The following is a 57671-nucleotide window of genomic DNA, read 5'->3' on the forward strand; positions in this document are numbered from 1 at the left end:
AGGCGCGCCTGTCACGGGGCCGCACCGCACTCGCCGCTCACCTCGTGAGCGAAGCACCGCACCGGACGGAGGAAGCCTGTGCCTGAGCAGCAGCCTCCGGGGCCCCTGACCGGGACGGACCTGTCCGCCCGGCTCCACCACCTGGCCGCACACGGCACGGCACCGGCCCCGGCCACAGGCGCGCAGGTCAGGGGCCGGGCGGTACGCCGGCGCCGCAACCGGCGTGCCGCGCTGTCCACGACCGTCCTGGCGGCGGCGGCCCTCACCGTCGTCACGACCGGCGTCCTCGACTCCCCCGCCAAGAAGGCCACGCCTCCCGCGACGTACGTGTCCCACTCCCCTCGGCCCGCTCCGTCCCCGGTGCCCGTACAGCGGGTGACGGTCGACCTGGACGCCTACAAGCTGACCATCGAGGGCAAGACGTTCCGCATCGGCAAGCCGTCGCCGAACTGCCCGATCGGCGAGACGACGGTCACGGTCACCGCCAAGTACCCCACCCTGAGGATGCCTCCCGAGAAGGTCACCCAGCGTGTGGACGTCGCGCTGCGGGCGGTCACCTTCACCGACCGCAGTCACCACGAGCGGCTGCTGTTGTTCACGCTGAACCCCGACGCCGGTCTCAGCGCCATCGGCAACGATTTCGACGCCGGCGCCATCTCACTCTCGCCCGAAGACGGGAAGCGCGTGTACGACGCCATCGAGCCCGGCGCACGCGTGGAGATCAAGGGCCATCAGGGCCCGAAAGCGGAACCGGACTCCGTGTGCGTCGAACGCCAACCGATCACCAGCGACCACTGACGCCGAACCGGCCGAACTGTCAGCGCCCGCTGATCACCCCCCTGCCGCGCTGACGTGCAACGACGTCAGGCTCCAGCAGCGGCATCCCGCCCCACAGCTATCCGGAAAGAAGTCATGATGACGAACCTGCTGTTCCCGAACAACACCCAGTTCTGGTACGAGACTCTGCGCTCGATGAGTCACATCGCCTACGGCGGCGCGGACTTCGGCGAGGTGGTCTCCACCGGTGAGCGCATCACCGAGGGCGACTACGACAGCTGGTACACCGAGTGGCTGGCCACCGCCGACCGAGTGTCCGCAGAGGCCGAGAAGGCGCTGGATGCCGGGCACACGGTCAGCGCCCGGGACGGATTCCTGCGGGCGTCGAACTACTACCGCTCGGCGGAGTTCTTCCTGCACGGCCGGCCCTGCGACCCCCGCCACAACCACACCTACGACCGCAGCGTGGCCTGCTTCCAGGCCGCGGCGGCGCTGTTCACCCCGGTCATCGAGCCGGTCCGCATCCCCTACGAGGACACCACCCTGCCCGGCTACCTCTACCGGGCCGACGACACCGGGACACCGCGGCCGACGCTGATCATGCACAACGGCTTCGACGGCACCGCGGAGGAGATGCACTTCTTCGGCGCGTTGGCCGGCGTCGAGCGCGGCTACACCGTGCTCACCTTCGACGGGCCCGGCATGCCCGGACCGCGCCACCACCAGAACCTGGTCTTCCGCCCCGACTGGGAGAACGTCATCACCCCCGTCGTGGACTTCGCCGAAACCCTCCCCGAGGTCGACAACAGCCGCATCGCACTCCTCGGTACCAGCATGGGCGGCGTCCTGGCCCCCAGGGCCGCCGCGTTCGAGCACCGCCTGGCCGCGCTGATAGCCGTCGATGGCATCTACGACCTCGGCCAGACATCCGTCCGCCACCTCCCCGGCGACCGCGAGGAAGCCGAACGCCTTCTGCGCGCGGACTCCGCCCCAGAACTCGACGCCGCCCTCGAGCAGATCATGGCCAGGGACGCGACCGCCCACTGGGCCATCAACCACGGCATGTACGTCATGGGCGTCGACACCCCCCGCGCCTTCAACGCCTCCTACCTCGACTACACCCTCGCCGGCGGCATCGCCGAGCAGATCCAGTGCCCCACCCTCGTCTGCGACGCCACCGAGGACGAGTTCTTCAAGGGCCAGCCGAAGCAGCTCTTCGACCACCTCACCTGCCCCAAGACCCTGATGGAGTTCACCGCCGAGGAAGGCGCCGGCGCCCACTGCCACCCCGGAGCCATGCGCCTGTCCCTCGCCCGCATCTACGACTGGCTCGACACCACCCTCGCCACGAGGGCCTGAGGAGGCCGTCGGCCCGGCATCCCGACCGTGCTGGCTCCTTGGGGAGCCAGCACCGTCGACCTCCAGCCGTGCGCCCGGTTCGTCGATGCCTTCGAGTACTGCTACGGCCGCTGCACGGTGCGGCACTGCCGCACCGTGATGCTTTCCTTGGCGACGCGGCGTGGCGCGGTTCGTCGTACCTGTGAAATTGCTTTGTGCCGCCGCCGAGGGAAACTCGCGGCGGATCAACATACGTGCCAGGGACGTAAATTTTCGCATGGGCAGGAGATTCGGCTACGTCTAATACGCATCCGAGGCGTCTTGGAAGGAAGGTGTCCGGCTTCCTTCTCCCATGAAGACGCAATAGGCGAAGCGTCATCCGCCGCCCACGGAAACCGATTGAGGCGCCTGGAACGGCTCACGTGCAGATGAAACGGAGGCCAGGAGCCTGATCTCGCGCGCCTAATCATCCTGCGTCGCACGGCCCGGAGCAAGCGCCGACCGGCAGCGTTGCCCGTTCGTACCTGCTGTCGGGCTGCCGTCCGAACACTCGCGACAGGTTTCCCTGTCGTTAAGTCATCGAGGGCTATCGGAAGCGGATCAGCGGAAGTCCATGTGGCACGATCAACGCCTCGGAACCCTCTGGAAAACTTCCCGATGGGAGGCAGAATGCCCCAGCAAACACTCCCCGGAACAGTGTGCGTTGCGGTCCACTCACCCGACGCCGTCATCCGTGCGGGACTGACCAGCTGCCTCCAGCACGACCGCCGTTTACTCGAGGTCCCACAGGAGCGGCTCCACGAGGCCGACGCCGTCGTGGCCGCCTTCGACACCGTCGACGGCGCCGCGCTGGACCAGTTGAGCGCCCTGTGCGACAAGCCGGACGCGCGCTTCCTGGTCGTGGTCGGCAAGCAGTGGAACGTGGACGTCTCGGCGGCGATCGACCGGGGAGTGCGCGCCGTGCTGTGGCAGAACGCCTTCACTCCCCCCGCCTTCCTCCGTGCCCTGCTGGCCGTCGCGGGCGGCGGCGGCAGCCTCCCGCCCACCCTGCAGGGCACGTTGATGGAACAGGTGCAGTGGACGCACCGGGAAGTGCTCGCGCCACGCGGTCTCACGGCCGCCGGGGTCACCCCGCGCGAGCTGGACGTGCTCCGCCTGGTCTCCGAGGGCAAGGAGCTGTCCGAGATAGCCGCGAAGCTGTGCTACTCGGAACGCACCGTGAAGTACATACTCTCCGGCCTGATGAAGCGCCTGCAGCTGCGCAACCGTGCGCACGCCGTCTCCTACGCCATCCGCGCGGGCCTCATCTGAACCTCGCGGGCTGTCATGTCCGCTCCATATCGGCCCTGCCCGGGCCGTGCGCGCTTCTGGAACCCCGGAACCACAGCGGCCTGGTCCGCACCGGTTCCGGGGTTCCTGCGTTGGAACCAGGTCCCCGTGCTTCCCCCGGAGCCTTCCACGGCTCCGGCGCCCACCCGGCGGGGGAATACGCATGGCACTCACTCCCAGGCCAGATCGCGCTCCGTCCTGATCCTCGACATCCCCGGCGGACGGGTGGCAGCGGGTCAGTCCGCGGGCGTGCCGGACTGCACGGCATCCAGCGCCTGCGCCCGCGCCACATCGACCAGGAGGGCACGCAGTTGGTCGGGGCCGACCGATGCGTCCGGCCGCAGGGTCAGCCTCTGGCGTGCGAAGGCCTCCAGGCCCTGTTGGGTGCCCTGGCTCAGGCGCTGCACGGTCTCTGCCGCCTCGAGCAGCGACGGGTACGCCGGACTGCGGATGGCATCCGGACCGAACAGGTTCGCGACGACACGCGCCTTGACCGCCGTGTTCGCGGCCGACTCGGCGGGCATGGACAGCGTGCTGTGATGACTCGGCGCCAAGGAGGAGGCCGGCGACAACTGCTGCCCGACGTCGTGCGGTTCGGCTGGCTGCGGCTCGGACGGCCTCCCTGCGACTTCCTTCTCTTCGACGGTGAGGCGGCCCTCCGACAAGGCGGAGAGGAACTGAGTGGGGTGCCCGTCGGCCCGCTCGTGCAGGTGCAGCCGGACCGGCTCACCTACGTCGGTGGCCGCCGTCAGCGAGACGTCGCCCTCGGGCACGTGCACCGCGAGACCGGTGGCCCGCTGGATCCGCCGGGCCACAGCCGCCCGCGTCTGCGGATCCCAGCGAGAGCCCCAGGGCGTGAGCAGGATGTCCGTGGCATCCCTCGGCAACGCGCGCTTGATCCACGGCAGCAGTTCGTCGACGCCGACGTCAACGGTCTTGTCATCCGCCGTCGCGAGCTTGAACCGCCCGTTGCCCGCGCCGTGCGACCCTAGGACCACCACCTTGGCGTCCAGCCCCAGCGGGAGCGAACGTTGCGCGCTGTACAACTTGCCGTCCTGCCCGCGCCACCACTGCGTGTACTGCCTCACCTGCGACACCTGCTGGTAGGCGAACCTGCGCAGGTCCGCCTCCTCGCGGGTGAACGACATCAGACCGGTGGTCCGTCCCTCGTCGTCCAGGAGCTTCTCGACGACCACCCGCGAACGCCGCAGGTGAACCCGGAAACCGGGGTTGGTGGTCTCCGGTGCGGAGGTGGCCGAAGCGGGCTTCGCCGGCCAGGGGCCGGGGCCGAGGAAGACCGCGGGCTTCACCGGGCCGGAGGCCCCGGCCGGCCGGGCAAGGGCGGAGGCCGCGGCTCCGGGCTCGGTGGTCGCCCAGCGGACGGTGTCGGGCTCGGACTGCGTCCGCTGGAGGAGGACGACAGGCCGCCCGTCGGCGAGTCCGACCGTCCAGGGGGCTCGGTCCGGCGCGAGCACGGTGATCCGTAGCCCGAGCGCCGCGAACGCCAGGGTCATCCGGCCCAAGGAGCCGGGACCACTGCCGGTCCGCGGCCCGCGGACGATCTCGTCCGCGGGGCCCTCGGTCACCGTCTCGGGCAAGAGCGGGGCGCCGCTTGGCTCATCCGGCACCGTCTCCGGAGGCAGCAGCCTGCGTACGGTGGGGGCCCTGCCCTGGTCGGCCGTCATCGCCTCGGTGACCTCAGCGCGCAGCTCCTCCGGGGTCGCGGGCCGACTCTGACCGACCAACCGGCCGCTCTCCTTCGGCGCTACGACGGTCGACGCGTGCGCCGGCGCGTCATCGCCCGGAGGGACGAGCGCCGGGGCGGGTCCCCGCTCGGCGAGGTGGTCCTCCACCGGGGCGTGCCCGGAGGCGGCGGGTGTCTGCGAACCGCTCTGTCCTGTCGGCTGGTTGGTGCTGGACTCCTTGTGCGGATCGGTCTCCTTCAGTGGCGCCTCGCGTAGCGGGTCCTCGGGCGGTGCTGCTTCGTGTGCTGGTGTCTCATGCCGTGCTGACTCGGGGGGTGCTGTCTCGTGACGCTGCGCGTCGGCCTCCGCCGTCGTCAAAATCCTGGGGCGTGCCGGCAGATACTCCGCACCGCGCCGATAGAGCGTCACCGTAGGCCCGTCCGCCGCGCCGTGGGTCTCGGCGCTTCCGTTCTCCGAGACGACCCTGACCCGGACACCGTGCGCGGACGCGGCGAGTTCGGCGGCGATGCGGGCGGTCGCGCTGTCCCAGTGCCGGGCCGTGCGCAGCTGTGTACGGATCAGCTCGCGTGTCTGCTCCGGCGTCGGATCAAGACCGTCCGGCAGCCTTCCACCGCTCCGCTGGAGCGCCTGCGCCTGCGCCGCGTCGAGGTGGACCCCGGCGCGCACCAGTTCGTCGTAGGTGAAGGCCGCGTCGCGGTCCAGCGCGGCGGTCGACGGCAGGGGTTGCCCCGTGACGAGCGCCGCGGGATCGCCCTCGTGCTCCGGGCCCAGCGCCCTGGCGAGCGCGGACCAGAAGCCGTTACCGCCGTCGGACGGTTCCACGAGGTCGTGGACCGTGCCGTCGGGCGCGGTCAGCGTGGACGCCCCGTTCTCGCTGCCGTGGCGCCACCCAGTCGTCCTGGAGGTGTTCCACGGCGCCGTCTTGTGGGCGGGGCGGGGCGGGAGCCCGCCCTTGTCCTGCCTGTCCTTCTCGTCGGTCTTTCCTTCGTACGACGACTGCGACGGGGCCGGCAGCGCGGGTTCCCGTGCCGCCTCGCCCAGGGGTATCGCGAGTCGGTAGTGACGGTCCTTCACATGCAGTACAACATGCGGGAGTTCTTCGTCCATGCGGGCCCAGGGCGGTGTGAACTCCTGGAAGCCGCCGTCGTGACGCACCACCGTGACCCGTACGCCGAAGGCGCGGGATGCCAGGACGGGGAGCAGGTCGGCGGCGCCGTGATCCCACCCGCCGTCGTCGGCGGTGTCACAGAGGCGGCCTATCTGAGCCGAGGCGAGGACGCTCCGCCCGGCTTCGGGCAATTCGGCGTGCAGGGGTATGCGGCCGGAGTCGTCGAATTCGCGGCGCTCCGGAGTCTCTGCGCCGAAGTCGACCCCGGCGTCCGCCAGTTCGGCCGGGGTGAACACGTCCTGGGTGTCGGGGGAGGTGAAGTCGCGCAGATCCGCGTTGACCGGATCGCCCAGCTCCACGGCGAGCATGTGGCGCAGTCCGGCCACGATCTCCCGGCGATCCGTCAGTTCGCCGGGGTCGCCGAGCAGCGCCGGGTCGGAGTGGTGCAGCCCCTCCGCCAGGGCGTGGTAGAAGGCGTCGCCGTCGGAGGGCACGTCGCGCAGCACGTACTCGTCGCCGCCGGGCGAGACGAGTGTCGCCGGTATGCCCTTGCCACCCGGGGTCTCGGTGTAGCGGTCCCAGGCGGGCACGGACTTCGCGGGCGGCCTGTTGAAGACGACGGGCGGCGGTTCCGTGAGGCCCGCGCGGCGGGGAGTCTCGTCGGCTCCGTGCGGCTCGGCGGACAGCCGGTGCCAGCGAGTCAGCCGGTCCGCCTCGTTCCGCACGCGGTGGAAGTCGGCGGCGGCCGACTCCGCCTTGCGCTGCGCCGTGTGCACGGCGCCGACCTTGAGATGCAGTGCGCGCCGGGCGGCCTTGAGCCTGGCAGCCACGTCGCGGACCTGCTGTCGGGCGTGAGCGGTTTCGGGGGACTCGGTGGGCTGGGCTGCAGCGGAGGCCTGCTGACGGTCGGATCCGGCGTCCGCCGTGCGCTCCCGGTCCGTCTGCAGCGACTGCTCCAACTGCCTCTTGGCAGCTGTCAGGTCGCGCTTCTCCGCGTTGCGGCGCTCACGCAGCTCCGGTACGGCCCGGCGGTTGTCCCAGTACTTCTTGTCCGCCGCCACCCATGCGTCGCTCGCCTGTATGACCTTCTCCCAGGCGTCCTTGACCCGAGGCGTGAAGTTTTCGTCACTGATCAGCCCCCACTCCCGTGCCACGTCCTCGCGCACCCAGGCGAGGACCTGCGTCCGTGTCTCCACGGCCTGCGGGCCCGGCTTGACATAGCCGAAGGACCCCAGCTGCCTGCCGATCCAGGCGCCTACCGCGCTGTCCTTGAAGTTCCGGTCCACGTCCGCGAAGCCGAGCCAGCTCGTGGGGATCGCGAACAGGAAGCTGCGGCCCGTCTTGGGTTTGATGTTCATCTGGGTGCCCTCGGCGCCCGCCAGCTTGCCGGTGTCGGCCTCGGCGGAGTTGGCGACCGTGCCGGGGGTCCCAGGGACCATGGCACCCGCCGTGTCACTGGCCACGACGGGCTGCCCGCCCGCGGACTGGTCCTGGACACCGCCGCGTGAGACCGACGCCTCCGCACTGTCGGTGGACCGCTCCTTGTTCTCCATGGTGGTGTCCGGGGCCACCGCCAGCAGCCGGGCGCCCGCGAAGTCCGGCCGGGAGTAGAGCCGGAGGTCACCCTGGGCGCCGCCCGCGAAGGTGTTCTCGGTCAGGCCGGCCACCGCATAGCCCTCGGCGCGCGCAGTGTCCCCGAAGAAGGCGGCCAGCGTCGCGTCGTCGGTGCCGTCGTCCAACGCGAACGCGGAGGCCGTGCTCGGCCGGGTCAGCCCGGTCTTGCGGGCCTTGGCCGCAGCCGACTCCAGCTCCTCGCCCCGCAGTTGACGCGGGCCTCGCGTGGCCGGGGCGAGGGACTTGCCGTACGCCTTGGCGACGGCGAGGTCCGCCGCCGTCCGCAGGGTGCCGAGGCCCACGACGCGGCGGACCATGAACCCGTTCGCCGGAACCTGGAACGGCCGCGAGGACCCGTCCGGGTGCTCCACGGCACGCCACTCCTCGATGGTGCGGGGGGTGGCGTGACCCTGCTGCCAGACGGTCACGGAAGGCTCGGGAGTGTCCAGCTCGGGCGTGCCGAGCGGATCGGTCTCAGAGCGGCTCACGTCGTCGGTGTGCGGGACCGTCAGGCTCACCGGCAGCTGCTCGCGCAGCCGGCCCACCTCACCTTCCTGCTGGGCGAACGTACGGCCGTTCGCGTCCAGCGTCAGCCGCAGCCGGTAGCGGGTGAGGTACTCGGCGTAGGGCTCGTTCGCGTAGAAGAGCTGGGTCCTCATGCGTGTGGTGGAGCGGCTGGTGGACGTGGCCTGCGAGCTGGTGCCCGATTCGCTGTAGCCGGGCCCGGCCGCCGGCGCGCGCTTTGCGCCGGTGCGCACTCCTTCCGAGACGCTCACCCCGAGCGTACGGCTGCCTGTGGTGGTCGCGCCCTCCTCGATCGTCTCGGCGGCGGCCCGGCCGTCCTGCAAGGTGGCGCTGTGGTCGAGGCCGTCGAACTGCGGCTCGTCCGCGATCAGTTCCACCCGCAGCGAGACGGTCCGGCCACCGATGCGGAGCGAGTCGTACCCCCAGCGGCCGATCCTGGCACGGGTCTTCGTCCCGCCGGAGGTCATCTGGTTACGCAGAGCGCGCACGGCGCGCGGCGTGACCATCGAGTGGACGCGGTCACGGCTGGCGTCGTCGATGGCGAGGCCGCGCAGTTGCCGGTCGAAGTCGGCCAGCACCTGTGTCGTGTCAAGCGCGTTGACCGGATATGAGCCGAAGGGGTTGTCCCTCAGCCACTTCGGCTGGCTCCAGATCTTCGCGGTGTAGCGGGGCACCTCTCCCAGACCGTCCCGGATGAGCCCCACCCGGTGGGCGGCCTTCTCCGGCAGGTGCCCGAGCCAGTCGGACGCGAAGGTGAGCCGACGGCCCGCCCAGCTGGAGCGGAACCAGGTGGCCAGCGAGTGCAGCGGGGCGAGCAGCCCGTCCGTACGCACCGAACCGGCGATGTCGTGCTGGGTGTCGCCGGACACCAGCACTTTGTAGCCCTCGGCTACCCGGTTGATGTCCGAGGTCACGGTGCGGGTCACCGAGTGCGAGACGGCGTGGGACCGGCCGCGCCGCCCCAGCACGCCGTACGAGCCGCTCAACGACGGCCCCACGGGATGCGTGTGGCTGAGCGCGCCGGAGCCGGCCAGGGTGAACGTGTGGGTCGTGGTGACCGCGCCGGATGCCTGGTGATCGGCGGCGAGCGTCTGCTCCGTCTCGATCTTCACCGGCTTGGAGGAGACGACGGGGTTGACCACCCGCATCCGGTGCATCAGCGCACCCAGCCGGTTGAGATAGGGGCCCTTCCCGAACAGTCCGGCGATCCGCGTTCCGGCCGGTCCGGACGCCTGGTCGAAGCCGGCGGCGAGGTACTGCGACTGGAACGGCCGTACCGACGCGTCGTGCGCGGGCGCCCCGAGTTCCGCGAAGTGCCACGAGCCGCCCGAGGCGTCCCGCATGACCGCCTCGACGGCGGAGACGAGTTCCTTGTGCCCGCCCACCCCGACGGTCTGGTACGGCTGGTCGCCGAACGGGTTCGCGCCGTGGTCCGCTGCCGCCACGCGTGTGTCGCCCGTCGCCAGGGCCTTGGCCCGGCCCGGGTCCAGAGTCTCGATCCTCGGCGGCACGGGGCCGCCCTGTGTGGTGTGCGGGTCGGTGTCCGGCGTGTGCTCGTCGGGCACGGACAGCACCACACGGCCCACCACGGGCTCCCGGAGCAGGTTCACCTCATCTTCCCGGCGCACCAGCAGATGAGTGCCGAGCAGACCCAGCGAGCCGATGCCTCGCCACAGATTGCGCGGACGCCAGAAGCCGCCGCTCGTCGCGCTCAACTCCAGCCGGTAGCTGTGAAGATGGGAGGGCGCTGCGCTGATCGCCATGGGTTCGGACGAGACGGTCTTTCCGTATCCCGTCTTACGGCCCTTCTGCCGGCCCCACCGCGTCCCCACCTGCACGGTGCCCACGTTGGAGGGCGCGCCGACGTTGTCCTTGTGGGCGTCGCGCACGGCCAGGGTCAGGTCGGGGAGCCCGCCCTCCACGGTGCGCACCACGTTCTGCTGGCCGTCCAGGCGGTCGGTACCGGGGGAACTCCCTTGCAGGATCACATCGTTCTGCGTTCCCTCGTACCGCCGGTCGGACAGACCGGCGTCGATCCAGATCCAGCGGTAGGTACGGATGAACCGGCCCGGCTCGACCAGGGGGATCCTGTCGCCCGACGTGCTGAGGGTCTCCAGATTGCCCGCGACACTGTGCTGGGTCAGGGTGTTGATGACGGTGAGCGTGTTCTGCAACGCCGTCTGGTAGTGCTCGGAGTTCCGCCAGCGCTTGTCCGAAGGATCGCCCAGCTCCTCCAGAGGGGCGATCATCCCCGGGTAGCGACGGGCGGCGGCGCGGATCACCTTGTCGGTGAAGGATTGCAGCAGAGTGTGCGAGGGGCTCTCGGCCGTGCCGTCGGAGGCCGCGCGGACCGCATCCCCGTTGTCGTAGGTGAACGTCTCCGGCCTGCTCATCCCCAGCAACGCCGGGGCGTCCTTGGTCAGATAGACGGGGGCGAAGGGCTCCCTGCCGTTGCGACGGCGCAGCGTGGTGCCGTCGTCCCAGCCCGCGAGACGGCGCGCCTCGGTACGCGTCATGCGGTCCAGGCTCCACGTGGTGAACGGCGTGGCCTCCTTGTCGCCCGTCTTGCGCACATGGACCGTCTTGCTGACCAGATACAGATCCGTCGGTACCTTCTTGACCCGCCCCCCGATCTTGCGGGCGCCCGAGCCACCGAACACGGCGCTGTGCGTGGTGCTGCGCAGGTAACGGCCGAACGCCCCGAACATCGCGCGCAGGGTCGCGCCGGCGTTGACGCCGAAGAAGTCCAGCAGGTCGAAGCTGGGACCGACCGTGGCATTGACCTCCTGGATGTACGTCTTCGCGAGCGTCCGCTCGTTCTTGACGGTCTGCTGGATGCTGTACCGAAGCTCGGCGGCGGTGGTCTCGGTGAGCAGGGTGGCCCTTCCGGGCACCACTCGGTCCACCACGAACGCGCCGAGCGGCGAGAGGGACTTGTCCTCGCCGAACAGCTGACGGCTGGGCACCTGACCGTGGCTGATCCGGTCCGCCATGCGGTGGAAGTTCTCCGAAGTGAAGAACCCGGCGATTTCGGTGTAGGCGGCACTGCCGAGCCCCGCGCCCGCCCGGGCCACCGCCCAGTCGCGGATCTCCTTGAGGGGGCCGTAGCCCTCGGTGTGCACCAGCCGGTAGTCGGACTCCGGGCCGAGCGTCATCGTGTGCGGCACCGGGCCCGGAGCGGCCGGTGAGGTCTCACTGTCCGACAGCCGTACGGTCAGACCGTTCCGCACCGCGAAGGACACGCGGGACTTACCCTCCGAGGACGCCCACGGCAGCCGCGGCATGGCCATCCGCGACGGCGCGCCGACGAGCGACGCCTCGTACTGCACATCGTCCAGGTGCAGATGGGAACCGTCACCCGTACGGGTCTCCACCTGACTGAGCATCTGGTTCTGCATGCCGTAGTCGTAGGAGTGGCCGAGTCCGAACGCCGCGCCGACCCTCCCGAACCCCGAAAGCCCGGGCGGGGGCCCCACGGAGACGGAAGGCGCAAACGTGTGTGTCGAACTCACGGACTTGGAGGTACCGGTGGTGACCTGACTGCGATCGGCCTCGTCCACCTTGACAGGGGCGCCGTGGACATCGGTGAACCGTTCCCAGCGGCCGTGCGGACGGGTCTTCACCTGCAGCACCCTGATCCGGCCGCGCGAGTCCCGGAAGGGCGGGGACTCGTAGCCGTCGCCGTTGAAGACGCGCGGGGTGGTGCGCAACGCCCGCTCCAGATGGGCGAGCGGATCGCCGAGGCCGGGGTTTGCCGAGCGGGTGAGGCCCACCTGGTCGCCGATCTCACGCACGACGTCGTCGATGCCGCGCAAAGCGACATCGCCGTGCCCGTAGCTGCCGGTCTCGGTGCCGTCAGTGCCGTCGCCCGTGAGATACGAGGGCAGTCGGCTCTTGTCGCTGAAGGCCACCGGGCCCATGCTGTGGGGCGGCGGGAGCAACGCACGGTCCAGACGGGGCGGGCGATGGATGTCGAGCTGCTGCTCGATCCGAATGAAGGGGTCGGCGGGAGCCGTGCCGACCGGGTCTTTGCCGATCCCCTGCGTCGTGTCGCCGGCGTCGGCGCCGGCGCCGGTGGTCTTTGCTCCGGTCTGCTTGCCGTCAGCCTTGACCCCACTGTCCGTGCCCGGGGTCATGGCCTCGGGCTGCCCACCCTGGGTCTTGGTTTCGGTATCCGTGCCGCCCTTGGTACCCGGTGCGAATCGGACCTTCTCCTTTGACGTCGTGGGAGGCTTCGGGGCAGTGGAACCGCTCGACGTCCCGGTGACGGCCGTTGCCGAATAGTGGTCGATGCCGTTGTAGTGGACGTACACGGCCCCCGCGGCGCCCTCGGACAGATACTGGTCCGGCACACCGTCCTGCACCACGACCACATCGAGCCCGATGCTCCCGGCGACCGCGGACAGCGCCCGGTCGAAGAACGGAGTCCTCCACAGGCTCACATCCCGGATGGCACGCTCCACCAGATCGCCGGTCGTGACGCCCGCGATCTCCTCGAGGGCCGGGGCCGTCGCCGCCCAGCGCTCGTAGGCGGTGGTGAGGAGCCGCTGCCAGCGCTGCCGGGCCACAGGGCCACGGGCGCGCAGCTCGGCGACGAGCCGCGCGCGTAGCACTATGCGATGGAGCTGGTCGGCCAGCCGGAATCGCTCTGCCGCCGGGGCGGTGGCGGGGTCGGGCCGGTAGTCCGGCAGCCGCTTGCGGATGCCCGCAGCGTTCAGGTCGGCGTTGGCACGGCGCTGTTCGGGGTCAGTGGTCCGGCGGCGGAGTTCGTCCCGGTACATCCACTCGGTCAGCGAGGTCTCGATCTGGGCCAGCTGTCGCCGCGTGAGCGGGGGCAGCGGCACCCCGCCGAGGACATAGCGGAGCGTGTCCGTGTCCAGATCCCCCGCGAGGATCTCCAGCGGGTCTGTCTGCATGGCGTCCGACGTCCGCAGATCCGAGCGCGCGAAGTGGTTCGCCGCGTGGTCACGTAATTGACGTACCGTCATATTTGCTATGGGTGAGGCAGGTTGCTGGCGTACCACGCTCGCCAGGACAGAGGTGAAGAAGCAGTTCCCATCGTCCTCGACGTCGAGCACATCGAGTCCGGGCCGACTGTCCGTCGCCGGGACCTGGCGCGTCACGGTACGGTCCTTCACCGCTTCCGGCGATCCGCCGGTGACGCGTTCCTGTACGGCGCCCGAGGCAGAAGAGCTGTCCGGGTCGTGGTGGTGAAGCCCGCCCGACGTGTGTGCCGTGGAGTCGGCGGAAGTGTCAGCCGGCGTCTTCGACGCGGCGGAAGTGCCGGCGGGCGTCTTCGACGCGTCGGAAGTGCCGGCCGGAGCCTTCGACTCGTCTGAAGCGCCGTGGAGATCTCCCGCCCCGGCCCCAGCGGGGTCCACCACCGGGAGCATGGGCGTGATGGCGTCTCTTTGCGGGTCGTCCCCGCCGGGTGCGTGGACGTTGCCCGTACCCTCCGCGGTGCCATCGGCCGTGTCCGGTGCGGTAGTTGCCGCTGCGGGCGTGCCGTGGGCTCCCTCCTCGGCCTCGAAGGCGAAGGTGTTCCGGTAGGCCGGTGCCGGGTAGGCGGGTTGCCGCCCTGGCCGCCGGCGCACGACCTCCTGCGGAACACGCGTACGGCCCGTCGGCAAGGCGGAGAAGAACCGTGTGGGCCTGCCGTCGGCCCGCTCGTGGGTATGCAGCCGGACCGGCTCGCCGTCGTCGGTGGCCGGAGTCACCGACACGTCACCGGAAGAAGCATGCACCCCGATACCGGTGGCATCGTGGATCTGCTGTGCCATGGCCGCCAGCGTCTCAGGATCCCATTCCGAGAAGCACGGCACCAGCAGGATGTCCGTGGCGTCGGCCGGCAACTTGTCCTTGAACAACGTCAGCAGTCCGTCGGTGTCGACGTCGACGCTCTCGTCGTCCGCCGACGCCCCCTGGAACCATCCGTCGCGGGCTCCGTGCAACGCCCACACCGCGACCTTCGCGTCACTCCGCACCGGCAGTCGGCGCTGCGTACTGAACAACTGGCCGTCGGAGTTCCGCCACCACTGCGTGTACTGCCGCAGAGCCGATGCCTCAGCGTACGGCTCCCGGCGCAAGGCAGCGTCCGCGCTGGTGAACGACATCCACGCCGTTGGCCGTCCCTGCTTGTCGAGGATCTGCTCGACCCGCGAACGCAGAACTTGAAATGCGGGATCGCTGATGGCGCCCGCGGCCAGCAGGCGGCCGGCCGAGTCGCGGGTCATCCGGATCGGGACCGGGCGGCCGATCGGCACGTGCAGTTCGGCTTGGTCATCCTTGCGCGTCACCGTGTTGCTCACTCGGGCGACCAGTCGAAGGTCGACGGTGAACTGCACCAGCGCGGACGGGCCGGAGTAGAACCGCATGGTCGTGGTTCCGCTCCCGCGCTCCTCGCTCTCGCCGGTGTTGTGGCCCGACGAGACGGCCGACCCGGGCGGCTGGTACTCATGGCTGAAGTCGTGCCCGTTGTCCGTCCAGGTGGGCAGCGGCAGGCCCTGCGCCGTGATGCCTCCGCCGTCAGCTCCCGAGGTGTTCTCTCCGCTGTCCGCCAGCCGCATCTCGCCTGGGCTGTCACCTGCCGCCGCCTCGAAATCCGCCTGCTCGCCGGCGCCGAGCACCTCGCCATCGGTGAGCCGCGCGTACAGGTCGACCTCGAGATCATCGAATCCGAAGAACTTCTTGACGAACGCCGGAGGCAGCCGCAGACCCGTCCTGGCGAGGACGGGCAGCGCCGATTCCAGCCACTCCGTCGCCAATCCGCCGTTGAGGGCGTACGCCGCCGCCTTACCGACAGCCGCGAAGTCCGACGACGCGCCCAGCTTGCGCGCGAGCGCGGCCATGCCGGCCCGCGCCTGCCCGCTTCCTCGGAAGCCGTTGGCCTGCGCCTCCCACGGCAGCCGCACACCGGTCGCGCGCCACGCCTCCAGTGCTTCAGGCGGAGCCATATGTGCGCCGATGGGCGCCAGCTCCCTCGGCGGGCGCAGATCATTCAGCGCCCGTAGATCGGACTCGGGGATCCGGAACAGCAGGTAGCGGTCGCCCTTCGAATCCGGAGCCTCCAACTGCACGGACACGATGGGCGGTTGGTCCGGCGAACCCGCGCGATATAGCTCCAGCCGCGCGGACACCGGGATCTTGACGTTGACCATTCCGTCCTTGTTCGGAAGGCTCGTCTTGACGCCGGTGCTGAGCGCCTGGCGCACGGTGTCGGCGATCGAGCGCTGCGCGGCGGTTCCGCCGGCCGGCGTCCCCGCCAGGCCGCCCGCGGCGCCGGGAAGGGAACCGACCGCCGCAGTGGGGAGGCCGAGCCCCCGGCTCCGGGTCCTTCCCTTGGTCGATCCGCCATCGAGAGTGGCCGACGTCACGTACGCAATCTTCCGGGGGGGAAGGGGACGGCTGTCGAAGGCGCCGTCCTGCCGTCCCAGCACAAGCCGCGCCCAGTAGGCGCGTCGGCCGCTCTTCTGGTCGAATACTTCCACCCACACGCCGTCGTCATCCATGCTGCTCAGCAGGCCGATGGCGCTGTCAAGCACCGCTGCGAGTCGTTCGGTGTTCCCCCGCCTGTCGTCCAGCAACCGCTCCGGCAGCAGGTTTCCGAGCTTGCTCTCCCCTGCTTGCAGCCGTTCGCGCAGTGCGGGCAGCAGTCGTCCGAAGTCGGGCCCGTGCTCCACCGCGCCGAGGCCCAGCGGTGCGTCGATCGGCAGTCGCAGGGGGGCAGCGGAGTCGGTGGCCGACGCCGCGCTTTCCCGCGGGGAGGTCGAGGCGGCGTCGGAGGTGACAGCCGCGGACGCTGCCGGAACATCCCGCGATGGCTGCTCGGTCGACGCCGACGACGCGATGGCCTCCGGCTCCTCCTCGACCGGCTCCGGCTCGGGCTCCGGCACCTCCAGGATGGGCCACAGCAACCGCTCCTGCTCCCGTTCCGGCTCCGGCTCCGGCACCTCCAGGATGGGCGACAGCCCAGAACCCGCATCCTCCACAGCCGACGGAGGCGTGATCCCCAGGCGGGCGTCCACCTGAGCTCCGAGCCCCATCTCACGCGCCTGTGCCTCGGTCACCAGCGCGGCGGCGGCACGGGAGAGGAGTCGGCCGCCGGTCCACAGCTTCGCCGGCCAGAAGCCCAGCGTGACCTCGGCCGCCATGAGGACCTGAAGGTCGGCCTGGACCAGCACGAGCCGGTCGTCGGCGTCGGTGGTGCTACCGCGGCTGACAGAGGCGGCGGCGGCCAGCGACGACTGGAGCAGCCGGCTGGAGCCGAGGCTGGGAGTCAGCCCGCCCAGCACGAACGCCCCCTCCTTGGGGCTGCCGCCCCCGGCCAGCGACCCTGAGACGGTCCTGGACTTGGAGGTTCCCTTGGCGCCGGCGACCTGATGGCTGCCTGACAGCCAATGCTCGGTGGCGGGTCCGTCGAGCACGTCCACCACGGAAGCGTTGACCACGTGCATGCGGCTGCCCACGGCGCCGGTCAGCGTGCCCTGCCGACGCTTGTACTTCAGGTCGTCGACGATCCAGGCGCTCTTGACAGCCCTCCCCATGCCCGCCGGAAGTGTGTCGACGCCGAACCGGTCATCCACCCACTCGGCCGGTTCCAGGCCCGGGACCGAGAACACCTCGTCGCCGTCCGAGGCAACCGTCAGCAGTTCGTGCGCCAGTTCGCGGATCTCGGCACCGTCGCCCACGATCTCGAGCGCGAGCCACTGCTTCAACACCGGTATGTCGGCCGACGGGGCCGCCCATGCGGGGTCGTACATCAGGTTGATCCCGCTCAGCGGGGGCACCGGGATGTCCAGTGTCTCGGACTGGATGTGCGGCAGCGCCTGCTGGGACGGGCCGAAGGCGAGCGCGGTCGGGGTCGTCAACCACGCGTCGACCGGGGGGGTGTCCAGGCGGCGCACGCCGTCCTCCGCACCGGTGTCGGCGCCGGTGCGGGCGATCGTGGTGACCTCCGGGACCTGCCGGCCGGGCAGTCCGGGGGTCGTGCGCCGCCGCCAGGTCCTGGGGAGCTTGACGGAGGTGATCTCCACGTCGAACTCCAGCTTGGAATCGAATGCGCTGGTGGCGGAGGAACCCGTGGTCACCCAGCTGGTTTCCGCTCCCGGCCCGGCCTCGCTCGACCGGGTCCTGGTGATGCCGAGGGCGCCGGCGAGCGTGAAGAAGAAGTGGCCGGGAATCAGCTTGGCCGACGCCGATCCCGTGACCGAGACGCCGTCCTGGGCACTGTCACCGCTCTTCGCCTCGCCGCCCAGTTTGGCGGCGCCGCGCGAGGTCCAGTCCGGTATGTCGCCCTTGTACTCCGGTGGCGATACCAGGCGGCCCTTGACCCGCACCAGGACGTACTCGTTGCTGCTCCACCCCTTGCGGCGCAGGCGCGACGGAATGCCGGTGGTGAACAGCCTTCCCTTGTGGACGGTCACGCTGGACGGCGAAAGGTTCCTCGTCAGAGTCCGGTGATTGCGGCGCATGCGCGCCTTGTCATCCGCTGACGTCAAGCGGCTGGTCTTGTTGGCATCACCGAATCCGGGCAGGAAGCCGGCCAGCCTCTCATCGCGCGCGAACGCGTCCTCGATCATGGCTATGAGCTGTGCCGTGTCCACCTTGGACAGCTGCACACTCGGGCTGAGCGGGCCGAAGGGCAGGAACCGTTCGTGTCCCGGGTGCTGCGTCAGGGGCCGCGGGACCGATGCAGGGTCACCGGGCAGCCTCAGTCCCAGCGATGCCGCCTCTTCGGGACGAAGACTCAGCCAGGCGGTCACATCCTTGTACGCCGGTCCGCCGCCGAGTCCTGCCCGCATGGCGCTGGACCGGTCACCGGTGCCCTCCACGAAGACGCGCACCTGAGCCCGGTAGACGACGCGGTCACCGCTGATCTCCGAGCCGTATGCCGTCTTGACGGTCGAACTGGAGGAGACGGTGCGCTTGACCAAGGACTTCACTGCGGGCAGTACGGCGAAACGGACCCGCGGGCCGCCGGGAAGCAGCCCCAGGGCCCAGGCCGGGCCCAGCCCGATCTCACCGCCGATGCCGTGGCCCCGCGACTTCGACCGCGATCGAGCGGACTCCCGTTCATGCACCGACAATCCCTTGGCCGCCCCGACATCCGGCGCGATCTTCACGATCACGGCCTTCGTCCGGTACCCGCCGCGCACGTTCCCGCCCTTGGAGACCAGTTCGCCGGAGTCCGTCCACCCCTCGAAGTAGGAGTGCAGATTGTCCGCGAGACGGTCCGCCCTCCCGGCCCTGAACGCGGTGGACCGTCCCGGGGCTCCGTGTGCGGTGAGCTCGGGGTGCGTGGCCGAGCGGATGATGTCGAACAGCCCCTTGCCGCCCTCGTACTGGCCGCCCGCTCCGGTCACCCTCAGCACGTCCAACGACTGGGCGAACCGCACACCCCTCTCGGTCTGCGCGGGCAGCGGTTCGAGTTCGGCGGTCGGTATGCGCGCGTCGGCGGGGATGAGGTTCCGGACGGGCACACTGGCGGTCGCCGAGCCCCGGGCGTGGGAGACCCGGGGCTTCTTCGTCCCCGCCCGCTGTACGCGCAGAGTCGTGATCACCTTGCGTGGCACGTCCACGGAGCCGTCGACGCTGAGCACCAGCAGGATGGACGACACCTTCTCCTGCGTGGTCGACACGTGCTCCGTCTGGCCGAACGCCACGTTCGCCGCGCCCGTGACGCCGCCGAGGACACCTGGCGTGGGCGTCGGCACGACTCCGGTCCCGGCCGCCTTGAACGCCCAGCCGTGTGTGGAGGTCGACGACCGCGTACCCGAGGAACCGGTCGAGTGCAGGTCGGCGATGTTGGAGCCAGGGCCCGTCTCCCCATCCACCAGGTCGATCAGCGGCGGCTCCTCGTCCGGGTCGCGGGTGATGGAGACCGTGACGTCGTACCAGCCGTCCTTGCCACGAACCTCGAACGCACTGCCCTCACCGACGAACGCGTCGGGATTCGACTTCAGTTCGTCGATGATCGGCCCCGGGTCACCGCCTGTCTGCGTCCGTATCCGCTCCTCGACCCACTCCCGATTGTCCAGACCGTGCAGGGACCACTCCCCCGCAGCCGTCATCGACCGCACGTGCCGCGGCAGCCGGAACCGGCCGACCGCACGCGGAGCGGGCGCGGCGGCGGAGGACGTGGCAGGGACGGCCGGGGCCACCGTAGCCGGGGCCGTCGAGGGCCCCGCCGTCCGAGGCGCCGCGGTGCCGGCGGAGTTGCGGAAGCGCTCGTCGGGATAGGCGGGTGCGCGGCCGGCGTCACCCCGTGCTTGGCGGTCCCCCGTCCCCGCAGCGTGCGACTCGCCCCTTGTGTCGGTGGAGTTGATCGGCGACTCGTCCGGCTCGAAGCCGGAGGCGTGTGTGTCGACCCCGGGGAGTGCGGCCTGCTGCGGCTGCGAGGGGACAGCGGCCGCGGTGTCGAAGGCGGCGTTCTCTTCGATATCCGTGGGTTTCGGCCGCTGCCCGGCCTCGGCGAACACCACTTCATAGGGCTTGTCGTTCTCGTCGTTGAACACGCTGCGAGCGGTGACGCGGAGATCCGTTCGCCAGGGGAACATCGCCTGCCGGGATTCCGGGTCCGTGGAGGCGAAGGACACCTCACGGGCCGGCGAGCCCTTGATCTGCACCACGACCCGGTGCATACCGGCGCGGGGCATGCCCAGCTCGCCCAGCACGGCGTGCTGGCCGTCGAGAGTACCCGGATGGAACTGAGGCACAGTCAGTGAATGCACTGTACCGACCGGGTAGCTGGTCAGTTCTCCGGGAGCCAGGTATCCGATGTACACCGGCACGTCTGCTTCTGGCAGCAACGCCAACGCCTCGGCCAGCATGCCCCGGTGCAGGTCCATACTCTCGCCCAGCTCGCGGGCGAGATCCGGAACCAGGCCCTGCATTTCCTGGGCGATTTCACTGAACCGGTGGTGCGCACGGTCGGTGATGCCCCTGACCTCGTTGGCCAGCGCGCCGAATTCTTCGTGGCTGTAAAGCAGGAACGGGAAGTCGAGCGAGCCCATCGCCATCGCCTCAAAGACGATGTCGCCGATGTCGCCCTTCAGTTGGCTCCCGTCTTGCTCGGTCCCCCCCAGCTGTGCGGCACGTCCGCTTCCCAGCAGGCGCTGGTCGGGACCATGCGTCGCCAGGAACAGGGCGGCCAGATGCGCGGTCGACAGTTTGCCCAGCGTCTCATCGGAGCACCGGCTCATCGCAGATGAGGTATCGGGCATGTACAGCAGGTGGTGCGGCAGCTCCCACGACTCGCCGTCATTCGCGAAGCGTGACAGGTGTTTGTGTGCCCATCCATAGAGGTCCGCCGCATCGCCCAGCTGGGCGTCCCGCACTTTCCCGAGGTTCAGGCCGTTGTCACCCTTGCCCCCGCGCCAGGTGCTGTACAGGTCCACGACCTCCGCGAGGGTGCCGAGCCCCCTCGTCAGATGCCGGGCGACGACGGCTGCCAGGAGACCGTCGTCGGAGCCGAGGAAGTCGATGGCCCGGTGCGCATCGAACAGCGGCGTCATGCCATCGTATGTGCCACTACCCACCAAAAAGCCGCGAACAGCGCGCAGTTCGTCCGCCGCAGCGTCGGTCTCAGCAATGACGTGCGACATTTCCGAGTGCTTCTGCTCGACCTCCGTGTAGATCGCTTCCATCAGTTTTGCCGCCGAGTACGGAGCAGGCGGGAAAACCACCTGGTACTGCTGCGACGCGTTCAGCGCCTCGCCGAACCGCTGGGCGTAGGCGAGGACTTCGGCCGAGGCGTCCAGCGCCTCCCCGATGGTCCGCTCATGCTCCCGGGCTGCCCACTCGTAATCCGGTGTCCCGTACATCCGGCGATACCGCGAACCCTGGCCGGCCAGTGGCAGCGCGGCAGTCTTCTCCTCTGCCGTCACCGCGGGGCGACCCCGGAAGACCTTCAAGTGGCCTGTATCTCCACTGTCGTCCGCGAAGCCAACGAGCTTCAGGCGCGGGTCCGTGGCGCTGATCGGTTGCGCTCCAATTGCGGAGGTAGCTCCGACGGCGACGCCGGACAGCTCATCGGCAACTTGCTTTGCCACGGGCAGCCTGCTTTCGGCAGGCCTGGCGGAGAAGCAGTCGAAGGCCAACAGCGGGTTGTCGCCCACAACTGGCTGCGGCTGGACGCCCGCACGTTTCTGGCGCGCCACCAACCGGCCGACAGTTCTGCCGACGAACGTCCCGGTGTCGTACTTGTAGCCCACGGGCGTCACGGCCGAGACGAAGCCGGGGGAACCGTGCGAGGACCACGCCGTGAAAGCCGGTGTTCCGTCCTGCCGCAGGCCGGTCGGCAGCGGGAAATGCATCCCATCAGCGCCGTCGTGCGAGACCTCGAGCAGGCCGGAGTACGACGTTCGACCAAGGATGAACCAGTCGGGAACGCTGAAACTGGCCGCGCCGAACCAGACGCCGCCGTCGGTGCGCAGCTGATGCGTGATGACGGGTTCCTGCCAGGGCCGTGTGGAGGGACCCGTGACCTGGTCGAGTGTGACGAGCGAGTACTCCAGGGCCGCCGCCCTGCCCTGTGGGGCTGCGGCGAGGTGTCTGACGACCTCGTGGCTTTTGACGCCGAGTTCCTGGGCGCGTGAGAAGACCACCTGGTGGTCCGGGAAGCGCGCGAACGGCGCGAAATCGTAGGCCGCTTCCGGCTTCCGCACCGTATAGACGACCAGATGATCTCCCGGGTGCTGGTCCGCCTCCGCCAGCGCGTCCCGGACAGCGGCCTCCAGACTCGACTTGGCCTGGAAGAGCCGCGGCAAGCCAAGACCGCGCCCCTTGGCCGCGTAGGGCCGCGAACCGTGCACCGAACCCGGCGCCCACTCGGCCCAATAAGCCGCCTTGTCAGTCTCCGGCAGTAGCGTCGCCGACCTGACAGCCATCTGCGCGTGCACGCCCAGCTTCGCCACCAGCTCGTCGGTCGCCAAGTCCGCCGCCACCCGCTGCAGGTTCTCCGGCGACCAGTCCTGCGGGTTGTCGATGAGTCGACGCACCGCCGGATCGCCCAGCACCACCAACGGGAGAACGGGCGCTCCGGCTCCCTGGGCCATGGCCGTGAGCCCGCCGAGAATCCGCTGGCGCAGCAAGTCGCGGCCCGCTTCCCCACCCGCAAGGATCCGCTCGTCCATCAGCCCGGCATCCGGCCCACCCAACAGGAACAGCGCCACGCGATGGCTGCTCCGGAGTGTGTGGTCGATGCCGCGGTTCACCGCCATCCACTGCCGGAAGGCGTCCTGACGCCTCCGCCAAGCCTCGGCTCCATGGCCCGAGACAGCGGTCTCGACGATACCGTCCTTCAGCTGCCGCCCGACTTCATCGAGGGTGGTCCCGCCGGTGATCCCCGGGTCGGGCAGCTGCTTCGCCCAGTTGTTGTACTGGATCTCGTGCGGCGGGATTTTCACGGCTTTGAGGAGCTGCGCGTCTTTGGTTCGACGCTGAGGGTCGAACAGGAAATCCACCAGCCCGTACAGCTGCGAGGCGTCGGCGTCGACGGACGCGGCGGTCGTGAAGTCAGGCTCCAGCGAAACCGTGCCGACCCGGCCCGCCACACCGGCACGCTGCGCAGCGCCCATCAGCTGCGCCAGAGCGGGCGGGTCGTCCCACCCCAGCGCCAAGCCGAACAGAGTGTCGCGGAATGCCAAAGCTGTCCGCTGATCGTTGCTCACATCCTGGAGCGCGCGGAGCATCGTCTCGACGCCTCGCACATCGTCCCTGTTCACCTGGCTCTGGACGACGGGATGCCCCAGCTCCGCCAGTCTGCTGTCCAGGTCCGGATGGTCGACAGCTACCGGAAGCTGCCGAAACGCCGTGTAGACCTCCGCAGCCATCGTCAACGCGCTCAGAAGAGTCCCCTGCACCAACGAGTTCTTCGGGTCGAGCATCGGATCGAGCAGTTGGCGCATTGCGGCGTCGTAAGTGTGCGGGTCCTGGGGCCCGAAGATGCGCTGGTGCGCGATCTTGCCGGGAAGGCGGTCGACCAGCAGTTGGACGCCGAGCTGCAATTTCGCCTTCGGGTCGGCCGCCAGGATCTGGCCGAGGGCCTTCTCAAAATCGCGCGCGATACCGTTCCAGTAGTCCCGGTCGTCGTTGTAGAACCGGTGCGGCATCGGCGCGGTGAGGTCGAAGGAGCGCTGGGCCGAGGCGTCCGGTGTGACGGAGGAGGCCGTCGCCGCATCGGTGGCGGACGATCCCGGGGCGAAGGTGACCGGCGTGACCGCACCGTCCGTCCCGGGCGCGCCACCCTTCAACCCGGACGGCAGCTTCCAGCCCATGAGCAGGTTCGCGACGCCCTTGGCCCGGTCCTTCATCAGGGGCGGCACCCGGACATTCCGCCAGTTCTCCGGCAACTGGCGGTGCTTATCAGCAACGCGCTTCGCGTCCACCTCACCGCCGGCCCAAGCAGGACGGGTCGCCAGGACACGATTCACCTCGTCGACCAGCTCCGGATCCTGCCCCAGCGGGTCATCCGCCTCCGTCCCCGCATCCACCGACGACTGCGGCGACAGCGGCCGCGCCGACGTGATGGCGAGGTCGTCTCCGCCGAGCGCGGTGGCGGAAGGCGCGGTCCTGGAGTCCGGCTCCGGCGGACGCGAACCATCCGTTTCAAGCCAGGCCCGGCTTTGTGCAATTCCCGTGCCGGACCGATCACTCCGGCGGCCGGGCTCGTCGTCGAGCGACGGCGCGCTCAGGTCCCGACCGGCGAGCGGGTGCGGCAGCTCGCGGACCTCCGGTCCCGAACGGAACACGTTCTCGATGACGGCCAGGTCGTCGGAGCTGAGCACCGGCCCGTCGTCGCTCGGCTCACCCGCCATGAGCGAACCGTCGAAGGCGACGGCCGGGGACCAGGGCCGGTCACGGAAGAGGAAACCCGGCGCGAAGTAACGGTCCGGCAACCCGACGAAGTGCAGCAACTCATGCAGCAGTTGAGACTCCGTCAGCAGACTGCCGTTCGCGCCGACCAGATGCACATCGGTCGCGGTCGTCGCACCCGGCTCCCCACGCACTCCCACCACATGGTGCGCCTCTGCGGGACTCGCGAGGAACTCCACGTTGAAATGGAACACGCTGCCGCCGGGCAGTTCGAAGCCCGGCGCGTTGATCACCCGCTCCACCGCGGAAGTCATCCGCTCCGCCAGGAAGCGGATGTCGTTGTCCGTGACCCCCGGCTCAGGGGCCAGATGAACGCGTACGGTCGCGTCGCTGATCCACTTCCCGCGGGCATCCTGGAAACGCCGCGCGTCCAGCCTGATCCGGCTCATCGCGCCCGCCAGCCGACCCGGCTCGGACGACCACGACCTGCGCGGATCAAAACGCTGGGTGTCGATCACCGCCGGCTCAGCGAGCTCACGCAACTCCGTCCAGGAGCCGGACCCCAGGACCGCGGACCCGCCCGCCGCAACGCCCTCGTCCCCCTCAGCGGCCTCACTGGTCCAGGACGCGGGCGCACCCCAACCGTAGCCAGGCGCCGGCGCCTGGTGCCCGTAATAGGAGACGTCATCCTCCTCGTCCGAGGGGATCTCCTGGCCCGAGTCCTCGTCGCGCGACGAGTACTCAGGATCGTCCGAGGAGTCGAACAGTGGCGGGAACAGCGCGGCGAAGTCGCCGTAGTACCTGTTGGTCAGCAGCGCGTGCGCGGCGTTCTGGAGTTCGGTGTTCCCGAGGAGGAATCCGGGCTGGGGGGCGAAGCGGTCGACCTCGCGCCGCAGCTTACGCAGCAAGGCGCTGCGGGAGTACGGGTCATGGACGTCGTTGAGGATGCTGTACAGATTCCGTGCCAGTTCCCGTCTGACCGCCCTGCCGTGGTAGCGGTACAGCTTCTCCCCTTGCCCCTGCACGCGGGCGTCGGTCTCCCGCCAGGACTCGGAGTGCGGCCGCCCAGGGACCGGGAAGCCGAGGGAGTGGCCGTCGGTGAGCACCACAGTGGGCCGCTTGGGCAGCATCTGCCCTGCGGTGTGCCAAGCGTCCGGGTTCCACTGCTGGTCCTCCGCCAGTCGGTGGTGCACCTCGGCCAGCGGGCCCTCGAGGTAGTAGTACGGACCGTAATCTGACGGCACCCCGATGGCGTCCGCCCACTGCGCCACGGTCAGCGGGCCGAGACCCAGCGCGGGGTCGAGCACCATCGGCGCTACGGACCCATCGGCGAGGCGCGCGTTGACCACCGGCGCCACGTGGAACGACCACTCCACCTGACGGGGTTCGCTCAAGGTGGCGCCCTGAGCCATGCTCGTCCTGAAGGACAGGAGTCTTGGATCGTCGTCCATCGCCGCGAACACCTTCCGCGGCAGGGCTCCCCAGCGCATCAGCTGGATCGCCCACAGGTGCGCACGCAGGTGGCAGCCGCTTTCGGGGTGCTCGGCAGTGACAGCGACCGTACCGTGCTGGTCGTGCTCGAACGTCACGTCGAACAGCTGCCGGTACCACGCCTCGACCTGCGCCATCGGCACCGGGCCGTCGTCGACCAGGCCCAGCGCGTGGCTGATCCGGTTCGCGTGCGCCGGCCATGCCGCAGCCAGTGCCTCACCCAGGTTCGAGTCGTAACGCCGTTGCCAGGCAGCTTCGACCGCCCACACCTTGCGCATGTCGCGGTCCAGGGCCTGAAGCAGGGACAGCGCCGTGTCCGGCCTTCCGCGGGAGTAGGCGCGGTGCAGGTCACGCGCGTACCGCACCACCGCGGGCAGCGACGACGTATCGTCCCCGGGGGGAACGGCCATATGCCGTAGCGGCTCGTCAGCGAAGGTGAAGGCGCTGACGAGGCCGAGGCCGCGCAGTACCTCCTGACGGTCCCCGACGGCCAGCCGATCCTGCCGCACCGCGTAGTCCACCGCGGCCATCAAGGAAACGCCAGTGGCCTGCCGGTACTGGGCCTGCAGTGCAGAGGGCGTGAACAACGCGGGGGACGAAGCCCGCCGCCTCAACAGGGCCAGCAGGCCGGGTACATCCACCGGCCAAGCGTTCAGGAACTCGGCGATCGACCGGGCGTAGGTGGTCTCAGCGGCCTCGGCAGACACGTGCACGGGGGGCGCAGCGGCCGAGGTCCAGGCGCCCACCGCGTCCCGCTCGGCGGATGTCGCCCCGACGGCAGCAGCGGGGGTTGAGGAGGACGTGACGCCTTCGATACCGATGGACGACTCCACAAGCCGGCCCTGGGCGCCCTCCGAGGACGCCGACGGACTGGCGGTGTCGAAGCCGGGCGCCTGTTCGGCGACCGTCTCGTCCTGGCCGAGCCTGGTACCGCCGGAGCGGGTGTTGGGCCTGGACGGCGCTGCGGTGATGACGGCCTCGGCCGCTTCCCGGGCGTACGTCGGATCAGCCGACGGCAACTCGGTGACCCGCACCACCTCGCGGACGGAGCCGTCGCTCATCTTGGCCGACGTGATGTTCTTGACGGCGAACTCGACCGCGTGGGCGTAGCGCACGTGCGGCTCGCTGGGATCGTGCGCCAGCGCGGTGTGGTCACGAGCCGACGAATTCTCGACCTCTACGAGGATCGGGCGCGTCCCGGGCGGGAGCTTCCCGAGCCACGCGAGCGCCTCGTCGGGTTCGAAGGCGACCCGGTGCAGCTGCGGCACGCTGAACCGCACGGGGAACTGTGCGCTGAGCGTCGGCAGCTCTCCGGCGGCACCGTCGCCGGGGACGCCCATCGCGTAGTACACCGTGCCGTCGACCGGCGGCAGCGCCGCCAGGCCTTCCACCGCGAGCCCCCGGTGGAAGGGAGCCAGCTCGTGCAATTTGCCGTCCAGCGCGCGAGTGAATCCGAGCGCCTGGTCCCTCAGGACCTCGAATTCATCGCCGTCCGGGTCGATGGTCGCGAGTTCCCTGACCAGCCCCTGGAGGCGGGGAAAGCGCAGAAGCAGCGGCAGATCGGGTTCCTGGCCGTTCTCGGCCCGGTCCGCCGCACCGGCGATCGCGTCCCGGACCTCAGGCTCCCGCTGTCCGAAACGCCGGCTGCCCGCGGTCTGGCCGGGCTCGGCGAACTGACGGCTCGCGTCGTGGGTGAGCAGGTACAGCGCGATGACATGTGCCGGATCCAGGCCGTCAAGGGGCGAACCCTGATGGCGGGCGCTCCACTCACGGACTGCGGCGTGCCTGGCCGCCCAACTGCTCTGGCCCAGCGCCGGCCCTTTGCCCGCCGGGATCGAGGGGAGTTCCTCGGAGTCCGAAAGTGTCCGTACCGCCTCCGTGAGGCCCCGCGGTACCCGGATGCCGTCGGGGGCGTCCGCGATGTACCTCATGTCCCGGGTGTACGCCTGCCAGTGCGGCAAGCGCAGACGGTCCGCGACGTCGCTCCCGGGAGGCAGGCCCTCGCGCGGCGCGAACATGGCGTCGGTGAGACCGTACAGATGAGCCCCGTTGCCCGCCAACGCCGCGGTGAGCACCGCCTGGTTCCCGCTCATCCCGGACCGGTGCAGGTCGGCGAGGAGCGCGCTGAGGGGAATCCCGCGGGTCAGCCCCCAGGCGAAGACCGCCTTCACGAACAAGGGGAACTGGGCGCTGGGCCGCTCCAGGTCCCGGTACCACAAGTACATCGCCCGCGTACCCGGCACCGTGTCACGGGGAACGTGGATACCGCGCTCGTCTTCGAGTCGCTCCTGCGTGGATCGGCCGAAACCTGGCGTGTCCTTGCTTCCCGGATACCTCTCAACCGCCGCGTGCCACGCGGCGTCGGTCAGTCCGTTCAGGGACACGTCCTGTTGATCGGGATCGATCCGCACGTGGTCCTTGCCGGCCCCGGCGGCCGCCCTGACGAGACTCCGCATGAACCCCAGCAACTCCTCGTCACTGGAGAAACGTTCGACCAGGCCACGTGTGTACTCGTCCGCGGCATCTTGCCACCGCGGGTACGGCAGCGCGTATCCCGCTGCTTGGCCGGCGAGGTACGGCTCGGTCGACATGGCTCGCGGGAGCGGACCACGCTCGCCCTGAGGCCGGAACTTCACGATCCGGGACTCGGGCGAGCCCCACTTCGGCAAGAGATAGACCATGTCGTTCGAGCTCGGACTGTGGCCGATGGACACGTTCGCCGCGTAGACGTCGCGCCCGTGCGTGTTCGCCGCCTGCTTCGCCGGCGTGAACAGGCCCCCGGGCCGATCGGCACCCGTCGAGCAGGACAACATGAGGATGGGCAAACCCGCACCCAGCTTCGCCAGCAGCGAGTGCTGCCAGATTCCGGTCTGGGTACCGCTCGCGAATTTGAGCCCGTACCGCCCCATCACCCGGACGCCGTCACGGTCTCCGTGCGCGGCCCAGACCACGAACGTGAGCTCGCCGCTGTCCGGGCTGGACGGCAGAGGCCAGGGTTCCTGGGTGTTCAGCTCGTCGCGGCTGTCGCGGACCCGGTACTGCTTCGTCGCCGGCAGGTGGGCGTAATTCGAACGTTCGGAGTTGTCGAGCGCGGTGAAGCTTGAGACTCCGAACTCCTGGCCCCTCGGGGTGAACATCTTGCGTGTCAGCACCTCGCTGTTCCACGCGACGTCGCCCACCGGACCTGTCTGCTCTTCGACAACGAGGTGCCAGTGCCACAGCTTGGCGTTCTCGTCGTACGCGAGCCTGACGTCACGGACCACCGTGGTCACCGCGGAAGGAGAGGTCGCCGGACGCTCCGACGGACTGCGGCCGAAGACCGATATCTCACGCGCCGACGACGCCCCCGCCACCTCCACCAGCACCGGGTACCTGCCCTGGGACCGTGTGTCCTGCGCCTGCTCACTCAGCTGCCTCAGCGCCACGGCACGGTCCGTCGTCCCCGGGTGGAACGCCTCGAACGACACCTCCTTGCCCCTGGCCGCGTAGGACGTCGGGTTGTCGCCCGTCAACGTGTACAGCACCGGGCCGCCGCTGTCCGCGGGCTTCGAGGGCAGTATGTCCAGAGCCTCTTCGGCCATCGCCGCATGACCGCGAATCTCGTCCAGCAAATCCTTGTCCGCCGCTTCGGCGAACGCACGGACCGCCGCTGCCACCACCACCGGCGAGGCGTTGGGGTCGACCGCGTCACGGATGCCGGGGTCGCGCAGCATCAACAGCGGCCAGGACGCCCTGCTGCGCGGGTCCGCCTCTCGGCCGATCCTCCGGATCTGTGTGCGCAGCAGGTCCAGTTCCTGCGGGCCCTCCTTGAGCACTCGTGGTGTGAAGAACTTCGCGTCAGGACCGGATGCCAGCATCAGCGCCATGGAGTACGCGGACGGCAGCTGTGGCAGCACATTCCCCATGCCGGGGTCTGCCAGCAGATCCCTCAGCGCGTCCTGGCGCTGCTGCCGCATCGCGGCCCCGGAACCGTCGGCGACGGGGTAGTCACTCAGCCCGGTCCCCAGGAACCGGGCCGGGTCGCGCCACTCGTCCGACCCGGTGACGTCCGGGTGCAGCAGCCCCAGGGCCCGATCGCCGTACATCGTCACGTGCGGCGGCACGCGCAGCACGTTCAGCAACCCAGCCGAGCCCCCGGAAAGCCGTCCCTTCGGATCGAGGATGCCGTGAATCCATCCGTGCACCCGGGACAGGTCCGTCCGCCACGGGTCGGGCTCCACCTGCTCGTCCCAGACCCCGGCCCGGTGCGAGACGTCCAGGAACCACTCCCACGGCAACGCGCCCTCACGCGGCAGGAACCAGCCGGCCAACGCGTCACGGAACATGAACACATCACCGTCCCGGACCTGGAGGCGCCCGTACCCGCGCAGCATCAGCGCGATCTTTCCGGCCTGCTCCTCCTGACTTGCCGTCAGTTGATCCGACCCGATGTATCCGCGCTCGCGCATCGCCGCGTTCCATTCGGCGTCCCGCGGTTCGACACCGAGCGGTTCCGGCAACCCCTCATGCTCCGAGTGGAACTTCATGCCTCGTTCGAGTGCGGCCATCAGCACGTCGAAAGACGGTGGTCTGTCGCTGTCCGTCAGGAATCCCACGGAGTCGCCGGCGTCCGGTGAGTCCTTGCCGAGCAACCTGCCCTGGAAGGAATCCCATACGGCACCGCCCGCTTTCCGGAAGTTCCGGATCATCTGCAGGAGTGCTCCTTGAACGTGCTCTCTTGGCGTCGAGTCATTGCGCAGGGCCTCGGCGGCCCGACGCCCGTACTCGCCGGAAAGGTCCAGATACTCCCGCTGAGTGAACAGACCGGGGAACCTCGGACCGTGCAGAAAGTCCAGCGCGGGTGCACCGTCCGTCCCGGGCGCACCACCCTCCAGCCCCGGCGACAGCTCCCGGCCTTGAGCCGTCAGTGAACGGTTCGCATCACGGGCCGGTTCCGGTTCCCGGCCCAGTGGGCCGTCCACCTCCGTGCCGGTATCCGCCGAGGGCTGCGGCGGCAGCGACGCGATGACGTCGGTGTCCAGGTCGTCCCCGCCGGGCGCGGCGACATTGCCGACCCCTGCCGCCGGCTCAAACGCGGACGGCCCGGCCGTCGGCTCCGTGTCCACGCCGAGCGACCGGTACGAGGCAGTCTCGCCCTCGGTGAGCGAGTTACCGCCGGAGGCGTTGGCCGGCAGGGACGGGGCCGCCGTGATGACGGCCTCGGCCGCTTTCCGCGCGAGGGTGGGGTCAGCCGGCAGCCGTTCGGCGGCGCGCACCATCGTGTACGCGGAGCCGTCGCTCGCGGTGGCCTCCCGCACCGACCCGGGCGTGACGTCGAACTCCGTCGCCTGGGCGTACCGGACATGGCTCTCACCGGGATCATGCGCCAGCACCGTGTGGTCGCGCGCCGACGAATGCTGGATCTCGACGAGGATGCGACGCGACGGGTGCGTCTGCGGCGGGAGCTCCCCCAGCCACTTCAGCGCCTCCTCACGATCGAACGAGACCCGCTGGAACTGCGGCACGCCGAGCCCTCGCAGATCCCCGGCCGCTCCGTCGTGCGGCGCGACCATCGCGTAGTACACCGTGTCTTCGACCGGCGGCAATGCCGCCAGACCCTCCGCCGCCAACCCCCGGTGAAAGGGAACCAGCGCACGCAGCCTGTCGGCCAGGTCAGGAGCCAGTCCGAGCGCCTCCTCCCGCAGCTCCCGGAACTCACCGCTGTCCGGATCGCCGATCGTCCGGAGATCGGTCAGCGTCCGCCGCAGGTCCCGATGTCGCAGGAGCAACGGCAGACGCGGCTCCTCACCGTTGCGGACCTGAGCGACACCCGCCCCGATCACATCGTGCACCAACTGCGTGCCCTGGCCGCCGGAAAGCCGGCCGGCCTCCAGGAACGGACGGCTCGCATCGTGGGTGAGCAGGTACAGCGCGATCACGTGGGCCGGGTCCAGGCCGTCCAGCGGCGAACCCTGATGGCGGGCGCTCCACTCACGCACCGCGGTGTGCCTGACCTGCCAGCTGTCCCCGCCCAGTTCCGGACTCTTGCCTGCCGGGATCGAGGGGAGCTCCTCGGCATCCGCCAGACTGCGTACCGCCCTCATCAGGCCGCGCGGTACCTGGATGCCGTCGGGGGCGCCCCCGAGGTACTTCATGTCCTGGGCGTAGACCTGCCAGTGCGGCAGGCGCAGGCCGTTCGCGAAGCCCCCGCCGGAGGGCAGCCCCTCACGGGGCGCGAACATGGCGTCGGCGAGACCGTACAGATGGGCCGCGTCGCCGGCCAGCGCGGCGGTGAGCACCGCGTGGTTCCCGCTCATCCTGGAATCGTGCAGGTCGGCAAGGAGTTCGCTGAGGGGAATCCCCCGGGTCAGCCCCCAGGCGAAGACCGACTTCACGAACGAGGGGAACTCGGCGCTGGGCAGGTCCAGATCGCGGTACAGCCAGTACATCGCCCGCGTACTCGGCTTGCCGGCGGCGGAAACACGAACGCCGCGCGATTCGGCGAGCTGTTCTTCCGTGGTTCCGGCGACGCCCGGCGAATCCTTCGCCCGGGGATACGTCCTCGAGGCCGCGTCCCATACGGCGGAGCCCAGTTCGACCATGGACACATATGGGTCGTCGGCATCGATCGTCACCTGGTACGTGCCCGCCTTGGCCGCCTTGACGACACGCCGCATCACGGCCGACGCCCCCTTGTCGCTGGAGAGCCGGTCGGCCAAGAAGCGCTCGTAGTCCCTCGCGGAATCCCTCAGCCGCGAGTACGGCAGCACGTAGCCCGCCGCCTGGCCGGCGAGGTACGGCTCGGCCGAAATGGCCCTCGGGAGCGGGCCACGCCCATCGCGCGGCTTGAACGTCACGATCTCGGGAGCGGGCGAACCCCAGCCTCCCCCGAGGTGCAGGACGTCCTTCACACCTGCCCAGGTGTCGACGTATACATTCCCCGCGGAGAATTGCCGCTGCGCCCTGTCGGCCGCCTGCTGCCCCAGCTCCAGCAGGCCCCCGGACCGTCCGGCTCCCGCCTGGCAGGCCATCAGCCAGACCGGCACGTCCGTGTCGCCCGTCTTCGCCAGCAACGCGTTGAGCCAGACTCCGACCTGGGCTCCACTCCCGGATTTACGTCCGAACCGCCCCACCACGGTGACGTGATCAGGGTTCCCGTGTGCGCCGAAAACCACGAACGCGGGTTTGCCGTCGTCCGGGCCGGGCAGCAGGGGCCAGGGTCGCTCAGCGATTGTCTCGGACCGGCGGTTGAAGAGGTGGTAGCTCTTGAGCTGCAGCAGGTCCCCGAACTTCGCGACGCCGGCGCTGTCCGGCGCGGTGAAGCTCGCAATGCCGAACTCCTGCCCCTGCGAGCTGAGGAGCCTGTGTGTGAGCACCTCGTTGTTCCAGGGGACATCGCCGACGGGCCCTGCCTGCTCCTCGACAACGAGGTGCCAGTGCCACAGCTTGGCGCCGTGGTCGTAGGCGAAACGGGCGTCACGAACCACCGTGGTCACCGCGGAGGGAGAGGTCGCCCAGCGCTCCGACGGACTGCGGCCGAAGACCGATATCTCACGCGCCGACGACGACCCGGCCACCTCCACCAGCACCGGGTGTCTGCCCCCGGACCGTGCGTCCTTCGCCTGCTCGCTCAGTTGCCTCAGCGCCACGGCACGGTCCGTCGTCCCGGGGTGGAACGCCTCGAACGACACCCCCTTGCCCCCGGTCACATAAGACTTCGGGTCCTTGTCCATCACGGCGTAGAGCACGGGGCCGCTGTCCGAGGACTTGGACGGCAGCGTGTCCAGGGCCTCTTCGGCCATCGCCGCATGACCGCGGATCTCCCCCAGCAACCCCTGGTCCGCCGCGGCGGCGAACGCGTCGACCGCCCGATCCACCACGGCCTTCGGAGCGGAAGAGCCGATCGCCGCACGGATGCCGGGGTCGCGCAGCATCAGCAACGGCCATGACGCCCTGTCACCCGGATCCGCCTGCCGGCCGATCCTCCGGATCTGTGTGCGCAGCCGGTCCAGTGCCTGCGGGCTCTCCTTGAGCAGTGCCGGCACGAAGAACGTCGCGTCAGGGCCGGAGGCCAGCATCAGCGCCATGGAGTACGCAGGGGGCAGCTTCTGCACGGCCTTGAGCATGCCCGGGTCGGCCGACAGTGCGATCAGGGCCTGTCGACGCTCCCGCCACGAAGGGGGCTCAACACCGCCGGCCAGCGGGTTGGGGCTCAACCCCTGGCCCAGGAACCGGGCGGGATCCGCCCACTCGCCCAACCGGGTGACTTCATCGCTCAGCAGCGACGGCAGGGACTGCCCGGTGTCCGCCATCGTCTGCTCGGCGTACATCGCCACGTGCGGAGGCACGTGCAGCAGGTCCTCCAGCCCATTGGACGAGCCCTTGGGCAACCGCGCCCGGGGATCCAGGATGCCGTGGATCCATCCGTGCACCCGGGACAGATCCGTCCGCCATGGATCGGGCTCCACTTGCTCGTCCCAGACCCCGGCGCGGTGCGAGACGTCCAGGAACCACTCCCACGGCAACGCGCCCTCACGCGACAGGAACCAGCCGGCCACCGCGTCACGGAACATCAACAGGTCATCGCCCGAGTCCTCGAGCTGCCCGAACGCACGCAGCATCCCAGCGATTTTCCCGGCCTGCTCCTGCTGTCCAGCCGTCAGATCGGCCGAGCCGCGGTATCCGCGCTCGCGCATCGCGGCATCCCATTCGGCGCCCCGCGGCTCGATGCCGACCGGAGCCGGCAACCCCTCCTGCTCCCAGTAGAACTGCACAGCCCGCTCAAGCGCTTCCATCAGCACGTCGAACTTGTCGCTCGTCGGCAGTTCGGTCACGGCAATGTAGTCGTCGCGGCTCAGAGAGTCCTTGTCGAGCACCTTCTTCACGAACGCTTGCTTGGTCGTGGTGCCGACGTCGCCGGCGTCGGTGAAGCGCCCGATGATCTGATCGAGCACCAACTGAACGTGCTCCATCGGCCGAGGATCCTTGCTCAGCGCCTCGGCGGCTGCCCTGCCGTACGCGTCCGAGAGCGCCAGGTATCGTTCCCGGGCTGTCTCGGTGAACATTCCCGGGAATCGCGGAGCGTGCACGAAGTGAGGCGTAACCGCACTGTCCGTCCCGGAATCCGCCGACGGCTGCGGCCGAAGCGGCCCGATGGCGTCGATGTCCTGGTCGTCCCCGCCGGGAGCAAAGGCATTGGCTCCACCCGTCGGTGGTTCATTGACCGTGTCAGGTGCGGAGGTCGATGCAGTGGACTGCTCCTGGGCACCTTGCGAGGACGCCGGCGGGTCGGCCATCGACTCCGTGTCCACGCCGGACGATCGGTCCGCAGCAGTCCCGCCCTCGGCGAGCGAGTTGCCGCCGGAGGCCCTGGCGGGCTCGGACGGGGCTGCTGTGATGACGGCCTCGGCCGCCTCCCGCGCGACGTTCGGGTCAGCCGGCAGCCGCTCGGCGGCACGCACCATGGTGTAGGCGGAGCCGTCGCTCGCGGTGGCCTCGTGCGCGAGTCCGGACGTGACATCGAACTCGGTCGCCCGGGCATAACGGACATGGCTCTCACCGGGATCATGCGCCAGCATGGTGATGTCGCGAGCCGACGAATGCGCGACCTCGACGAGGATGCGACGCGACGGGGAGGTCTGGGGCGGGAGGTTCCCCAGCCACTTCAGCGCCTCCTCGCGATCGAACCAGACCCGCTGGAACTGCGGCACAGCGAGCCTGCCCAGATCACCGGCCGTTCCGCCGTCCGGCGCGACCATCGCGTAGTACACCGTGGATTCGACCGGCGGCAGTGCCGCCAAGCCCTCCGCCGCCAACCCCCGGTGGAAGGGAGCCAGCGCACGCAGCCTCTCGGCCACATCAGGAGCGAATCCGAGCGCTCGCTCCCGTAGTTCCTCGAGTTCGCCGCTGTCCAGATCGACGGCCCTTCGCAGCTCCGTCAGCTTCCGTTGCAGGTTCGGGTCCCGAAGGATCAATGGCAGATGCGTTGCCCTGCCGTTCTCGGCCCGGGCCACCGCCTCGCTGATCGCACCGTGCACCAGTTGCGCGCCCTGGCCGCCGGAAAGCCGGTCGGCCTCCAGGAACGGACGGCTCGCATCGTGGGTGAGCAGGTACAGCGCGGTCACATGGGCCGGGTCCAGGCCGTCCAGCGGCGAACGCTGATGGCGGGCGGTCCAGGCACGCACGGCCGTATGCCGGGCATCCCAACTGCTGTTGCCCAGGCCAGAGTTCTTGCCGCCCGAGGTCGGGGGGAGTTCCTGGGAGCCCGACAGTGTCCGTATCGCCTCCGTCAGGCCCTGCGGAACACGGATCTCGTCGGGATCGCGCGCGAGGTACCTGGTGTCTCGGGCGTACACCTGCCAGTGCGGCAGGCGCAGGCCGCTTGCGAGGCCCTCGCCGGAGGTCAAGCCCTTGCGCGGCGCGAACACGGCGTCGGCCAGGCCGTACAGATGAGCCCCGTTGCCGGCCAGCGCGGTGGTGAGCACCGCCTGGTTCCCGCTCATCCCGGACTCGTGCAGATCGACAAGGAGTGAGCTCAGGGGAATCGGAGTCTCCTGGGTCAGCCCCCAGGCGAAGACTGACTTCACGAACGACGGAAACCTGTCGCTGGGCAGGTCCAGATCCCGGTACAACCAGTACATCGCCGATGTGCCCCGCGGTTGGTCCCGGGAGACGTGGATACCGCGCCCGTCTTCGAGTTGTTCCTGCTCGGACGCCTCGAGGACCGGCGAGTACCGGCTGCGCGGGTACTTCTTCACCGCGCCTTTCCACACGGCCTCGGTCAATGCGGCCAGGGAGACTTCTGGGTCATCGGCATCGATCGTCACCGGGTATGCGGCGGCCTTGACCGCCTTGACGACACCCCGCATGAAGTCCGGCATGCTCTCGTCGCCGGAGAGCCGTTCGCCCAGGGAGCGTTCGAAGGTTTCCGCGTACGTTTCCCACCGCGTGTACGGCAGCGCATAGCCTGCCGCCTGACCGGCGAGGTACGGCTCGGCCGACAGGGTCCGCTGGCGCGGGCCGGCCCCACCGCGCGGCGTGAACATCGTGATCTTGGGTTCGGGTGAGCCCCACATCGGGAACAGCGTGGCCAAGTCGTTCCGGACCGGGGACTTGCCGACGCTCACGTTCCCCGCGTAGACGTCCCGGCGCACCGGATCGGCCACCTGCTGCGCCACCGTGCGCAGCCCCCCAGGCCGTTCGGCGGCCGCCGAGCAGATCCACGCCAAAAGGAATCTGCGGGTGGGACCAGGCTCGACACCCTTCTTTTCCAGTCGCGGAGCGAGCCAGATTCCGATCTGGGTTCCGCTCATGAACTTGGGGCCGAACCGCCCGACCCCCTTGACCCGATTGCGATCTCCGTGCGCGTTGAAGACCGTGATCACTGACTCGGTGTCCGGGCCGGACAGCAGGGGCCATTGCTGCGGGGCGTGCGACTTGTTCAAGTGGTCGAGGACTTGGTAGCCCTTCGTCCGCAGCAGATGCCCGTAATGTGCACGAAGGGCGTTGTCCCGCGCGGTGTGGCTTTGAAGCCCGAACTCCCTGCCCTCCGAGTTGATCAATTTGCGGGTCAGGAGATCGCTGTTCCAGGTGATGTCGCCAGCCTGTCTCGGCCGCTCTTCCACGACGACATGCCGGTACCACAGCTGGGTGCCCTCGTCGTACGCGGTGTAGGCGTCACGCACCACCGTGTTCACCGCGGAGGGAGAGACGGCCAGGCGCTGCGACGGCGTCCGGTCGAAGATCGACAGCTCACGCGCCGACGATGTCGTGACCTCGACCAGCACGGGGTACGTGCCCGCCGCCTGTCCGTCCTTCGCCTGGTCGCCCAGCCGCTTCAACGCCACGGCATGGTCCGTCGTCCCGGGGTGGAACGCGTCGAACGACAGCCCCTCGCTCCCAGCCACGTGAGACGTCGGGTCTTCGCTCATGAACGTGTACAGCACCGGTCCGCCGTCCGCGGACTTCGACGGCAGCGTGTCCAGTGCCTCTTCGGCCATCGCCGCATGACCGCGGATCTCCTCCAGCAACCCCTGGTCCGCCGTGGCAGCGAACGCACGGACCACCGAACTCATCACTGACTTCGGGGCGGAGGAGTCGATCGCCGCGCGGATGCCGGGGTCGCGCAGCATGAGCAACGGCCACGACGCCCGGCTGCCCGGATCCGCCTGCCCGCCGATGCTCCGGATCAGTTCGCGCAGCCGGCCCAACGCTGCTCCGGGCGTCTGCGGGTCCTCCTTGAGCACCCCCGGCGTGAAGAACTTTGCGTCAGGGCCGGAGGCCAGCATCAGTGCCATGGAGTATGCGGGCGGCAACTGGGGCAGCACACCCAGCATGATCGGGTCTGCCAGCAGATCGCCCAGTGCCTCCCGACGCTCCCGCCACCACGCGGGTTCAGAAGCGTCGGCCACCGGGTAATGGCTCAACCCCTGCCCCAGGTAGTCAGCGGGGTCGACCCACTCACCCAACCCGGTGACCCTCTTGCTCAGCAGCGATGGCAGGGGCTGTCCGGTGTCCTTCGTCATCTGCTCGGCGTACATCGTCACGTGTGGCGGCATGCGCAGCGTGGTTTCCAGCACATGACCCGAACCCTCGGGCAGCCGTCCCTTCGGATCCACGGTGCCGTGGATCCACCCGTGCACCCGGGACAGGTCCGTCCGCCAGGGGTCGGGCTCCACCTCCTCATCCCACACCCCGGCCCGATGCGAGATGTCCAGGAACCACTCCCACGGCAACGCGCCCTCACGCGACAGGAACCATCCGGCCAACGCGTCACGGAACATGAAGGCGTCGCCGTCCGGGAGCTTCAAGCCCTTGTACATGCGCAGCGTGACCCCGATCTTCCAGGCCTGCTGCTGCTGTTCCTCGGTCAGGTCGGACGATCCGCGGTATCCGCGCTCGCGCATCACGGCGTCCCACCGAGTACCACGCTGTGTGACGCCGGCCTGCTTCGGCGGCTCCGCCAGCTTCTGGGTCCACCAGAAGTCGACGGATCGATCGAGGGCTTCCATCAGCGTCTCGAAGTTGTCACTTCTCGGCAGGTCCTTCAGGGCAGCGTGGTAGTCGACTCCCTCCAGTGAGTCCTTGCCGAGCAGCTTCTTCGCGAACTCCGGCGTCGTGATGACGCCGGCGCCGGATCCGACCGTGTAGATCCGGATCATCACGTCGAGCATCTTCTGAGCGTGCTGCTTCGGCAGCGGGTCTCTGCTCAGAGCCTCGGCGGCAGCCTGCCCGTACGCGTCCGAGCGCTCCAGGTACTCCACTCGGCGCCACCCGGTGAACAGTGCGGGGAACCTCGGACCGTGCAGGAAGTCGTCCCCACCGGGTGCGGAGACGTTGACCGTGCTCGTCACCGGTTCACCGACCTGGTCGGGCACGGCGGTTGACGTCGCGGGTGTGTCCTGGGCATTCGCCCAGGACGGCGACTGACCGGCAACCGACCAGGTGTCCACGCCGGGGGATTCGACCGTGGCGCGGAGGAACGCGGGGTGAGGGTGGTCGCGGACGACGGGACCGGAGTCGGTGACATCCTCGATGATCCGCAGATACCGCGGCGTGATGACCATGCCGTCCACGGACATCAGCCCCCCGGAGCGAACACCGCTCGACCCCGGACGGGCACGGAAGACGAACTCGTCGTCCACATACTCGTCCGGCAACCCCAGGTAGTGCAGCATCTCGTGCAGGAGCGACAGATCATCATGCTGAAGGTCCCAAGCACGCTGGAACGGCCGCGGAAGCTCACCGTCCTTGCTGTCCGTGACAGCAATAGCCTCCGGACCACCAGAAGCAACGCTGAACTCCACACCCACATGCAGCTGGTCACCCGACCCCGGCAGCCGGAAACCGGTGTTGACATGACTGTCCAGCAACCCCTGCAACCGCTCCCGGAACGCACCCAGCTCCCCCGCCGGCACCTCATGCGACGGCGACACCGGCAGCGCGAGCGTGTAGTCCCGCACCCACCGCCCGTCCTCAGCCTGAACACGCCGCACATCCGCACGGATATACGTCGACTCCCCCTCCGGATCGCGCCTGCCCGCAAACGGATCGAACCGCTCGGTCCGCAACCTCGCCACCGGCGCGTCCACCCGCCGGTGGAACCAGCTCTCCCGCGGAATCACAGAAGTCGACACGTCCGGCGAACCGGGCGTCGTCTCATGGAGCCGCTCCGGATGCGCCGCGCCGACGGCCGCGGTGCCGGACCTGCCCGGCGCTCCCAGACTCGAGGCAGGAGCGACCAGGCTTTGGGTCGGGCTGGTCGTCGCGCGGATCTGCACGCGGAAGTCGTAGCCGTTGTGACGGGCGAAGCGCTTCAGCCGGCGTTTGACGTTCTTGAGAGCGGTGGTGTCCTGGTGCGGCTCATGGGTCAGCACCACGGTCTCGAGGTCGCGCCAGGACAGATCACCGTGGATCTGCGCCTCGTAGTAGGAGTTCAGAGGGAAATACCTCTGGTTGACGAGGTTCCAGATATCGGGGTCATGGGCGAAACCGGTGGCCTCGGCGAACAGCCAGCGAGCCATGACAGCAGGACCGTTGGCGAGCAGCGCGTACACGTTGCTCAGGCCGGTGATGTTGCCGACACCGACGGCGCCGGTGGACATGCTGTCCCCGGGAGTGAATGTGGTGCGGTCCTTGACGCCCTGCTTCCACACCAGGACGTCACTGCCGTACAGCGGTGCGGAGCCCTTGGGCTGCCGGGGGGAGATCAGTCCGGCGTACTTGGGAAGACGACGGGCCTCCGCCCCCGTCGGAGGGATGACGGCGCCGGTGTGACGATGATGTTCGAACGGATACCCCATGGCGGACTCCGCCGCAGCACGCCGCGCGACGTATGCCTGGCTCCCCGGGTTGATCTCCCACGCGTTGCGGATCAGGTGACCGGGGTCGCCGAGCAGGTTGTTGAGGAGGGTCGAACCGGGCTGGCTGAGCTTCATGTTGGTGACCAGCGGCATGTCGAAGACCAGATGGTCGCGCACCGCCGCCAGGGTTTCTTCCTCGTAGCCCTGATACCGCTGCGCCCACTCCCACTCGCCGGCTCCGTACTCGATCTGGCCGAGGAGGAAGCCCCGGTCGCCGCCGTACGAGGACAGACCGCGCCGTTCGGCACTGACGACGGCGAGGACCTGCCCGTTGCTCAGAGCGCGCCAGTCCCGGCCTCTCAACGCATCCGCGACCTCCGGATCCGTGGTGTCCTGCGGGTCGTCGCCATCACGCAGGGACTGGACCAGCAGCCGGTCCGGATCGGCATCCGGCTCACGGCGCTGGGGCCGACGAAAGCGCTCCATCCAGTTCCGCGGCATGCCCGCACCGAGTCCCTCGGCGCGGGCGGCCGGGGCGTTCGGCGCGGTGGAGGAGGCAGCCGGTGTATCGGTGGCGGAGGATCCGGGGGCGAAGGTGACGGAGCCGGGGAAGTCTGCGCGCGAGGGCTGCGCCGGGGCGGTGACGGAGCCGAGCAGCTCACGCTCCGCCGCGGGGCCGGTGGACGACGCCTCGACCACCCGCACCAGGTCGTGGACGGAACCGTCGTCCAGAGTGACCTTGATAGCCCCCGTGACGAACAGCTCGGTCGGCGCGGCGTACCGCACGTGGCTCTCGCCCGGGTCGTGTGCGAACGCGGTGTGGTCGCGCGCCGTCGAATGCTGCACCTCGACGAGGATCCGGGGCGTGCCGGGCGGGACGTCACCGAGCCGGGCGAGAGCCTCGACGGGGGTGAACGCGACCCGGTGGAACCGCGGCACGTTGAGCATGCGCAGTCCCTCTGCCGCTCGGCCGTCCGGTGCGGTGGTCGCGTAGTACATCGTCCGGTCGACCGGCGGCAGTTGTGTGAGCGCCTCCGTCGCGAGCCCCAGGTTGATGGGGAGCTGCATCCGAAGTTTCCCGGCCAGCCGGGGCACCTGGCCGGTCAACGCCTGGTGCGCCGCGTGGGATTCGGCGCTGCCTGGCGGGGACGTGAGCAGCCGCTCGACGTACGGCCGCAGATGCTGACGCAGGAGCAAGGGCAGCCGTGCCGCGTCCCCGCCGTTCGGGTGGTTCACCGCCTCGGCGACCGCCTGGTTCACCAGGGGCAGCAGCCGTGCGGAGCCTTCGGCGAACGGCAGTTCGTCGGCTCCTGACAGCAGGAACGGCAGGCTCTGGTCGTGGCCGAGGAGGTACAGCGCGAGGACGTGGGCCGGGTCCAGCCGGTCCAGCGGCGACCCCTGCGTTCCGGCGCCCCATGCGCGGGCCGCGGTGTGCCGGGTCGCCCACGTGTCCGCGCCGACTTCTGCCTCCTTGCCCAGCGGAATCGGGGGAGGCTGCTCGGAGGCCGACAGCGTCCGCACCGCCCGTATCAGGCCGTCCGGTACCTGCATGCCGTCGGAGTCCGCCATCACGGGAGCCATGCCCTGGGTGTGCAGACGCCAGTGCGGCAGGCGCAGACTCTCCGAAAGCGCGCCCGGGGTCAGTCCCGCGCGCGGTGTGAACGCGGAGTCCGCCAGGCCGTACAGATGAGTCCCGCCGCCCGCCAGGGCCGCGGTGATCAAGGGGGTGCCGGCGCTCATGCGGGACCGGCTCAACTGGAGGAAGAGCGCGCTCAGCGGAATGCGCCGGGTGAGCCCCCAGCCGAACACCGCCCTGACGAAGGAGGGGAAGTGCTGCGGGGGAAGATTCAGGTCGCGGTAGTGCCGGTACATCGGCAGGGTCCCGGGCGTCTCGCCCTGGGGTACGTGTATGCCGCGGCCGACGAGCAGTTGTTGCTGCACGGTCGCATCGGTGCCCGGCTGGCGCGCGTCGCCGGGGTAGCGGGCCGCCGAGGCGGTCCAGACCATGTCGCCCAGTGCGACCAGAGAGAGCTCCGGGTCGCCGGGGTCGATGCCGGCCTCGTACCCGGCTTTGACGGCCGCGCGGACGAACTGCCGCATGATCTCCAGCGACTTCGGGTCGGCGGAGAGCCGCTCGCCGAGGGCGCCTTCGTAGTCCGTGGCGAGCCCCTGCGGACTACTGCCCAGGGTGTAGCGAGAGGCCTGGCCTGCGAGGTACGGCTCGGCCGTCCGCGCCGGCCGGCTCCCCCGCTGGACCTTCGCGACGCCGGGGTCGGGCGATCCCCACCCCACGATGAGATCGGCGAAGAGGTCCCCGCCCCCGCCCGGAAGCCCGAGTACGACGTTCCCCGCGTAGAAGTCCCGCTCCGGCGGATGCTCGTCGGACATCTCCCACGCCACCGGCGACAACCCCGGACGTGGCGCGTTGCTGGAGCAGCTCCACTGGAGGAAGGGCTTGCCGTCGGCCACGCCCGCTTCCTTCAGCCGCCGGGCAGACTCCGCACCGCTCTGGCGGCCGCTCAGGGACTTCTCCCCGTAGCGCCCCACCACGCTGACGAGATCGCGCGTGCCGTGCATGACGCCGACGGCGAACCCGGGCCCACCGCCCGTTCCCGCTGGAAGGGGCCAACTCATCCCGGGCGCGGTGCCGTTGATGCGCTGCTGGGTCACCTCCGACAGGCGTTTCAGCGCCGAGCCGGCTATGGAGAAGTCGCGCGCGGTCAGGCTGGAGAATCCGAACCATGCCCCCTGGGGGGTGTACAGGTCCCGTGTCAGGACCTCGTTGTCCCAGGGGATCGGCGAGGTCTCCCGCTGCTTCTCGTCGACGAGGAGATGCGCGTACCACAGACCGGTCCGCTCGTCCTTCGCGCGGCCGGAGCCGAGGACCCGCATGGTCATCTCATGGGGTGAGATCACCTGACGGTCCGACGGATCCAAGGCGAACACCGAGGTCTCGCGGGCCGACCGGGGCCGTGCGACCTCGACCAGCACCGGGTGCGAACCCGCGTACTGCGCCTGGGGCGTCAGGCGCGACAGCTGATTCATCGCGACCGCGCGGTCCGTTGTCCCGAGGCGGAATGCGGCGATCTTGAACTCATGGCCCTCGGCCGGGAACGGCGTCGCCTCTTCGAACAACCGTCCGGGGGCCATCATGGCGTACAGCACCGGTCGGCCGTCCGCGGGCTTCGCCGGCAGGATGTCGAGGGCCTCCTCGGCCATCGCCAGGTGCCCGCGGATCTCGGCCAGCAGGTGGCCGTCCGCGGTGTCGGCGAACGCGTCCACCGCACCGTGCAGTTCGGCCGCGGGAGCGGAGCTGTCGAGAGCAGCCTTGATGCCGGGGTCGCGCAACAGCAGCAACGGCCAGGCGAATCTGTCGCGCGGATCCGCCTGCCGGCCGGTGCGGCGGATCTGTTCACGCAGCCGGTGCAGCGCGCCCGGGTCGTCAGCACGCGGTTCCGGATGGAAGAAGAGGGCGTCAGGGCCGGAGGCCATCGTCAGCGCCATGGAGTGACCGGGCGACAGATTCCGGAGCCCCTCCCAGGCGGCCGGGTCACGCAGGAGCTCACGCAGGGCTTCCCGGCGCTGGGCCCACAACCGGGTGGTGGGAGCGTCGGTCGCCGGGTGATGGCTCAGTCCTCTGCCCAGGACGACGAGAGGATCTGCCCAATCGCCCAGGCCGGTGAGCGCCCCGCTCATCAACGGCAGTGTCTGCTGGGCGTACAGCGCCACGTGCGGCGGCCTGCTCAACGCGTCGGACAGTTGCTGGTTGTCGGGGGTGTCGGTCAGCACTCCACGTGGATCGACAGTGCCGTCGATCCATCCGTGCACCCGGGACAGGTCCGTCAGCCAGGGCTCGGGTTCCACCTGCACATCCCGGACACCGGCCCGGTGGGAGGTGTCGAGGAACCATTCCCACGGCAGGGCACCGGGACGCGACAGGTACCAGCCGGCGAGCGCACCGCGGTAGAAGAACACGTCGCCGTTCGGGACCGAGAGGTGCTGGTAGAGACGCAGCATGGACTCGATCTGCCGGGCCTGATGTCGCTGACCATCCGTCAGGTCGGCGGATCCCCGGTATCCGCGGCCGCGCATCTCCGCATCCCACGCGTCACCGCGTGGCAGGATGCCGGTCGGCTCCGGTAGGCCCACCTGCCCCGAGTAGAACGGCGTGACTCGTTCGAGGGCTTCCATCAGCACGGGGCCCGTGTCCCGCGGATCACCGTCGAGCAGGGCCTTCACAAGCGCTTTGGGTGCGAGTCCCGCAGGGGCGGGCCTGCCCAGCAGCAGGCTCGCGAAGGGTTCCGGAACAGCGCCGGTCTCCGTCGCGAGATGCGTGGCCATCCGTTCGATCGCCCTGCGGACATGGAACCGGGTCCTCGGGTCGCTGGCCAGGGCCTTGGCGACCGCCCGTCCGTACTCGCCCGACTGGTGCAGGTACTGCGGTCGCACCGGTCCGGTGAAGAGTCCGGGGAACCTCGGCGTGTGCACGGCGGGGAACGTCGGCGTCGCGCCGCTTCCGAGCGGCACGTACTGCGCGTCGGGCGCCGACCCGGCGTCTGCCGTCTGTGCGGCGGGCACATCCGTCGGGGACGTCGTGTGCGGGGAAACCATCTGCGGACCGCTGTCACCCCCTGTCGGCGGGGCGAACGTGAGGTACTGCGCACCGGGCGGGAAGTGCTCCTCGGTGGACGGGAGGTGCTCCTCAGTGGGTGGGGAAAGCGGGGTCGCGGCCGACTGGGCAGTGGGAACCGCGACGGAGGATCCCGAGGGGGCGGAGGTGCCGGGATCGGTGTCGGAGGCGGTGTCTGCGCCGGGCGACTGGTCGGCGGCGGTCCCGCCCGCGGTGTGCGCACTTCCGCCGGGGATGCCGGCCAGGTCGGGCGGCGGGGCTGAGCTGTTGGCGGCCTCGACCTCTTCCCGCGCTTGCTCCGAAGCAGCCGACGGCCGCTCGACGGCCCGTACCATGGTGTATACGGTGCCGTCGGTCGTGGACACCTCCGCGACGAGCCTGGGTACGACGTTGAACTCGGTCGCCTGGGCATACCCGACGTGGCTCACACGGGGATCCTGTGCCAGCGCGGTGTAGTCGCGAGCCGACGAATGCTCCACCTCGACGATGGTCAGGGGGGTGCCGAGCGGGACGTGCCCGACCTGGGCGAGGGCCTCCTCGATGGAATACGCGACGCGCTGGAACCGGGGCACGCTGAGCGTGCTCGGGCGCGCCGCCGGATCGGAGGTCACGTCCGTGCTCGGGCGCGCCGCCGGATCGGTGGTCACGTAGTACACCGTCCGGTCGACCGGCGGCAGTTGCGCCAGGCCCTCCGCCGCCGTCCCCAGGTGGGCGGGGATCTGAGCGTGGAGCGTACCGGCCAGCCGTGGAGCCAGGCCGAGCAGCTGCTGCCGCAGCGCGTCGAATCGGGGGCTGTCGGGTGCGCGGTTCGCCGCCGCCTGCTCGGCCCACTCCAGCTGGTCTCGCAGCAGCGGCGGCAGCTGGAGGCCGCCACCGGCGCGGGCGAGGTCCATCGCACGGTCGATCGCGTTGCGCACCAGCGGCGTCAGCAGTTGGGTGCCCTGGACGAAGGAGAGTTCGTCGGCTCCCGACAGAAGGAACGGACGGCTTTCCTTATGGCTGAGCAGGTACAGCCCGATGACCTGGGCCGGATCCAGCCGGTCGAGCGGCGAGCCATGGGCTCCGGCGCTCCATTCGCGCGCCGCGGCGTGCCTGGCCGCCCAGCTTCCCGCGCCCACCTCCGACTCGTGGCCGGGCGGAACCTGCGGAAGGTTCTCGGCGCCCGACAGTGTCCGTACGGCCCGGATCAGGCCGTCCGGTACCTGGATGCCGTCGTGGTTGCCGGCGAGGGACGCCGTGCCCTGGGCGGAGGTCTGCCATTCCGGCAGTCGGCCGGCGAGGTCGGCTGCTTCCCGGTCGGCGCGCTGCCCGGGTGTCTCGCCGTCCACGCGGACCTGACGGGTCGCGTAGCGCCATTCCCGGACGGCTGTCATGAGCCGGGTGACCGCGTGCCAGCGGCTGCTCTCCGGCGTCTTGCCCGCCTGCCACGCCCACACCGCCTTCAGCACCCGGTCCAGGTTCTCGGCAGCGGGGTCACGGCGCAGTTGCCGCACCGCGTCGTCAATGGCCCGCAGCGCGTCGGAGCGCCGCTTCCCGAACACGGCCGAGTTCCGCTCCCAGTCCCGGATCACGTCCGCTGTACCCGGCGGCAGGCCTGTGGGCATCGGGGCGTGGGGCTGCGGCCGCACCTCCTGATCGGCCCGGTCCCACAGCGCCCGGAAGCCCGCCCAGGTCTCGTTCTCGGCCACCGTCTCGACGATCGGGTTGGCTCGGCTCCCCTTCCACTGCGGCGGGCCGTAGAGCCGCTCCAGCAGGGGCAGCATGGTGGGCTCGTGCTGCCGTACCCAGTCCGCGCCGTTGTTCTTGGGTACCCCGGTTTCGGGGCTGATTCCGGTGTTCGTGCCCAAGTAGGCGTTGGTGAGTTGGGCGAAGTACTCGAACTCGTTGGTGGAGGAGTAGTTGGGATCGGGACGGATGCCTGACGGGTCGTGCAGTGGACCGTCCGGCCAGTGCGCGGCCTCGCCTTCCCTCACCTTGGCCTGGTAGGCACTCGCGATGAGCGCGCGATCGGACTCGCTCACGCCACGCGTGTGGATGGCATGGGCGAACTCGTGGGTGGCGTTGGAGTAGCCGTCCGGGTGGTATCCGTACGTGACCCCGGTGAACCCGCCCAGCAGGTTCTCCTCGTTGACGGCGGTGGAGCCCCCGGACTCGACGCCGCGCATGGTGTAGTAGTCCCGTCCGTCCTCCGCGCGGACGCCCCGCAGACCGGCGAACGGCCCGACCGCCGTCAACGAGACGTCCCGGGGGATCACGGTCACTCGGGAGCCCCCGGTCAGCAGGCGCGCGGCAACCTCGGGGTCGGCCAGCATGGGGGCGATCCAGCGCTGCAGCTCCAGCCGAGCCGAGATCGGCTGCTCGACCTCCTCGGGCACCCGTATCAGGAGTTGTGCGGCCGTGTCGGCGAAGTCCGCGGGCGACAGGTGGTTGCGCAGGCTGGTGATCAGCCCCTTGTCGGAGGCCAGCGCCTCCAGTTGGTCGGGCGGCAGCAGCGTCAGTTCCCGGGCCCGCTCCTCGGCCGGCATCCCTGGCAGCCGGACGGCCGTGACAAGCCGGGCGACGGCAGGCCAGCGGCTGCTCGCCGGCGTCTTGCCCGCCTGCCACGTGTTGGCCGCCGCCAGCAGGCGGTTCACGTTCTCGGCACTGGGGTCGTGGTGAAGTCGCAGCGCCGCGTCGTCGACGGCCTGCAGCGCGCTGGAGCGCCGCTTCCCGAAAACGGCCGAGATCTTCTTCCAGTCCCGGACCACGTCCGCTGCCCCCGGCACCGGGCGGACCTGGACCGGAGCACGCGGCGCGTCGAGCACGACGGGGTTGCCGACATCGGCGGGCAGGCCCGTCTGCACACCCGCGTCGGCACCCTCCGGCTGCACGTGACCGGACTGGACGGACGCCGCACCGGCCTCTGCCGCGTTGCCGACATCGGTGGACAGCCCCGTCTGCACACCCGCGTCGGCACCCTCCGGCTGCACGTCATCGGACTGGACGGACGCCGCACCAGCCCCCGCGGTGTCGGCCGGTTCGGTCCGGAAGTGTTCTGGCCCGCCGGGATCGACCCTCGTCCCGTGGAACGTGTGGTCGCGGAGGGATTCGTGGTTCGCCCAGGACGACGGAAGGGGCTCCGGCGCCCACAGGTCCTGGTAGGCGTCGATGAAGTCGTGGCGGAAGTCGTCGGCGATCTCGTCGATCTCATCGACGGTGACGTCGTGACGGCCGCCCGCACCGAGGGAGTCGAAGGAGTCGGCCGCACCCTTCAGCGCCGGGGCGACACCCGACTCGAAGGCGAAGTGTGCCGGGAGCAGGCTCGCCTGGTGGGCCCGGCGAGCGTCCCACTCCCACATCCGGCTCATGAGTTCGGCCGGGGTGTCGGCATGCGCGCCGAAGACCCTCTCGAAGTCGGAGAGAGCCCGTTCGTTCCAGCCGGACCTGATCCGCTCCACATCCTGGCCGGACAGCCGAACGGCGGGATTGGCCTCCTTCCACGCGGCGAGCTTCTGCTGGAAGATCTCGTTCGCCGTGTCCAAGGCGCCCTCACGTGCGTACTGACGCAGGAGCCAGAGGTTGATCCGGTCGCCCCCGGTCACCTCCTCGTGGATCTGCTCCCAGTCCCGCAACCGGGTGCTCAGCGGCTTCGTGCCCTCGACAACCTCACCGAACCGTGCGTTGACCGCGTAGGCGACCCCGGCCGCCACCGTGCGCGCCCACTCGGGGCGCACCTCGCCGTCGGGGATGGCGAACCTGCTCCGGAACGCCTCGCTCGTCGGCGGCTGAGCCTCCCACGACTTCACGATGCCTTCGGCGTCCTTGACAGCGGTGTCCACCGCCTTCTCGCGGGCAGCCTGAGCCGCCAGCTTCGCCGGCAGTGTCCCGACCACCGCGTCGAACCGCGGACTCCACCGGGTCAGCAGGTCCGCGGGTCCGTCGGACGTGCGCTCGGAGGAGTCCGCTGCCCCGGAGAGGTCCTCGTACGCGTCGTCCAGCTCCTTGTACGCCTGGCTCCGCACCACGCCGAGCCCGCGCTCGGACACCCTTGCGCCCAGTGCCCCGAAGGCCTGGAGCAGCGCCCGGCCGTCGTCGTCCAGGCTCCTGTGGAAGGCCCCCGCCAGCCAGTCGAAGTCCTGCTCCAGACGCTGCCGCTGGAACGCGTAGACGACACGCTGGTCGAACCGGGCCGGCAGTGCGCCGGCCATCTCCCCCAGTCGGCCCTCGAGCTCGTCCCCCCTCGTCGTCAGCTCGCCGGGGTCGGTGACGTCGGCCGGGAAGGCGGCGTCGATCGCCTCACCCAGCCCTTGGAAGAAGCGGGCCCCTTCGTGAGCCCGGACATCCTGAGCGAGCTCCGGGGTCATCTCGAAGGGGACCGCGGTCTTGTGCGCCGTGACCGTCCCATGCAACCAGGCCTTGAAGGCGTCGTCGAACGCCTCACGTCCGCCGGCAAGCGCGTACCGGCGCTCGGTCGCGGCCTCGGAGGAGTTCTGTGTGCCGGTGCCCGTCGCGGTGCCGGTCCCTGTGTCGGTGCCCGTGCCGGTCCCGGAGCCGGAGCCGGTCACACGCTCGTCGTCCGCCGCGCCCTGCGCGCCGGTTCCGGCAGCCCCGTCGCTCCGGCCCTGAGTGCCTCCCACGGTTCCCGCGTTCGAGGCCTGGGTGTCCTGTTGCCCGGCCTGCCCGGCCTGCCCGGCCTGCCCGGCCTGCCCGTCTGCCAGGCGCTGGTCGTACTGGGCGCGGAGTTGCTCCTGCCGCTGTGTCCACAGCGGGACCCGCCAGTCGTTCGGTGCGACGTGGGAGGGCGCCGGTACGAGGGTCTGAGCCGCGGCGGCCTCACGCGTCTGAACGTAGTTCTGCTGAGCCTCCTCGATCCGCTGCTCGGCCCAGTCGGCCGCGTCGTACGACGACAGCGTGACCGCCTGGTCCGGCCGGTCGGCGAGCAGGTCGCGGAAGTCCTGACGCATCGCGTGCCGGGAGTGCGCGACCTGGGCGAGTCCGGCCGTGCGCCGGTTGAACTCGTTGCGGACGTTCTCCCAGGCGCCGGGACCCTGGTCGTTCAGCCGACGCAGCAGCGGAGCGGCGATGGCCGCGCGCTCCTTCTCGTACCAGGCGGCCGTGCGACGGTCCCACCTGGAGTCGGGCGGCCTGCTCGACCGGACGTGCTCCTGGAACACGCGCTCGAGGCCGGACGCCTGAGGAGCCTGGGCCTGGAGCCGCTGCACCGCCGTACGCAGGTGTTCGTCCAGACGCTCCGTCTCGGCCACCGCGTCCTCGGACCGGGCGGCCTCGGACAGGTCGGTGGCGTACTGCTCGCGCAGCCGGGCGAGTTGTTTCTCGTACCACGCCCGTGTGTCACTGTTGAAGGTGGGCGCGATCCAGCTTTCCTTTGCCGCTTCGCGCACGGCCGAGTCGAGCACCGCGCCCGCCCGGGCCCATGTGTCGTGCGTCTGGATGTACTGGTGCCGGAACCTGTCGGCCACGGCTGAGAGGTTCTCGTCCGACAGCGCCGCACCGTTCTCCGTCTCGCCCGTCGCCGCGTGGTGGAAGTCGTCCACCAGCCGTGCGTACCGCGGAGAGTGACGGAACTCCCAGTGCCAGGGAGAAGGCCGCGAGGAGGCAACCTGCTGCTCGAACAGTTGACGCGTGGCCGCGCGGGCGGCCACATCGTCGTCGATCTGCCGCAGTCTCGCGGTGAGTTGAGCGTCGAGCGGGGCATGACCGGAGTCCTGGGCCGTGCCCCGGGCATCGGCGTACCACTCCCGGACCTGTGCGACCCGCGCGGACGCGTCGTAGTCCCGCAGCCGCGGGAGCGTCTTCAGCTGTTCTTCGAAGCGGTGGTACGACGCCTCGCGGGCCGCGGCGGCGTCCCGCGTCCGGTCCAGCTGTGCGATGGCCTCCGTCGCTGCCTGGTCCCGCGGTCGGGGGCGTGCCGGCGCCGTCTGCGACGAACCGCCCGCCGCCTGCTGGGATTCGCCCTGCCGGTCTTCCCGCGCCGGGAGTTGGGCCATGACTTGATGCTGTTCCGCCTGACCGTGCGCCTCCTGGGCGGGCGGACGGAACGGGTCGCGGCTGACCTCGAGCCCGGAGGTGTGCATCGTCCAGGACGGCCGGTTCCGCCACTCGGTGTGGGCGTTCTCCTCGGCCAGGGCCGCGTCCCGCAGCGACTCCCAGCGCTCGCGCGTCCGCTGCGCCAGCTGCTCGCGGAAAGCCTGTACGTCGTCGGGGTGCTGCTCCCTGGCCTGGTCCCATTCCCGGGAGAACTCGTGCCGGAGAGCGGCCTCGCCCTGTTCGTAGGAGGTGCGGGCGCTCGGTGAGCTCAGAGTGTGCGGGTCCAGCCCGGCCGAGGCCGAGATCTCGTCAAGAGTCCATGACTTGCCCAACATCTCCTGGAAGGTCGCTGCCATCTGCCGCCGGGACACCGAGGCCTCGTCGGTGCCCGCCGCCCGCATCCGCTCGGCGTAGGGCGACCGATGCTCGAACAGCTCCCATTTGGAGGCCAGTTCCTTGCCGAACCCGTCGCCCTCCTTCTTCTCCGCGTTCAGCCAGGCGTCGACGTCGCGCTGCCGCGGTCCGTAGATGTCGTGGTAGCTCGTGGCCCAGTCGTCGCGGAAGTCCGACCTCACCTTGTCGAACGTCTCGTCGCTGACCTGCACCCGCCTCACGGCACGGCCGCCGAAGAGGTCGCTGGTCGTGGCGGTCATGTCGTGGAACCGGCCGGCGCCCTCCCGGAGCGCCTCCTGAGCCCCGGCCTCGAATGCCACGCGGTGCGGTACGGAGCGCTGCACCGGCTCGTACACGGACTCATGGAATCTCTGTTCGCGCGCGGACAGTTCCTCGGGGGACCATGTCCGGCTCTCGGGCCAGCCGACCGCCTCGCGGTAGCCGCTGGTGAGTTCCTTCCGTACGTCGTCCCGCACACGGGGCTCCTCGCCCCGGCCCATCATCTCGTCCATCCAGGCGTCCGCCCGGCGCAGTGCCGCCCCCAGTCCGGCGTGGTACTCGAACCGTGCCGCGAGCTGGTGCCGCAGGGCGTCGTGCGCCTCGTGCAGGGCGCGGATGTAGGCGGCCTGTTCCTCGGCCGACGGGCGGTGGCCGCCCGTCCCCGTCCCCGCCTGCTCCGCGGCTCGCTCCCGGACGTCCTCGTGGTACTGGCGGGCCACCTCGGCGGAGTCCACGGCGTCGAAGTCCTCGGCGGCGTGGGCCGACTGCTGCCGCCAGCCGGATCTCCCCGAGTCGACGATCAGTCGGGCGTCCGCGAGCAGGTCGTCCTCGGCGACCTTGGCCTCCAGTCGCGCACGCCAGCGGGCGGCCAGCTCGTGCACCGCGGGCTCGATCCGGTGGCGGTGCGCCGTCCACTCGTCGTGCGGCAGCCCGCGGATCTCGCGGCCGTCGGGCAGGCGACGCGTGGTCTCCTCGAAGTCGGTGGTGAAATCCTCCCGCAACGCCTTCTGCTGGTCTTCCGTCGCCTGCGAGTCCCGCCCGGCCCGCCGGAAGGTGTCGGCAGCCGCGGTGTCGAGTTCCACCCTCGTGCGCAGGCTGTCGTTCAGCTCCTGGATACGCCGCTCGGCCACCCGGTGCATTTCGTCCCAGTCGATGGGATGGATCCGGGTGGCGCCCTCGTCCTCACCCCTGGCGGCGTCACGCACTGCCTTGGCGGCGGCGCGGGCTATCTTGGCGGCGGCGCGCTCTGCCTTCGCGGCGGCGCGCGCTGCCTTGGCGGCCCTCTCTGCCTTGTTGAGGGCGCCGCCCTCACCCTTGTCTGCGGTGCGCCGTGCCTCGGCGGCGGCGGCGCGCACTGCCTTGCGGGCGGCACGCGCTCCTCTGCGGGCGGCAAGCTCCGCGTCGGCGGCGCGTTCTGCCCTGCGTGCGGCGCGCTCTGCCTTGGCGGCGCGCTCTGCTTCGGCGGCTTCGTGCTGTGCCTTGGCGGCGGCCTCGCGCGCCTGTGCGGCGGCCGCTTCCACCTGTCGCCCGGCCGCGTCGACGAACCGGGCCCGGCTCCGTGCCTCGTCGCCGGCGGACAAGTCGGTGGGGCGGTGCTCGGAGTTGTCGTAGAACTCCTCGGCAGCCGTCCGCGCGGAGTCGGTCGCGGCCGACACCTCGAAGTCGTCCGGGAGTGCCTCGGAGAGGTTCCTGAAGTTCCTGTCGAATTCCTGCCTGGAGATGGCGCCGCTGCGGAACTTCTCCAGTTCGGCCTGCCAGGCGTCGTCGAAGTTCTTCCGGACACGCTCATGCCAGTCCGGCCAGCCCTGCTCCGCGCGGGCATGCTGCCTGAGCATCCGGTCGGCCAGTTGCTCGGGGGACTGGTGCTCGTGGAGGCCCTCGATATCGGAGAGGCTGTCGATCAGCGGCTGCCGGTCCGGAGCTCCCTGGCCCTCTTGCGGCTTCGGATCCTTCGCGAGACGGGCGTTGCCGGAATCCCGATCCGCCGCCGGCTCGTCGTCCGGCAGGCCGGCGCGCTGCGCCCGCTCGTAGGCGTGGGCCACGGAGTCGACGAACTCCCCCGGCACACCGAGCCTGCGGGCCCACTCCGCCGGGTGGTTCCCGGGCCGGGGTGCGGGAACGCCGTGCATGTTCTGCTTCAGATGGCCGCCGTGGGCGGCCCGCACCGCCTCATCCGCCTTCTGCTGCTGCCAGAACTTCTCTTCTTCGTGGCCGAACCGGTCTTCGTACGAGCGGACGATCCGGTCCTGGGCGCCGGTCCACTCGCGGGCGCGCGCCTCGTCCGCCGCGTGGAAGACGTAGGACGGGGTGGGTGGCTCCGCGGGGGACGGCAACTCGACGTCCGAGTGCAGCGGTTGGGGTGCTTCCGTGTGGTCGTGCGGCCGAGCGACATGCTGGGGATGCTCCGTGCCGGTCCGCGGAGCCGGCGTCGCGGACGGCAGGGACCGGTGGTCGGTCGCGGTCGACGGTCCCGACGCCTGCTGGGCGTGCGACGTACTGCCTTCGGTGGGACGCTGGTCGGCATCCGACACGCCGTTGCTGCCGTGCGGAGACTGCGGCCGTACGTGCGGCCCGTCGTTCGGCGGCGTGGGTCCCCCGCTCTCGACAGGCGGTCGCGGCTGTGTCCGGTCCCCGCCGGCGGGAACCGCGCCCTCCGCTCCGGACCGCGCAGCGCCCGTGATTCCCGTCTCGGCGGGAGACTGCCGAGTGGATCCGGTGGCGGTCCGGCCCGCGCCCACGCCCGATGCGGGCGTCTGCGGCTGCTGCTCAGCGTGCGGCTCCGGATCTCGTGGCAGGAGCGGCCTCTGCGTCGGCGTGGATGCCGGTTCGGCGTGCGAAGGCCCTGGGCGGCCGCCCGCGACGGCCGTACCTTCCTGCGCGTGCTCGGCGGGCGCGGCGGGCCCCGGCACACCGCTCGGCTCCTCCACGACAGGCACCCTCTTGGGCGGCGCCTGGGACGGCAGAGCCGAGGGCGACGCCGACTGTGACGGCTCAGCCGACGACGCACCTCCCGGCCTGCCCGGCTGAGGAGCGTCCACCCCACCGCCTTTGGACGGCTGTGCGGCGTGCTGACCCCACTGAGGCGACTGGCTGCGGGTGCTCTGCGAACCGCTGCCCTCCACCGGGGGCGGACCGGAACGTTGGGCGTCACCGCCCATCCGCGGCCCCGGGCCGCCCTGCTGCGAAACCGGCTCGGCCGACCGCTGGACCGCCTCGGCCGACGGCGGGACGGCGCCTGGCTGCCTGGCCGACCCGGAGGAGGTCCCGGACGTGTCGTTGCCGGAACGCCCGGCATGGCCGAGGCCCTCCGCCGGGTGCGACGGCGGGGCCTGTCCCAGGGCGACCGAGTGCTGGCCCTGCTGCCCCTGCTGCACAGCAGGAGTCGACCGGCCGCCCGTGACGTCGTCGGAAGGCGGGACGACGGGCTCCGGCGGAGGCAAAGCCACGGCGTGTTCCGATGTGACATGGCCGGCGTCGAAGCCCGGCAGACCACCGTCGCCTGCGAAGGGCTTGGGAGCGGCCTCGCCGCTGCCGCCGACGATGTTCGGCTCCGACGGCCTGGTCAGCGACAGCCTCGGCGCGGACTGCCCTGAGCCAAGGCCCGGCTGGCGGTCCGTCGCGCCACCGGGTTCGGCGAACCCGCGACCGGTCTGCTCTTGCGGCTCCTCGATGTGCCGGACCGTGCTGCTGTCGTCCTCTACCGAGAACGTCGACGCGCGATCGCTGTCGTGCCCCCCGTCGCGCCGACCACCACTCGATGTGCCCGACGTGACGGAACGCTCCCCGTCAGAACTCAGGGAACCGCCGTCCCAGTCGTGAAGCAAAGGAACATGGCCCTCCTCGCCATCGTCCTCCAACAGCGAACGATGCAAGGACCGATCGTCACCCTCCTCCCCCCACGGCTCGGGGCCATCGCCTTCACGGGTGATACCACGGTATCCGTCGCCCGTCGGCGCGCCTCCCTCCCCAGAGCCCCCGCCCTTCTCTCCCGGGCCCGGCACGTCCAGGCGCGGCGCGTCCGGGAACGGCTCCAGATCCCCCGCCGCAGGGCCGCCCTTGCCGCCGCGCAACGCCGGGATGTGCCCGATCGCACCGCCCACCGCCCCCGCGAGGGCGCCCAGTCCCGGGCTGCCGTCGACATTGAACGCCGAGTCGACAGCTTCCGTGCTGGCCGCGCCACCCGCTGCGCCGGTCAGCACCTTCCCGACGAACGAGGAGATGAACTTCGGTGCGATCGCACCCCCGATCCCGAACAGGGCGCCATTGATCACGCCGCTGATGGCGCCCCCGCCCACGGCCATACCCGTGAGGTGCCAGTCCCAGGAATGCCGGTGCTTCCCCAGGAAGTGCATCTGGATGAACTGGGCCGTCGCATCCGTGGCCAGTCCGAGCCCGGCACTGATCGCCACGAACGCCAGCAACCGGCGCAGGATCATCATCACCGCGGCACGCCCCGCCGCGACGACCGCCGCCACCGCCTCCGGCGCCCAGAACGCCAGGAACGCAATCTGGGCAGCCATCGTCGCGAACGTCATCAACAGCATGAGCTTGGCGTACTGCACCTGCAGCGCCATCTTGTCGCACTGCTCGGCGAGTTGATCGGCGTGCTGCGCCAGCTGCTCCAGTGCCGCCCGGGAATCCGTCAGGTTCTTCAGGAATTTATCGGCCGCGGCCCCGGAAAGCCCCGCCTTCACATCCGCGACCACCGGCGCCATGTCGGCCGCGATCGCACGCACCTGTTTCGCGTAGTCCTGATGCGCCTTCTGCAGCGCCCACAGCTTGTCCTCGTCGGCCTTCGGCCAAGAGCCGCCTGCCAGGGCCGCCACCCATTGCAGCCCGGAGGGCAACATGATGCTCATGCGCGGCGACCCCCAGTCGACGTGTCAGACGGCCGGGGCGTTCGGCGCACCCGGATCAAAGCCGGAATCAGTTCTGTGGACCATGTGGCCCGGACGTGCGGTCGCGGGCGGCCGGTGCCCGGCCCAGGGGTTCACCGGCCGCCTCCGGTGTTGTCCCGCGCGCGAGCGTCTCGGGGACTGCGCGCGGGCCCGGAGGACCATGTGAACAGGCAGACCGTCGGGCCTCCAACCTCCGGCGGTGGTTCGTGGACCCGTGTACAGCGGGGTCTGCACTCCCGGCCAACTCCTCCTGTGGTCGGGGCCGCCGCTCGCGATCCGCACGTCAGAGGAGTCAGGACGCGGTATCGGCGTCGACGGGGTGCGGCAGGATGTCGTCCAGGTCGCCGTCCCAGGCGCTCTCGCCGTCCGTTCCCGCGGCTGCCAGCGCCTCACGCAGGAACTGTGGCTCCACCGCCATGCTCACCGGACCCGAGGCGTTCAGGTAGATCAGGTGGCCCTCGGGAAGCATGTCCAGCAGTTCGGGGGCCTTCATGGGCCTGAACGACAGCCGTCCCGCCGTCTGCAGGTGGTCCGGTGAGGTGAACACCGGTACCACCGGGGTCTCGTCATCCGGCGCGACAGCGGACAGCAGGCCGCCGCCGGGGGCGACGAACACAGCGAACTCGGCGGTGACCAGAGCCCTTGTCACGGCCTCCGGCGGGCCGTAGCCCGTCGCCGCCAGCTGGACCGCGCCGTCCACCGGGTCTGTCGGATCGGGCCACTCCAGTGCCGTGGGGGACGGACGGTACTCCTCGTTGTCCTGCCACTCCACGATCTCGCCGTCCTGGTCCGAACGCCACTGTCCGACCACGGCCCAACTGGGCGGTTCACCCGCCCCGGACCAGGTCGGATCGATCATTCCGAACCAGTGGTCGGGGGCGAGCCGGGCCGCCTCACGGATGTGGTCCGGTACGGCGGGCACGGCCTCCGCGTCATCCGGATCCTGCTCCGGCTGTTCCGTCGGCGCCGTGGGCTCCCCGGCGTCCGGCCGCACACGCGCCTGCTCATCCATCGCCTCCGGCACCGGTGTCGCCGGTGCCTTTGGTGTCTCCGGTGCCGTCGGTGCCGCCGGGTCCGGCTGCTGCGACGAACTGCTTTCGCCCGACGTGCCGTTCATTTCCTTCTCCACTGTCCGCTCGTCCGGATGTGCTCATGTGACCTGCCGCACAGGGCAGTTGCGCCGTGCCGTGCGGCGCAAGGTGATCGTGCACGTGGCACGCGTCGCGAGGGGGTGCAGACGTC

General features: G+C 70.2%; 5 protein-coding genes. 3 read left to right on the top strand and 2 right to left on the bottom strand.

Going from position 1 to position 57671, the window contains the following annotated elements; translation table 11 throughout:
* The first annotated feature begins 78 nt into the window (after positions 1–78).
* From ABZ845_RS21765 to ABZ845_RS21775, 3 genes are all read left to right on the top strand, one after another.
* Entirely contained in the window at positions 79–798 is a 720-nt protein-coding gene (locus ABZ845_RS21765; protein WP_360982108.1) for a L,D-transpeptidase, read from the top strand.
* 114 nt (positions 799–912) lie between these two features.
* Positions 913–2136 carry an alpha/beta fold hydrolase gene (locus tag ABZ845_RS21770; RefSeq protein WP_360982110.1) on the top strand — a complete coding sequence of 408 codons (1224 nt, stop codon included), beginning with the start codon at positions 913–915 and terminating at the stop codon, positions 2134–2136.
* A 648-nt stretch (positions 2137–2784) separates the two neighbouring features.
* Entirely contained in the window at positions 2785–3426 is a 642-nt protein-coding gene (locus ABZ845_RS21775; RefSeq protein ID WP_360982112.1) for a response regulator transcription factor, read from the top strand.
* 254 nt (positions 3427–3680) lie between these two features.
* Here the strand turns inward: ABZ845_RS21775 and ABZ845_RS21780 are convergent, their stop codons facing one another.
* Positions 3681–56390, bottom strand: coding sequence for a protein-glutamine glutaminase family protein (locus ABZ845_RS21780; protein ID WP_360982114.1), 52710 nt, complete (start codon positions 56388–56390; stop codon positions 3681–3683).
* A gap of 331 nt (positions 56391–56721) precedes the next feature.
* A complete protein-coding gene (locus ABZ845_RS21785; protein WP_360982116.1) occupies positions 56722–57546 on the bottom strand; it encodes a type VII secretion system-associated protein in 825 nt (274 codons plus the stop codon).
* Between the last annotated feature and the right edge of the window lie 125 nt (positions 57547–57671).

The sequence above is a fragment of the Streptomyces sp. NPDC047022 genome, from assembly GCF_040644155.1.
Classification (GTDB): Bacteria; Actinomycetota; Actinomycetes; order Streptomycetales; family Streptomycetaceae; genus Streptomyces.

Bases quoted from the DNA above. Each gene is read 5' to 3' on its own strand.
- ABZ845_RS21775 (WP_360982112.1), top strand. From the start codon at position 2,785: ATGCCCCAGCAAACACTCCCCGGAACAGTGTGCGTTGCGGTCCACTCA.
- ABZ845_RS21780 (WP_360982114.1), bottom strand. From the start codon at position 56,390: ATGAGCATCATGTTGCCCTCCGGGCTGCAATGGGTGGCGGCCCTGGCA.
- ABZ845_RS21770 (WP_360982110.1), top strand. From the start codon at position 913: ATGATGACGAACCTGCTGTTCCCGAACAACACCCAGTTCTGGTACGAG.
- ABZ845_RS21785 (WP_360982116.1), bottom strand. From the start codon at position 57,546: ATGAACGGCACGTCGGGCGAAAGCAGTTCGTCGCAGCAGCCGGACCCG.